General features: G+C 69.6%; 57 protein-coding genes, 2 tRNA genes, 2 pseudogenes and 1 riboswitch (1 of these 62 only partly in view). Of the genes and pseudogenes, 42 read left to right on the forward strand and 19 right to left on the reverse strand.

Annotated features, from left to right (window positions below):
* The 8 genes and pseudogenes from POF73_RS20170 to POF73_RS20205 all read left to right on the forward strand — a co-directional run.
* Positions 1 to 505, forward strand: a pseudogene (locus POF73_RS20170) (ATP-binding protein); the annotation flags it as partial.
* Positions 506 to 709: 204 nt separating this feature from the next.
* Positions 710 to 1,174, forward strand: a complete 465-nt coding sequence (locus POF73_RS20175) for a hypothetical protein (protein WP_272117311.1) — start codon at positions 710 to 712, stop codon at positions 1,172 to 1,174.
* A 225-nt stretch (positions 1,175 to 1,399) separates the two neighbouring features.
* A pseudogene (locus tag POF73_RS46270) lies at positions 1,400 to 1,525 on the forward strand (DNA methylase); the annotation flags it as partial.
* A complete protein-coding gene (locus POF73_RS20185; protein WP_272117315.1) occupies positions 1,522 to 2,424 on the forward strand; it encodes a bifunctional DNA primase/polymerase in 903 nt (300 codons plus the stop codon). The pseudogene POF73_RS46270 and the gene POF73_RS20185, both read left to right, overlap by 4 nt.
* Positions 2,421 to 2,777: a hypothetical protein gene (locus POF73_RS20190; RefSeq protein WP_272117317.1), complete on the forward strand. Its 357-nt coding sequence runs from the start codon at positions 2,421 to 2,423 to the stop codon at positions 2,775 to 2,777. Before POF73_RS20185 ends, POF73_RS20190 begins: the two co-directional genes overlap by 4 nt.
* A complete protein-coding gene (locus tag POF73_RS20195; RefSeq protein ID WP_272117318.1) occupies positions 2,774 to 3,937 on the forward strand; it encodes a DUF3631 domain-containing protein in 1,164 nt (387 codons plus the stop codon). Before POF73_RS20190 ends, POF73_RS20195 begins: the two co-directional genes overlap by 4 nt.
* 178 nt (positions 3,938 to 4,115) lie before the next feature.
* Positions 4,116 to 4,349 carry an excisionase family DNA-binding protein gene (locus POF73_RS20200; protein WP_272117320.1) on the forward strand — a complete coding sequence of 78 codons (234 nt, stop codon included), beginning with the start codon at positions 4,116 to 4,118 and terminating at the stop codon, positions 4,347 to 4,349.
* A gap of 87 nt (positions 4,350 to 4,436) precedes the next feature.
* Positions 4,437 to 5,669, forward strand: a complete 1,233-nt coding sequence (locus POF73_RS20205) for a tyrosine-type recombinase/integrase (protein ID WP_272117322.1) — start codon at positions 4,437 to 4,439, stop codon at positions 5,667 to 5,669.
* Positions 5,670 to 6,325: 656 nt separating this feature from the next.
* On the opposite strand, the gene POF73_RS20210 is transcribed toward POF73_RS20205, so the two are convergent.
* Positions 6,326 to 6,400: transfer RNA gene (locus tag POF73_RS20210), tRNA-Cys, on the reverse strand.
* Positions 6,401 to 6,699: 299 nt separating this feature from the next.
* Between POF73_RS20210 and POF73_RS20215 the strand changes: the two genes are divergently transcribed.
* The 9 genes from POF73_RS20215 (at position 6,700) to POF73_RS20255 (ending at position 17,472) form a co-directional block, all read left to right on the forward strand.
* Positions 6,700 to 8,166 (forward strand): MFS transporter, encoded by a 1,467-nt coding sequence (locus POF73_RS20215; protein ID WP_272117325.1) that lies wholly within the window; start codon positions 6,700 to 6,702, stop codon positions 8,164 to 8,166.
* 168 nt (positions 8,167 to 8,334) lie between these two features.
* Positions 8,335 to 10,125: a DEAD/DEAH box helicase gene (locus POF73_RS20220; protein ID WP_272117326.1), complete on the forward strand. Its 1,791-nt coding sequence runs from the start codon at positions 8,335 to 8,337 to the stop codon at positions 10,123 to 10,125.
* A gap of 395 nt (positions 10,126 to 10,520) precedes the next feature.
* Positions 10,521 to 11,162 (forward strand): IclR family transcriptional regulator, encoded by a 642-nt coding sequence (locus POF73_RS20225; protein ID WP_272117328.1) that lies wholly within the window; start codon positions 10,521 to 10,523, stop codon positions 11,160 to 11,162.
* 134 nt (positions 11,163 to 11,296) lie between these two features.
* Positions 11,297 to 12,124, forward strand: a complete 828-nt coding sequence (locus POF73_RS20230) for a chorismate synthase (protein WP_272117330.1) — start codon at positions 11,297 to 11,299, stop codon at positions 12,122 to 12,124.
* Positions 12,121 to 13,230 carry an o-succinylbenzoate synthase gene (gene menC / locus POF73_RS20235; RefSeq protein WP_272117332.1) on the forward strand — a complete coding sequence of 370 codons (1,110 nt, stop codon included), beginning with the start codon at positions 12,121 to 12,123 and terminating at the stop codon, positions 13,228 to 13,230. Before POF73_RS20230 ends, menC begins: the two co-directional genes overlap by 4 nt.
* Before the next feature lie 100 nt (positions 13,231 to 13,330).
* Positions 13,331 to 14,110, forward strand: a complete 780-nt coding sequence (locus POF73_RS20240; protein WP_272117333.1) for a YlbL family protein — start codon at positions 13,331 to 13,333, stop codon at positions 14,108 to 14,110.
* Positions 14,111 to 14,405: 295 nt separating this feature from the next.
* Positions 14,406 to 14,729, forward strand: a complete 324-nt coding sequence (locus tag POF73_RS20245) for a hypothetical protein (protein ID WP_272117336.1) — start codon at positions 14,406 to 14,408, stop codon at positions 14,727 to 14,729.
* Positions 14,726 to 16,039, forward strand: coding sequence for a WXG100 family type VII secretion target (locus POF73_RS20250; RefSeq protein WP_272117338.1), 1,314 nt, complete (start codon positions 14,726 to 14,728; stop codon positions 16,037 to 16,039). The genes POF73_RS20245 and POF73_RS20250 overlap by 4 nt, the downstream gene beginning before the upstream one ends.
* Positions 16,040 to 16,068: 29 nt before the next feature.
* Positions 16,069 to 17,472, forward strand: a complete 1,404-nt coding sequence (locus tag POF73_RS20255) for a hypothetical protein (RefSeq protein ID WP_272117340.1) — start codon at positions 16,069 to 16,071, stop codon at positions 17,470 to 17,472.
* Here POF73_RS20255 and POF73_RS20260 read toward each other — a convergent pair.
* Genes POF73_RS20260 through POF73_RS20290 form a run of 7 tightly spaced genes read right to left on the reverse strand, consistent with a single transcriptional unit; the run spans position 17,469 to position 22,540 of the window.
* The gene (locus tag POF73_RS20260; RefSeq protein WP_272117342.1) at positions 17,469 to 17,666 is read right to left on the reverse strand and encodes a hypothetical protein; all 198 of its coding nucleotides are present in this window, start codon (positions 17,664 to 17,666) and stop codon (positions 17,469 to 17,471) included. The genes POF73_RS20255 and POF73_RS20260 overlap by 4 nt on opposite strands.
* Positions 17,667 to 17,679: 13 nt before the next feature.
* Complete coding sequence (locus POF73_RS20265) at positions 17,680 to 18,258, reverse strand: ArsR/SmtB family transcription factor (protein WP_272117343.1); 579 nt, start codon at positions 18,256 to 18,258, stop codon at positions 17,680 to 17,682.
* 54 nt (positions 18,259 to 18,312) lie between these two features.
* Entirely contained in the window at positions 18,313 to 19,239 is a 927-nt protein-coding gene (locus tag POF73_RS20270; RefSeq protein WP_443049573.1) for a glycine betaine ABC transporter substrate-binding protein, read from the reverse strand.
* A 29-nt stretch (positions 19,240 to 19,268) separates the two neighbouring features.
* On the reverse strand, positions 19,269 to 20,135 hold the full coding sequence (locus tag POF73_RS20275) for an ABC transporter permease (protein ID WP_272117347.1): 867 nt from the start codon (positions 20,133 to 20,135) through the stop codon (positions 19,269 to 19,271).
* On the reverse strand, positions 20,132 to 21,391 hold the full coding sequence (locus tag POF73_RS20280) for a betaine/proline/choline family ABC transporter ATP-binding protein (RefSeq protein WP_272117349.1): 1,260 nt from the start codon (positions 21,389 to 21,391) through the stop codon (positions 20,132 to 20,134). Before POF73_RS20280 ends, POF73_RS20275 begins: the two co-directional genes overlap by 4 nt.
* A complete protein-coding gene (locus POF73_RS20285; RefSeq protein ID WP_272117351.1) occupies positions 21,384 to 22,031 on the reverse strand; it encodes an ABC transporter permease in 648 nt (215 codons plus the stop codon). The genes POF73_RS20280 and POF73_RS20285 overlap by 8 nt, the downstream gene beginning before the upstream one ends.
* A 26-nt stretch (positions 22,032 to 22,057) precedes the next feature.
* Positions 22,058 to 22,540, reverse strand: coding sequence for an Lrp/AsnC family transcriptional regulator (locus POF73_RS20290; protein WP_272117353.1), 483 nt, complete (start codon positions 22,538 to 22,540; stop codon positions 22,058 to 22,060).
* A gap of 138 nt (positions 22,541 to 22,678) precedes the next feature.
* On the opposite strand from POF73_RS20290, the gene hppD reads away from it, so the two are divergent.
* Both hppD and POF73_RS20300 read left to right on the forward strand, forming a co-directional pair.
* Complete coding sequence (gene hppD / locus POF73_RS20295; protein ID WP_272117355.1) at positions 22,679 to 23,824, forward strand: 4-hydroxyphenylpyruvate dioxygenase; 1,146 nt, start codon at positions 22,679 to 22,681, stop codon at positions 23,822 to 23,824.
* Between the two features lie 112 nt (positions 23,825 to 23,936).
* Positions 23,937 to 24,416 (forward strand): phage baseplate protein, encoded by a 480-nt coding sequence (locus POF73_RS20300; RefSeq protein WP_272117357.1) that lies wholly within the window; start codon positions 23,937 to 23,939, stop codon positions 24,414 to 24,416.
* A gap of 34 nt (positions 24,417 to 24,450) precedes the next feature.
* Here POF73_RS20300 and POF73_RS20305 read toward each other — a convergent pair whose 3' ends face one another.
* On the reverse strand, positions 24,451 to 25,932 hold the full coding sequence (locus POF73_RS20305) for a tetratricopeptide repeat protein (RefSeq protein ID WP_272117359.1): 1,482 nt from the start codon (positions 25,930 to 25,932) through the stop codon (positions 24,451 to 24,453).
* A gap of 104 nt (positions 25,933 to 26,036) precedes the next feature.
* Here POF73_RS20305 and POF73_RS20310 point away from each other — a divergent pair, with 104 nt between their 5' ends.
* Positions 26,037 to 27,443, forward strand: a complete 1,407-nt coding sequence (locus tag POF73_RS20310; protein WP_272117361.1) for an FAD-binding oxidoreductase — start codon at positions 26,037 to 26,039, stop codon at positions 27,441 to 27,443.
* Between the two features lie 44 nt (positions 27,444 to 27,487).
* On the opposite strand, the gene POF73_RS20315 is transcribed toward POF73_RS20310, so the two are convergent.
* On the reverse strand, positions 27,488 to 27,901 hold the full coding sequence (locus POF73_RS20315) for an SsgA family sporulation/cell division regulator (RefSeq protein ID WP_272117364.1): 414 nt from the start codon (positions 27,899 to 27,901) through the stop codon (positions 27,488 to 27,490).
* Positions 27,902 to 28,367: 466 nt separating this feature from the next.
* Here POF73_RS20315 and POF73_RS20320 point away from each other — a divergent pair, with 466 nt between their 5' ends.
* Both POF73_RS20320 and POF73_RS20325 read left to right on the forward strand, forming a co-directional pair.
* Positions 28,368 to 29,894 carry an RDD family protein gene (locus POF73_RS20320; RefSeq protein ID WP_272117366.1) on the forward strand — a complete coding sequence of 509 codons (1,527 nt, stop codon included), beginning with the start codon at positions 28,368 to 28,370 and terminating at the stop codon, positions 29,892 to 29,894.
* A 144-nt stretch (positions 29,895 to 30,038) separates the two neighbouring features.
* A complete protein-coding gene (locus POF73_RS20325; RefSeq protein WP_272117368.1) occupies positions 30,039 to 30,680 on the forward strand; it encodes an RDD family protein in 642 nt (213 codons plus the stop codon).
* A 42-nt stretch (positions 30,681 to 30,722) separates the two neighbouring features.
* On the opposite strand, the gene POF73_RS20330 is transcribed toward POF73_RS20325, so the two are convergent.
* Complete coding sequence (locus POF73_RS20330; protein ID WP_272117370.1) at positions 30,723 to 30,971, reverse strand: hypothetical protein; 249 nt, start codon at positions 30,969 to 30,971, stop codon at positions 30,723 to 30,725.
* Between the two features lie 401 nt (positions 30,972 to 31,372).
* Here POF73_RS20330 and POF73_RS20335 point away from each other — a divergent pair, with 401 nt between their 5' ends.
* Positions 31,373 to 33,721, forward strand: coding sequence for an immune inhibitor A domain-containing protein (locus tag POF73_RS20335; protein WP_272117373.1), 2,349 nt, complete (start codon positions 31,373 to 31,375; stop codon positions 33,719 to 33,721).
* A gap of 158 nt (positions 33,722 to 33,879) precedes the next feature.
* Positions 33,880 to 34,224 (forward strand): hypothetical protein, encoded by a 345-nt coding sequence (locus tag POF73_RS20340; RefSeq protein ID WP_272117375.1) that lies wholly within the window; start codon positions 33,880 to 33,882, stop codon positions 34,222 to 34,224.
* 109 nt (positions 34,225 to 34,333) lie between these two features.
* Here POF73_RS20340 and POF73_RS20345 read toward each other — a convergent pair whose 3' ends face one another.
* The gene (locus POF73_RS20345) at positions 34,334 to 34,924 is read right to left on the reverse strand and encodes an isochorismatase family protein (RefSeq protein ID WP_272117378.1); all 591 of its coding nucleotides are present in this window, start codon (positions 34,922 to 34,924) and stop codon (positions 34,334 to 34,336) included.
* Between the two features lie 135 nt (positions 34,925 to 35,059).
* The gene (locus POF73_RS20350; RefSeq protein WP_272117379.1) at positions 35,060 to 36,418 is read right to left on the reverse strand and encodes a nicotinate phosphoribosyltransferase; all 1,359 of its coding nucleotides are present in this window, start codon (positions 36,416 to 36,418) and stop codon (positions 35,060 to 35,062) included.
* 91 nt (positions 36,419 to 36,509) lie between these two features.
* Between POF73_RS20350 and clpS the strand changes: the two genes are divergently transcribed.
* The 7 genes from clpS (at position 36,510) to POF73_RS20380 (ending at position 41,572) form a co-directional block, all read left to right on the forward strand.
* Positions 36,510 to 36,827 carry an ATP-dependent Clp protease adapter ClpS gene (gene clpS / locus POF73_RS20355; protein WP_272117381.1) on the forward strand — a complete coding sequence of 106 codons (318 nt, stop codon included), beginning with the start codon at positions 36,510 to 36,512 and terminating at the stop codon, positions 36,825 to 36,827.
* Positions 36,828 to 36,868: 41 nt separating this feature from the next.
* Positions 36,869 to 37,477 (forward strand): DUF2017 domain-containing protein, encoded by a 609-nt coding sequence (locus POF73_RS20360; RefSeq protein WP_272117383.1) that lies wholly within the window; start codon positions 36,869 to 36,871, stop codon positions 37,475 to 37,477.
* A 526-nt stretch (positions 37,478 to 38,003) separates the two neighbouring features.
* Positions 38,004 to 39,440: an amino acid permease gene (locus POF73_RS20365; RefSeq protein WP_272117385.1), complete on the forward strand. Its 1,437-nt coding sequence runs from the start codon at positions 38,004 to 38,006 to the stop codon at positions 39,438 to 39,440.
* Between the two features lie 155 nt (positions 39,441 to 39,595).
* Complete coding sequence (locus POF73_RS20370; RefSeq protein WP_272117387.1) at positions 39,596 to 40,018, forward strand: M67 family metallopeptidase; 423 nt, start codon at positions 39,596 to 39,598, stop codon at positions 40,016 to 40,018.
* Between the two features lie 109 nt (positions 40,019 to 40,127).
* Positions 40,128 to 40,223 (forward strand): putative leader peptide, encoded by a 96-nt coding sequence (locus POF73_RS46045; protein ID WP_316959376.1) that lies wholly within the window; start codon positions 40,128 to 40,130, stop codon positions 40,221 to 40,223.
* Between the two features lie 114 nt (positions 40,224 to 40,337).
* Positions 40,338 to 40,616 carry a MoaD/ThiS family protein gene (locus POF73_RS20375; RefSeq protein WP_272117389.1) on the forward strand — a complete coding sequence of 93 codons (279 nt, stop codon included), beginning with the start codon at positions 40,338 to 40,340 and terminating at the stop codon, positions 40,614 to 40,616.
* Positions 40,617 to 40,621: 5 nt separating this feature from the next.
* Positions 40,622 to 41,572, forward strand: a complete 951-nt coding sequence (locus POF73_RS20380; protein WP_272117391.1) for a PLP-dependent cysteine synthase family protein — start codon at positions 40,622 to 40,624, stop codon at positions 41,570 to 41,572.
* 40 nt (positions 41,573 to 41,612) lie between these two features.
* Here POF73_RS20380 and POF73_RS20385 read toward each other — a convergent pair whose 3' ends face one another.
* The gene (locus POF73_RS20385; protein WP_272117393.1) at positions 41,613 to 42,071 is read right to left on the reverse strand and encodes a type II toxin-antitoxin system PemK/MazF family toxin; all 459 of its coding nucleotides are present in this window, start codon (positions 42,069 to 42,071) and stop codon (positions 41,613 to 41,615) included.
* A gap of 223 nt (positions 42,072 to 42,294) precedes the next feature.
* Here POF73_RS20385 and POF73_RS20390 point away from each other — a divergent pair, with 223 nt between their 5' ends.
* Positions 42,295 to 43,047, forward strand: a complete 753-nt coding sequence (locus tag POF73_RS20390; RefSeq protein ID WP_272117395.1) for an MBL fold metallo-hydrolase — start codon at positions 42,295 to 42,297, stop codon at positions 43,045 to 43,047.
* A 242-nt stretch (positions 43,048 to 43,289) separates the two neighbouring features.
* On the opposite strand, the gene POF73_RS20395 is transcribed toward POF73_RS20390, so the two are convergent.
* Both POF73_RS20395 and POF73_RS20400 read right to left on the reverse strand, forming a co-directional pair.
* Positions 43,290 to 44,555, reverse strand: a complete 1,266-nt coding sequence (locus tag POF73_RS20395; RefSeq protein ID WP_272117397.1) for a PTS transporter subunit EIIC — start codon at positions 44,553 to 44,555, stop codon at positions 43,290 to 43,292.
* Between the two features lie 188 nt (positions 44,556 to 44,743).
* Positions 44,744 to 46,033 (reverse strand): PTS transporter subunit EIIC, encoded by a 1,290-nt coding sequence (locus POF73_RS20400; RefSeq protein WP_272117399.1) that lies wholly within the window; start codon positions 46,031 to 46,033, stop codon positions 44,744 to 44,746.
* A gap of 108 nt (positions 46,034 to 46,141) precedes the next feature.
* Here POF73_RS20400 and POF73_RS20405 point away from each other — a divergent pair, with 108 nt between their 5' ends.
* The 4 genes from POF73_RS20405 to rdgB all read left to right on the forward strand — a co-directional run bounded on the left by POF73_RS20405 (position 46,142) and on the right by rdgB (position 48,596).
* Complete coding sequence (locus POF73_RS20405; protein WP_272117401.1) at positions 46,142 to 46,393, forward strand: PTS glucose/sucrose transporter subunit IIB; 252 nt, start codon at positions 46,142 to 46,144, stop codon at positions 46,391 to 46,393.
* Between the two features lie 112 nt (positions 46,394 to 46,505).
* The gene (rph, locus tag POF73_RS20410; RefSeq protein ID WP_272117403.1) at positions 46,506 to 47,261 is read left to right on the forward strand and encodes a ribonuclease PH; all 756 of its coding nucleotides are present in this window, start codon (positions 46,506 to 46,508) and stop codon (positions 47,259 to 47,261) included.
* 146 nt (positions 47,262 to 47,407) lie between these two features.
* Complete coding sequence (locus POF73_RS20415) at positions 47,408 to 47,812, forward strand: hypothetical protein (RefSeq protein WP_272117405.1); 405 nt, start codon at positions 47,408 to 47,410, stop codon at positions 47,810 to 47,812.
* A gap of 178 nt (positions 47,813 to 47,990) precedes the next feature.
* On the forward strand, positions 47,991 to 48,596 hold the full coding sequence (rdgB, locus tag POF73_RS20420) for an RdgB/HAM1 family non-canonical purine NTP pyrophosphatase (RefSeq protein WP_272117407.1): 606 nt from the start codon (positions 47,991 to 47,993) through the stop codon (positions 48,594 to 48,596).
* A gap of 1 nt (position 48,597) precedes the next feature.
* Here rdgB and POF73_RS20425 read toward each other — a convergent pair.
* Positions 48,598 to 48,684, reverse strand: a tRNA-Leu gene (locus POF73_RS20425).
* 39 nt (positions 48,685 to 48,723) lie between these two features.
* On the reverse strand, positions 48,724 to 49,191 hold the full coding sequence (gene bcp / locus POF73_RS20430; RefSeq protein WP_272117409.1) for a thioredoxin-dependent thiol peroxidase: 468 nt from the start codon (positions 49,189 to 49,191) through the stop codon (positions 48,724 to 48,726).
* Positions 49,192 to 49,286: 95 nt separating this feature from the next.
* Here bcp and POF73_RS20435 point away from each other — a divergent pair, with 95 nt between their 5' ends.
* From POF73_RS20435 to POF73_RS20445, 3 genes are all read left to right on the forward strand, one after another.
* Positions 49,287 to 49,616, forward strand: a complete 330-nt coding sequence (locus POF73_RS20435) for a DUF3618 domain-containing protein (protein ID WP_272117412.1) — start codon at positions 49,287 to 49,289, stop codon at positions 49,614 to 49,616.
* Between the two features lie 54 nt (positions 49,617 to 49,670).
* A complete protein-coding gene (locus POF73_RS20440) occupies positions 49,671 to 50,027 on the forward strand; it encodes a GroES family chaperonin (RefSeq protein WP_272117415.1) in 357 nt (118 codons plus the stop codon).
* A gap of 56 nt (positions 50,028 to 50,083) precedes the next feature.
* A riboswitch (guanidine-III (ykkC-III) riboswitch) is annotated at positions 50,084 to 50,145 on the forward strand.
* Between the two features lie 38 nt (positions 50,146 to 50,183).
* The gene (locus POF73_RS20445; RefSeq protein ID WP_272117417.1) at positions 50,184 to 50,504 is read left to right on the forward strand and encodes a DMT family transporter; all 321 of its coding nucleotides are present in this window, start codon (positions 50,184 to 50,186) and stop codon (positions 50,502 to 50,504) included.
* A gap of 52 nt (positions 50,505 to 50,556) precedes the next feature.
* Here POF73_RS20445 and POF73_RS20450 read toward each other — a convergent pair whose 3' ends face one another.
* Positions 50,557 to 52,941 carry a transglycosylase domain-containing protein gene (locus tag POF73_RS20450; RefSeq protein WP_272117419.1) on the reverse strand — a complete coding sequence of 795 codons (2,385 nt, stop codon included), beginning with the start codon at positions 52,939 to 52,941 and terminating at the stop codon, positions 50,557 to 50,559.
* A 236-nt stretch (positions 52,942 to 53,177) separates the two neighbouring features.
* Between POF73_RS20450 and POF73_RS20455 the strand changes: the two genes are divergently transcribed.
* The 3 genes in view from POF73_RS20455 to POF73_RS20465 are tightly spaced (at most 31 nt apart) and all read left to right on the forward strand, a layout consistent with a single transcriptional unit that may run on beyond the window.
* On the forward strand, positions 53,178 to 53,978 hold the full coding sequence (locus POF73_RS20455; protein ID WP_272117609.1) for an ABC transporter permease: 801 nt from the start codon (positions 53,178 to 53,180) through the stop codon (positions 53,976 to 53,978).
* Entirely contained in the window at positions 53,971 to 54,792 is an 822-nt protein-coding gene (locus tag POF73_RS20460) for an ABC transporter permease (RefSeq protein ID WP_272117421.1), read from the forward strand. The genes POF73_RS20455 and POF73_RS20460 overlap by 8 nt, the downstream gene beginning before the upstream one ends.
* 31 nt (positions 54,793 to 54,823) lie before the next feature.
* Positions 54,824 to 55,698, forward strand: partial view of an ABC transporter ATP-binding protein gene (locus tag POF73_RS20465; protein ID WP_443049568.1) — the 5' portion only. 115 nt of this gene lie beyond the right edge of the window; only the first 875 of its 990 coding nucleotides appear in the window; its start codon is at positions 54,824 to 54,826; the stop codon falls past the right edge of the window.

The following is a 55,698-nucleotide window of genomic DNA, read 5'->3' on the forward strand; positions in this document are numbered from 1 at the left end:
TTCGCAAGCCAAGATGGCACTCGGAGACAAGGCCGTTGAGGACGGCGCCGCCCCGCACATGCTCCGCCAGGGCCTGGACAAGGGAACCCTGGTCGTCGCCTCGGACGGCATCGACATGCCCAAGGGGCAGTCGTCCATCACGGTACGCACCCACTTCATCGATGACGACCCGGCCGCAGAGATTGCCGAGCGCGCGAAGGCCCTGCGGGACGGGGTCACCACGCTGACCGTGATCGAGCGCGGCGAGGAGCGCGACCCGCTCGCCGACATCGCCGCCGCCATCGGCGACGCGCCCCGGCTGCCCACCACCGACGTCCTCAAGCGGCTCGCGATGCTCAACCAGGACGCCTACGGCGACTGGACCAACGGCGACCTCAAGCGCGTCCTGGAGGCCGAAGGCGAGGAGCCGAAGAAGTCCCACGGCCGCATGGTCGTCCACCGCGAACACGTCCTGCGCGCCCTCGCCAACCGCGACGACGACGGTTCCGCTTCCGCCTCCGCGTAGCGGGGAGGCGGACCCGCCCGCGCCGGGGAGGCGGGGAGAACTCCCCAACCACCTCCCCACCCTGCCTCCCCCGCGCTGATCAGCGGAAACATCATCTTGGGGAGGTGGGGAGGCGCCCTGGTCAGCACGTCTGAAACCCCCTCCACGGCGCCCCTGGCAGGGGGTGCGTCCGCCTCCCCAAGCCATGACCGGAAGGGATTCCGCATGTACCCCGAACCCGCCCGCCACCCGCCCGCCCACGGGGTGGTGGAAGTCCACCAGCCCACCCCGATGCCGCCCGCCGTCGTGCAGCCGGCGCCGATGGTTCCCGTCCAGCCCGGCCACCTCCCGGCGGTGGCGAGTGTGGTCCTGCCGGACGGCCGCGTCGTCACCGGCTACGCCATCGAACCCGCCAAGCCCGAACCCGTCGCGGCCAAGCCGCCCGTCTCCCGCGCAGCCGTGAACGTCGCCCTCGGAGGCATCGGCTTCGGCGCGGTGTGCGGCGGACTGCTCCTGCTCACGACGTTCATCACCGCCCTGACCGCGCTCATCACCCAGCTCATCACCCTCGCCGCCGTGATCTTCGGCGGATGGATCGCCGTGCAGGTCTTCAGCGCGAGCGGCCACAAGGGCGGGACCACGGTCAACATCCGCAAGGCCGTCATCAAGCGCAACCGCTTCTACCAGTAGCTACGCCAAGGGCGACCCCCCATTCCGCCAAGAACCGGGGTCGCCCTTGTCCACCTGCCACTGACTGACCTGTGGAGGTCATCCAGCATGACGCAACCCATCGACATCCGGCGAGTGCCGGACACCTTCCGCACCTTCCGTGTCCTGGACGGCTGCTGCTGCATCGGCGGCGGCACCGAGGGCTATCGGCGCGCGTTCGGCCCGCACTGCCGCATCGACGGCTGGGCCAAGGGCATCGACTGGTCCACCGACCACCTCAAGCTCCGCGAGGCCCTGCCACCCGCCTACACCGAATGGATCGGCCGCGCCTACCTCACCACCCTCGCCCCCGCCCTGGAGGTGGCGGCATGAGGAACCCGAACGAGGCCCTGATGCGCGCCGCACTCGATGCCGCCGAACGCGGCTGGTACGTCTTCCCGCTACGCCCCGGCGACAAGCGACCCGCCCTGCACGGCGAAGCCACCTGCCCCCACACCGGCGACTGCGCGGACGGCCACATGAAGTGGGAACAGCGCGCCACCCGCGACCCCGACCGCATCCGCACCACCTGGTGGCACACCCCCTACAACATCGGCATCGCCACCGGCCCCTCCGGGCTGCTCGTGGTCGACCTGGACAAGCCCAAGCACAAGGGCAGTTGGGACGCGCCTGACGGCGCGGCGACCTTCAAAGCGCTCTGCGAGCGCGCCGGCCACGCCGTCCCCGCCACCTACCGGGTGCGGACGGCGAGCGGCGGAGAGCACCTGTACTTCACCGCCCCCGACGGCCTGAGGCTGACCAACACCGCGGGAACCATCGGCCAGTTGGTCGACACCCGCGCATGGGGCGGCTACGTCGTCGCAGCCGGCAGCCTCACCCCCGCCGGACCCTACGAAGCCGTGTGCGGCCCTGTGGCCGCCCCTCTGCCTCTCTGGCTGCAAAGCATCCTGCAACCCGCCCCCAGGGCATCTCAGGGCCCCTCAGGCCCCGTAACGGCACAATCCCGTCGATACGCGGATGTAGCACTCACGAACGAGACGTGGAACGTGGTCACGGCCCAAGTCGGCCAACGGGAAGGGGCGTTGTTCCGTGCCGCACGCGCCCTGGGACGCCTCGTCGCGTGGGGCGACCTCCCCCGGCACGTGGTTGAACAGGCTCTTCAGGAGGCAGGCGAGACGGCCGGACTGCCCGCTGCCCAGTGCCGCTCCACCCTCCGCAGCGCCCTCAACTGGTCCATCGCCCACAACCAGACCCGGCGGGACACCGCATGAACACCCAACCCCGCCCCCCTCTGAAGAGCCTCACCCACACCCCGACCCGCCCGGGCGCCGCCGAACTGGCCGCAGTACGCACGGCCGTGGGCGAGCCGAAGGGCGCCGCCCGCAAGGGCGTCCGAACTGCACTTCGCCCTGACCCGCAGACCGGAGACGGCCGCTACCCCATCGCCTGGCTGCACATCTGCGCTCCGTACGAAGCCACCCCTACGGCCACGTCGAAGTGCCAGTGCGGCCGCGATCGCAGCGCCGTCGGTCACGGCAAGGTGCTTGCCCTGATCGCCGACCACGAAGGCCACCGCGACCTCTGCCCACTCCGCACCCCCCAGGAAGAGAGGGCCGCCGCATGACCGACCCGACCCGCACGCCCCCGATTGACGGGGCCGCGCTGCTCGATGAGGTGGAAGCCTTCCACCGCCGTTTCAACGTCTTCCCCCACGAAGCTGCCTACGTCGCGGTCACCCTGTGGGATGCGCACGCCCACCTGCTCGACGCCTTCGACTCCACACCCCGGCTCGCGTTCCTCTCGCCGGAGCCGGGGTCAGGGAAGTCGCGGGCGCTTGAAGTGGTGGAAACGCTCGTGCCGCGCTCCATGGCGGCCGTGGACGCGTCCGCCGCCGCCCTGTTTCGGTCCGTGTCCGGCATCGACGGCGGACGGCCGACGATTCTGTTCGATGAGATCGACACCGTCTTCGGGCCCAAAGCCGGAGAGAACGAACAACTCCGGGGCTTCATCAACGCCGGCCACACCCGCGGCCGTGAGATGTACCGGTGCGTCGGAGACGGAGCCAACCAGCAAGTACAGGGCTTCCCCTCGTACTGCGCACTCGCCGTCGCCGGACTCGGCAACCTGCCCGACACGATCATGACCCGCGCGGTCATCATCCGTATGCGCCGCCGGGCCCGTAACGAGAAGGTGGAGCAGTTCCGCATCCGCATCCACGTACGGGAGGGCAATCAGCTCCGAGACCGGCTCGCCAAGTGGGCCGAGACCGTACAAGAACAGGTCACGGACGTGTTCCCCGAGCTGCCGGACGGCGTCACCGACCGCCCGGCGGACGTGTGGGAACCCCTGATCTCCATCGCCGACGCGGCGGGCGGTGACTGGCCGCAACGGGCACGCGAAGCATGTGTGACGCTGGTGACCGCGTCCAAGGCCAACGACAAGGGCAGCATCGGAGTCCGCTTGCTGACCGACCTGCGTGATCACATCATGGTCGGAATCGACCGCTTGCCCACGGTCGCGATTCTGGACCGGCTAAACGCCTTGGACGATGCCCCATGGGCTGACCTTCACGGCAAGCCGCTCGACAACCGGCGCCTGGGCAGGATGCTCGCGGAGTACATGACGGCGGACAACCAGCCCATCGCCTCCCGCAACATCAAGGCCTCTGGGAGCGTCCTCAAGGGCTACTACGCCGCCGATCTCTGGGACGCATGGGCCCGCTACTGCCCCCCACCCCCGGAAAGTCCGCTACCTCCGCTACCCGGCACCGAAAACCTGGCCTGACCAGCAACAACGGGGTAGCGGGAACTGGCACCAGTGCCCGCTACCTCACCGCTACCCATCCGCTACCGCTACCCCTTCCCGCTACCTCCAACGGGCCTCTGACCTGCGCGGTAGCGGCGGTAGCGGAAGTAGCGGCCCCCAGAGAGGCCCCCGAAGGACTGCCCCGAGGAGATCCCGCATGAGCATCGCCAGCGTGGACACCGCCCGACTTGCTGAGGTTGGCGGCCCGGCCCCTGTTCTCCTGACCGTTGAAGAGGCTGCCTACTGCCTCCGTATCGGCCGGACCACGTGCTTCGCCCTCATCCGCACGGGGGAGTTGGAGTCCCTCATGGTCGGCGGTCTCCGGCGCGTCCCCGCCGACGCCCCGGCCGCCTACCTCGCCCGCCGTCGCGCTGAGCAGTTGGCGGCCTGACCCATCCCATCCCTCATCGGAGCGCCGCCCCACCACGGGGCGGCGCTCCGGTCGTCTTCAACCGCCTCAATCTGAAGGAGTCCGCCCATGGCGGAAGACAAGAAGCGCACCCGACAGCCCAACGGTCGAAGCTCGATCTACTTCGGTAAGGACGGCAAATGGCACGGCCGCGTCACCGTCGGCGTCCGCGACGACGGCACGCCGGACCGCCGCCATGTCGAACGCAAGACCAAGACCGAGGTAGCGGAGGCTGTCCGAGAGCTGGAGAAGCAGCGAGACGCCAAGACCGTGCGGAAGCCCGGCAAGGCGTGGACGGTCAAGGCGTGGCTGACCCACTGGATTGAGAACGTCGCGCCCCTCGCTGTTAACGACAACACGATGGTCGGGTACGGCGTGGCTGTACGGAAGCACCTCATTCCAGGCTTGGGGGCTCACCGTCTCGACAGGCTCAAGCCCGAGCACATCGAGGTGTTCTACGCCAAGATGCAGGCCAACGGCAGCAAGCCCGCGACGGCTCACCAGGTGCACCGAACCTTCCGCACTGCTCTGAACGAGGCCGTGCGGCGGGGGCATCTCGGCAAGAACCCGGTTCAGTTGGCCAAGGCGCCCAAGACGGGGGATCACGAGGTGGAGCCCTACACCGTCCAAGAGGTACAGCGACTCTTGAAGGCCGCTGACCAGCACCGCAATTCCGCACGGTGGGCCGTTGCCCTTGCGCTCGGACTGCGCCAAGGGGAAGTGCTGGGGTTGCAGTGGGTGGACGTGGACCTTGACGGTGGGTTCCTCGTGGTCCGCCGCAGTCGCCACCGGCCGCAGTACGCCCATGGGTGCCCCGAGCCCTGTGGACGCAAGGCCGCCGGGTACTGCCCGCAGAGGCGACGGATCAACCCGGAGTTGTCCGTCACCAAGTCGCGCGCCGGCCGCCGCGCGGTCGGACTCCCCGAACAGCTTGTTGACCTACTCCGGGTTCACCTCAAGGCGCAGGAAGCTGAGCGGGAAGCGGCCGGGAAGCGGTGGGAGGAGAACGGCTTGGTCTTCCCGGATGAACACGGCCGTAGCCCGTCCCACCGTCGGGACTGGACTGAATGGAAGGCGCTGCTGGCAGAGGCAAAGGTCCGTGATGGGCGTCTGCACGATGCGCGCCATACGGCCGCCACGGTCCTACTCATCCTCGGTGTCCCCGAGCGGGCCGTCATGGGCCTCATGGGGTGGTCGACAACCTCCATGGCCGCGCGGTACCAGCACATGGTGGATGCCGTGCGGACAGATGTTGCGAGGCAGGTTGACGGGATTCTCTGGGCGCCGGGCGGCGACGAATGAGACGAGCTGGGGAGCGCCCCCGGAGTCTTGGGCTCCGGGGGCTTTAACTACCTACCTCGCCTCCGTCGAAGACTGAACGGGTGTCGTTCCAAGAAGTCGGCAGCGTCAGCCCGTCGCTGCGTGTCTGAGTGCAGCAGGTTGACGAAGACGGCCAGTAGGTAGGCGATGAGGTACGCAAGCACTACGCTGATAACGATCAGAACGGGTGCCCCGGCCATCATCTCGGACAAAATGGCGCTGGTCACAAGTACTCCTCCTGACCAGACCCAGGTACATAGGTGTCCGGAGTCTGACCGAGTCCTTATGCGGTTCTGGACAGGAGTAGTTCTCGATCTCGACGACGGACAGAGCGCCGCTTCCGGCCCGCTTGGCAGCGGTTCGCATGTCCTTCCACGGAGTGTGCGCCGGTCGTCACCAAGTCCTGGCTGTCACGCTAAGCGCGGACTCATTTACGCCGCAAGGTATTCGCTTGGGAGCCAGGGGCGCGTAAGGCGTCAAGAGGCGCGCACGGTGGCTCGCGCTCCGTCTGAAGGGCATAGCGAGGCGGTTGCGTCAGGCCGTTCGTACGGCTAACTGAGACGGGAACTGAGACGGACGGACCAAAAGGGCGGCACTCCTGCGGAGCGCCGCCCTTTTGTTTTGCCTGTTGAAGGAACTGGAGGCCGTGGCGGGATTCGAACCCACGTAACTCGCTTTGCAGGCGAGCCCCTGAACCACTCGGGCACACGGCCGTTACCAAGTTCGGCCGTTGTCGTGTCTTCGTGGTGGGATTCGGACCCGCGTGGCTCCCCGCGAGCGGAGCTCGCTGCTGGATGCTGCGCGGGTGAGCCCCTGAACCACTCGGGCACACGGCCTTGATCGGTGGTTTGACCGTACGGGCGTGGTCGGGGTGGGCTCAAGGGAATCGGGTGGGCTGCAATGGGACTGCCATACCGCGTTCATGAAGGCGGTGGTCGTACGTCCAAGGTCGCAGTGTGGGGCCGTCTCTCGACAGGGGCCAAAGTGGGTTGTGGCCCTTACGCTGGCGGGCATGAGTGCCCTTGAGCCGCGTGACACCGGTGTTGCGAAGAGGTCCGATCCCCCTCTGGTCGCCGAGTCCGAGGAGAGCGTGCTGAGCAGGTCCTATCGGGCACTCAGTGTCGGGATCGTCTCCGTCGTGCTGCTCATCGCCTTCGAGGCGACAGCGGTCGGGACGGCGATGCCGGTGGCCGCGCGGGAGCTGGGCGGGATGTCGTTGTACGCGTTCGCGTTCTCGGGGTACTTCACCACCAGCCTGTTCGGGATGGTGCTCGCGGGGCAGTGGTCGGATCGGCGGGGACCGCTCGGGGCGCTCACGGCCGGGATGGTCGCCTTCGGGGCCGGGCTGCTGCTGGCCGGGACCGCGGGAGCGATGTGGGTGTTCATTCTCGGGCGGGCCGTGCAGGGGCTCGGGGGCGGGCTGGTGATCGTCGCGTTGTACGTCGTCGTCGGGCGGGCCTACCCGGAGCGGTTGCGGCCGGCGATCATGGCGGCGTTCTCGGCGGGCTGGGTCGTGCCGTCGATCGTGGGGCCGCTCGCGTCCGGGGCGGTGACCGAGCATCTGGGGTGGCGCTGGGTGTTCGTCGGGATTCCGGTGCTCGTCGTCTTTCCGCTCGCGCTCGCGCTGCCGCAGATACGGCGGCGGGCGGGCGGGCCGCTCGACGACTCGGCCGGCAGTGCCTCCTTCGACCGGCGGCGGATCCGGCTCGCCCTCGGCATCTCCCTGGGCGCCGGCCTGTTGCAGTACGCCGCCCAGGATCTGCGGTGGCTCTCCCTCGTTCCTGGCGTCGCGGGGGCCGCGCTGCTCGTGCCGGCCGTGCTGGGGCTGCTTCCGCGGGGCACGTACCGGGCGGCGCGCGGGTTGCCGTCCGTGGTGCTGTTGCGCGGGATCGCCGCGGGGTCCTTCATCGCCGCCGAGTCCTTTGTGCCGTTGATGCTGGTCACCCAGCGGGGCCTGTCGCCCACGCTCGCCGGGTTCTCGCTCGCCGCGGGGGGCGTGACGTGGGCGTTGGGGTCGTGGGTGCAGTCGAGGGCGCGGGTGGAGCCGTACCGGGAGCGGCTGATGGCGGTGGGGATGGTGCTGGTGGCGGTGTCCATCGCGGCCGCGCCGAGTGTGCTGATCGACTCCGTGCCCGCCTGGATCGTCGCCGTGGTGTGGGCTTTCGGGTGCTTCGGGATGGGGCTGGTGATCTCGTCCGCGAGTGTGCTGTTGCTCCAGCTCTCCGCGCCCGAGGAGGCCGGGACCAACTCCGCCGCGCTTCAGATCTCCGATGCCCTCTCCAATGTCGTGCTGTTGGCCGTCGGGGGTGCGGCGTTCGCGGCGTTGGGCGGGGGCGCGGTGAGTCATACGGCGGTGGAGGTGTCCGGCGGTGGTGCCGGGGCCGGGGCGCATGCGGCGGCGTTCGCCGCGGTGTTTCTGCCGATGGCGGGGGTGGCCTTGGTGGGGGCCTGGGTGGCCACGCGGCTGCGGGTGCGGTGAGTTGCCGAGGCGCGGCTGTGACGTCCGTCCCACCCGTGCGGGACCCGGCCTTGTCCGCGCCTGGACACCGCCGGACCGCCGGTAGGGTGGCCCGGTTGTCATACGTAGCCGAGTCGCCTACGCCCCGTTCACCGAGCCGCTCCCGAACCCGACCCCCTTACGGAGACCGTGACTACCACCGCCGCCTCCTCCCACCACCTTTCCCCCGCCTTCCCCGGCCGCGCCCCCTGGGGCACCGCCAACAAGCTGCGTGCCTGGCAGCAGGGGGCGATGGAGAAGTACCTCCAGGAGCAGCCGCGTGACTTCCTCGCGGTCGCCACGCCGGGCGCCGGAAAGACGACCTTCGCCCTGACCCTGGCCTCCTGGCTGCTGCACCACCATGTCGTGCAGCAGGTCACCGTGGTCGCGCCGACCGAGCATCTGAAGAAGCAGTGGGCGGAAGCGGCGGCGCGCATAGGCATCAAGCTCGATCCCGAGTACAGCGCGGGGCCGCTCGGCAAGGACTACCAGGGCGTCGCCGTCACCTACGCCGGTGTCGGCGTGCGGCCCATGCTGCACCGCAACCGGGTCGAGCAGCGCAAGACCCTCGTCATCCTCGACGAGATCCACCACGCCGGTGACTCCAAGTCCTGGGGCGAGGCCTGTCTGGAGGCGTTCGAGCCCGCCACGCGTCGGCTCTGCCTCACCGGTACGCCCTTCCGGTCCGACACCAACCCCATCCCCTTCGTGCTGTACGAAGAGGACAACGCCGGCATCCGGCGGTCCGCCGCCGACTACACGTACGGCTATGGCTCCGCGCTGTCCGACGGAGTCGTGCGGCCCGTCATCTTCCTCTCCTACAGCGGCAACATGCGCTGGCGGACCAAGGCGGGGGACGAGATCGCCGCCCGGCTCGGCGAGCCGATGACCAAGGACGCCGTCAGCCAGGCCTGGCGTACGGCCCTCGATCCGCGCGGCGAATGGATGCCCAGCGTGCTGCGCGCCGCCGACCAGCGGCTGACCGAGGTACGGAAGGCCATTCCGGACGCCGGGGCCCTCGTCATCGCCTCCGATCAGGACTCCGCCCGCGCCTACGCCAAGCTCATCCGTGAGATCACCGGCAGCAAGGCGACCCTCGTGCTGTCCGACGACGCCGGCGCGTCCGCCCGGATCGACGAGTTCAGCGGCAGCAACGACCGGTGGATGGTCGCCGTACGCATGGTGTCGGAAGGTGTCGACGTACCCCGGCTCGCCGTCGGGGTCTACGCCACCACCATCTCCACCCCGCTCTTCTTCGCCCAGGCAGTCGGCCGTTTCGTGCGGTCCCGGCGGCGCGGCGAGACCGCCTCCGTGTTCCTGCCGACCGTCCCCGATCTCCTCACCTTCGCCAACGAGATGGAGGTCGAGCGCGACCACGCCCTCGACAAGCCGAAGAAGGACGGCGAGGAGGACCCGTACGCCGAGTCCGAGAAGGAGATGGAGGAGGCGAACAAGGAGCAGGACGAGGACACCGGCGAGCAGGAGCAGTTCTCCTTCGAGGCGCTGGAGTCCGAGGCCGTCTTCGACCGGGTCCTATACGACGGTGCCGAGTTCGGCATGCAGGCCCACCCGGGGAGCGAGGAGGAGCAGGACTACCTCGGGATCCCGGGGCTGCTGGAGCCCGACCAGGTGCAGATGCTGCTGCAGAAGCGGCAGGCACGGCAGATAGCGCACAGCCGTAAGAAGCCGGACTCCGAGGCGGATCTGCTGGAGCTGCCCGCCGAGCGGCGGCCCGTCGTCTCGCACAAGGAGATGATGGAGCTCCGTAAGCAGCTCAACACGATGGTCAGTGCGTATGTGCATCAGAGCGGGAAGCCGCACGGTGTGATCCACACCGAGCTGCGGCGTGTGTGCGGCGGGCCGCCGAGCGCGGAGGCGACGGCTGGGCAGCTTCGGCAGCGGATCGCCAAGGTGCAGGAGTGGGCTACGCGGATGAAGTGACGCCGCGCCTGTCTTTCGGCCGCGGGGCGGTGGGGGCTTGTCGCGCCCACGCGGCGGAGCCGCATATCGATACAGCCCCGCGCCCCTTGTGGCGCTACGCGCCTACTCAGGGCGTTTCACGCGCCGTACATTCCAGGAGGAACCGGCGTGGTCCCTACCGGCCACTGCCCGGATTCTGGACGGAGCCTTCCGCTCAGCGAACCGGCTTCGCTAATGTCCCGCTACGCACACGCCCCGTGGCAGCGCCGCCGCGGAGCGCAGCCGTGAAGCGACGCGGTCCGGTACAGGCCGGGCCGCCGGCCGATCGGCGGCCTCTGAAGCGCGTCACTGGACGGGACTCCGTGACGCATCCGCCGCGAGGGGGCTGCCGACCTCACCACTAAGGAGTGGGCGTCGTGACCGCGGAGACCTCTCAGACGCTCGACCGAGGACTGCGTGTCCTCAAGCTGCTGGCCGATACGGACCACGGACTGACCGTCACCGAGCTTTCCAACAAACTGGGCGTGAACCGGACCGTCGTGTACCGGCTGCTCGCCACACTCGAACAGCACGCCCTCGTACGCCGTGACCTGGGCGGACGCGCCCGCGTGGGACTCGGGGTGCTGCGACTGGGGCGGCAGGTGCATCCACTGGTACGCGAGGCCGCGTTGCCGGCGCTGCGGTCGCTGGCCGAGGACATAGGGGCGACGGCCCACCTGACCCTCGTCGACGGCACGGAGGCGCTGGCCGTCGCGGTGGTCGAGCCGACATGGACGGACTATCACGTCGCCTATCGGGCCGGGTTCCGGCATCCCCTGGACCGTGGGGCCGCGGGGCGGGCGATACTCGCGGCGCGGCAGCAGCCGATGGAGGAGCCCGGGTACACCCTCACCCATGGCGAACTGGAGGCGGGGGCGAGCGGGGCGGCCGCGCCGTTGATCGGGGTCACCGGGGTCGAGGGCAGCGTGGGCGTGGTGATGCTGGCCGACGCGGTGCCCGAGCGGGTGGGGCCGAGGGTCGTGGACGCGGCTCGGGAGGTCGCGGAGGCGTTGAGCTGAGGTGAGCCGCTGCAGTGCCGGTTCCGGTTCCGGAGCGAGGTTCCGGGGCCGGGTTCCGGGGGCAGGTGCCGGGTACGACCGTCCGTGGGGTACGCGCCCTGTACGGGGCCGTCGTCCGCTCCGACACTCGACTCATGACCTCAATCAGCAGCATCCGCACCGTCCACGACGTCGCCGGGTTCGCGGCCGTCGCCGACTTCTTCAGCGACGTATGGCAGTCGCCCCGGAGCGCCCCGCCGTTACTGCCCGAGACGCTGAACAGCCTCGCCCACGCGGGCGGTGCGGTGCATGCCGCGTACGACGGGGAGCGGCTGGTCGGGGCGTCCGTCGCGGTGTTCGGGCCGCCGGCGTCCAGAGAGACGTACTCCATCCTCACCGCCGCCGAACGGGGGCTCGGGTTCCAGGTCAAGCAGGCTCAGCGGCGGTGGGCCCTGGAGCACGGGGCGCGGACCATGCGCTGGACCTTCGATCCGCTGGTCGGCCGTAACGCCCGCTTCAACCTGGTCAAGCTGGGCGCCGAGGGGACCGACTACCTCATCGACTTCTACGGCCCCATGGCCGACGGCGTGAACGACGGCGACGAGAGCGACCGGCTGACGGTGACCTGGGACCTCACGGCGCCCGCACGGTCGTACGGCGAGCCGGGCGGGACGGTCGAGGAGGTGCTCGGCGAGGCGGCCGAGGAGGTGATCGGCGAGACGGCCGACCGCGGTGCAGCCCCCGCCACCCACACCGCCCCCGACGGCGAGCCGCTCGCCCGCCGTGCCCTCGACGACCGGTACATATGGTGTCGCGTTCCGGACGACGTGGTCGCGCTGCGGGCCGCCGACCCGGCGCTCGCGCTGCGCTGGCGGCGGGCCGTGCGGGAGGTGCTCACCAAGGCCTTCGCCGACGGATTCACGGCGACGGCGATGTCCAGGGACGGCTGGTACACGCTCACCCGCCGGGAGGCCGCCGCGTGAAGCTCGAACGTGTCGAGATCGTCCACATCGCGATCCCGCTCGTCACCCCTTTCCGTACCTCCTTCGGCACGATGACGACGAAGGACACCTTCCTGCTGCACGTCGTCACGGACGCGGCCGAGGGCTGGTCGGAGTTCGCGGGCGACCCCGAGCCGCTGTACTGCTCGGAGCACGTGGCCGGTGCGGAGATCGTGCTGCGCGACTTCCTGCTGCCGCGTGTGGCCGCGCTCCCCGTGTTCGATACGGCCCACCTCGCGCCGGCGATGGCGAAGGTCAAGGGGCACGAGCTGGCGAAGGCGGCGCTGGAGACGGCGGTGCTGGACGCGGAGCTGCGGTCGTACGGGATGCCGCTGGCCACGTATCTCGGGGCGGTGCGGGAGCGGGTGCCGGCCGGGGTGTCGGTCGGCATCAGACGGACGCTCGGCGAGTTGCTGGACGACGTCGAGGGCTATCTGGCGGACGGCTACGTCCGGATCAAGCTGAAGATCGAGCCGGGCTGGGACCTGGAACCGGTGCGGGCCGTACGGGAGCGCTTCGGGGCCGAGCTGCCGCTTCAGGTCGACGCCAACACGGCGTACACGCTCGCGGACGCCGAGCATCTGCGGCGGCTGGACGCGTTCGGGCTGCTGCTGATCGAGGAGCCGCTGGACGAGAACAACCTGTACGCCCACGCCCGCCTCCAGCAGCGCATCACGACCCCCGTCTGCCTGGACGAGTCCCTGCACAACGCCGCCGACACCGCGTCCGCGATCGCGCTGGACGCGTGCCGGGTCGTGAACGTGAAGCCCGCCCGGGTCGGGGGATACCTGGAGGCGCGGCGGGTGCATGACGTGGCGTACGCGCACGGGGTGCCGGTGTGGTGCGGCGGGATGCTGGAGACGGGCATCGGCCGTGCCGCGAACCTGGCGCTGGCGGCGCTGCCCGGCTTCACCCTGCCCGGGGACACCTCGGCGTCCGGCCGCTACTTCGCCGAGGACATCACGGAGCCGTTCGTGCTGGTGGACGGTCATCTGCCGGTGCCGCGGGGGCCGGGGATCGGGGTGGAGCCGGTGCCGGAGGTGCTGCGGCGCTTCACGAAGGAACGGCGAGACCTGTACGTGACCTGACGACGGCCGACAGGTGACTGAGGCGGGGCACCCTGGCGGGCACCGTGGCCGGCTCCGACCTGCGCCTGGCCGGAACCCGGCGCCACGTTAGATTGATCCCGTGTTCTCTCGCCTCTCGCGCCCCCGGGCCGTCGCCGTCTGCGCCCTGCCGGTCGTGGCCCTGCTCGCCACGGCGGCCTTCGCGCCGCTGCCGTTCTCACTGACGCAGCCCGGGCTGACCGCGGACGTGCTGGGGGAGAACAAGGGGGACCCGGTGATCACGATCTCCGGTGCGCCGACCCGCGACACCAGCGGTGAGCTGCGGATGACGACCATCGAGGCCACCTCGCCGGACACGGACGTACGGCTCGGTGACCTGATCGACGCCTGGTTCCGCACGGACAAGGCGGTCATGCCGCGCGACTCGGTCTATCCGAGCGGGCGCAGCACCCGGGAGATCGAGCAGTACAACACCGAGCAGATGAAGGAGTCCCAGGACGCCGCGACCGAGGCCGCGCTGAACTACCTGGACCTGACCGACAAGAACATCAAGGTCACCCTGAAACTCGCGGACGTCGGCGGCCCCAGCGCGGGTCTGCTGTTCTCCCTGGGCATCGTCGACAAACTCGACGGCGGCGACCTCACCGGGGGCCGCACCGTCGCCGGTACCGGCACGATCGACCCCGACGGCAAGGTCGGCGCGGTCGGCGGCGTATCCCTGAAGACCCAGGCGGCCAAACGGGACGGCGCGACGGTCTTCCTGGTCCCGAAGGCAGAGTGCTCCGACGCGAAGGCAGAACTCCCGAAGGGGCTGCGGCTGATCCCGGTGACGACGCTGAAGGGCGCGGTGAGCTCACTGGAGGCCCTGGAGAGCGGGAAGGGCTCGGTTCCGAGCTGCTAGGGGGTGTTGTGAAAGTCCCGCACAGCACCCACGGCGCCCGGCACGCACCCTCGCCGCACCGGCTGTGACACCAGCCGCTGCCGCGGCGGGCGCGGGCACCGCACGGGACTTTCACAGCACCCCCCAGTCGCCGAAACGCGCGTGCCAACACAGGCGTGCCGGAACTACGGGCAAGACCGTAAAGCTTTGTGAAGACTTGACTCAACCCCCCTGACCTGCGAAGCAGCAGCATCGCCGGCTGGCAGAATCGGCGGTTCCGCTTGATGTTCATGCGGCAACGCTCATAGGGGGCTCTGTGTCGGACGGGTTCTACATCGGTCACTCCGCGCTCGAAAGGTTGAGCGGCGCTTTCAAGAAGGAGGCCGATGAACTCGGCGAGCAGCTGGCCAAGTTCAAGCCGAAGACGGACAGCGAGGCCATCCACGACGGCTTCGGGTTTCTGACCGAGTCGGAGGAAGTGACCACCGCGTACATCGAATTGGCCGACCACATGACCAAGGCGATCCAGGGTCTGCAGGAGCATCTCTACGAGATGGCCGACAACCTCTCCGACAACTCCCACAACACCACGGCCGCCGAGCATGCCTTGGAGGGTCTGTTCAAGGGGGAGAAGGCGTGAGTGACGAGTCGGTCGCGGAGACCGTCTACGAAGCCGGACTTGAGCTCTACAACCCGGGTGGCGAGCCGGACGTTCTGCGGGACGCGGCCAAGGCGTGGGGCGCGATGGGCGAGGCCCTCGACAAGTTCGTCGTCCACATGGACAAGGTCATCCGCGACGTCCACGGCGACGAATGGCGGGGGCCGGCCGCCGATGCCTTCGTCAAGCACTGGGAAGAGGTCAAGAAGTCCGTCGAGGACGCTCAACCGAGCTTCGACGAGGCGAAGAAGGGCCTCAACGAGGCAGCGGACAAGATCGAAGAGATCAACAGCGAGATCCATCAGATCTATCTGGAGATCGGTGTCACGATCGGTGTCTCCGTCGCCACCTCCTTCATCACCCTCGGTTTCTCCGCGGCCGCCGGCGCGGCGAACGCGGCCCGGCTCGCCGGGCAGGCGGCGACGGCCGCAGCGCGGCTCGGCAGGATCCTGGCCACGATCGCCCGTTGGTTCGAGAAGCTGCGGACGTTCGAGCACTCAAGCAAGTTTCTGCAGTACGGCGTCCGCTTCGGCAGCACGTTCGCCGGCCGGACCGCGATCGAGTTCGGCAACGGCGTGGCCACCAGCGTGATCAGCGGCAAGGGTCCCGAGTGGGAGAACAACCTGGTCGGCGGGGTGGCCGGGGCCGGCATGGGCAAGCTTGCCGATGTCGCACTCGGCGGGCGGCTCGGGGGAGGAATCGGAGAGTCGATCGGCACGGGTGCCGTCGGTGGGGCGACGGGCAGCCTGGTCGGGGACGCCGCCAACTCCTACGGCCCGTGGGCGGACAAGGATGACGAGTTCGACTGGTCGCAGTCGCTGATCGGAGCCGCGGCCGGAGGGGCCGGCGGAGGCGTCGGAGGCGGGCTCACGCATGGTTCCGGAGCCGGGGAGGCGGGCGGTACCGGAGAGGCCGCTTCCGGTGGGGCTGCCGACGGGAGCGGCGGCGCGGACGGTGCCTCCGGTGGCGCCGCCGACGAGGGCGGAGCCGGCGGCACCGGCGGAACGGACGGAACCGCCGGGGCAAGCGAGGGAAGCGGTGACCAGGCGACGCCCGACACCGGAGCCGATGCGGACGCGGACGCGGATGCCGATGGGCTGACGCAGGAGCAGCGGAACGCGATGCGTGACGAGGCCACGAACAGCCGAGTGGGCACCGAGATCGGCGCGGCCGGAAACCGGCTCAAGGAAGCGGACAGCATCGAGGACGACCTGGACGAGGGGCAGCAGAAGACGGCCCAACGGCTCCGGGAGCACGCGAACAACACGACTCTGGTGGACGACTTCGGATGAACGGTTCGGACGGAACGAGGACAGGCGCCATGAAGAGCGACGGCGTGCCGCGCACGCTCGGCCGGGCCATCCTGCTCGGCAAGGTGGCGGCCTGGGTGGCCTGCCTCCTGGTGACGGTGCTTCTCGGGTGCTGGCTCTTCATGGAGAAGTCCCCCTGGCGTGACGTTTTCGTACTCGGCTGCGCGGTCGTCCTGACCGTCTTCGCCGTCTCCGCATGGGCGTTGCGACGCGCGTCGGGCAACCCGGACCCGGCGTCGGTCTACCGAGCCCTGGCCGCCCGCGTATCGGATGCGGGAGACGGCGGACCCAGGGCGCTCCCCGCGAGGTTGCGAGGTGCGTCCGCTCTGTTGAGCGACGGGGCTCTGGTGTTCTACGGCGCGGTGATGATGCTGATCCTCCCGCTCGCCCTCGGGGTGGGGACTCCCGCGCCCACGGGCAAGGCGGCGGAGATCGCTGCCGCTGGCGGCGTTGTGCGGGCGCTGCCGGTCGAGTCGGTGCGGGATGTCGTCAGGGACCGGCACAAGAGCGGCAGCACCTACCACTGCACGGTGACGGTGACGCTGCCCGCGGCCGACGCAGCCGGGAGCGGCAGGCGTGCCGACTTCCGATCGGAGTTTCCCGACCCCGCGGTGGTCGGCGAGAAGGTCTACGTCGGCTACGCCCCCGACCGCCCCGGACTGGGAGCCGTGGGCGACAACGACAGGGCCGATGTCGCCCGTCAGCTCTCCGGTCGCGCCATGAACAACTGGTGGACGGGGATTCTGGCTTCGGCATGGCTGTTCCTCGTGGGGGCCATCCTCTTCGTGTATCTCACGGGCCGCAGGGACCAGCGATTCCCACGGCGGCTGCGCGGTGACGAACGTGTGGTGCGGGCGCGTATCTCCGGGTACGACGGTTACGGCTCGGACAAGCAGCGCATCTGTCTGGACCTCTCCACGGGCCCGGTGCAGTTGCATGTCCATGCGGACAACGCCAGGTACGTGGACACGGTGGGGAACGCGGAAGGCCATCTGGTCTGGGTTCCGGACAGCAACCGGCACGGAGGGCGGAAGGGGCCGCATCGGACGGGTGCGGTCTTCGTCAGCGATGCCGGCTGGTTCGTCCCGGGCGGGCTCGCCCCGGAGTACGAGCAGTCGGCGCGGGCGGCGGCTGATCACCGGGCTTCCGTCGACTCGACAGGGGAGGGCAGACTGCTCGACCTCGAAAGCGGCTGGCTCCTCAGCATCCCGAACCGGCTGATGAACGTCCTCCTGCTCTGGACGCTCTCCACCGTGGTCCTCGCGCTTCCCGTCCCCGGGGCGGCATGGCGCATGGTCGTCGGAATCGGCTGCACGGTCGGGCTTCTGGTGTACGGCATGTACCTGGTGGTGAGCGACGACTCGGCGGCGCAGAGGAAGTCGGGCAGCAGTCAGGGGGCGGTGGGCACTCGCTAGTGCCCTAACTGCTGGTGCACCAGCACCGGCTTGGGGGTGGCCAGACGCAGGCCGACTTCCACGAGCGTCCAGCCGACCCTCGCACGCAGGTCGCGGGCGGGTTTGGCGCGGGTCGCGAGGGCGTGTGCGCGTGCCTCGGCGTGGAGTTCGGCGGCGCGGGTGTGGTGCAGCGTGAGGTGGGTGTCGGGGTGCATGGGGCGGGGCCTCTCAGTCCGAGGTGATGGGGAAGACGTGGGTGTGGAGGCGGACCTGCTCGGCGCCTGGCGTGTCTTCGGGGGCGGCATGTTCGCGGTAGCTGTTGATGAGTTCGTGGATCTTCTCGTTGAGTTCGCTCGCGAGCTCGGGCGTGAGGCGCAGCGTGAAGTCACTCACGTCCGAGGCGCTGACCCACTCCTCGGGCCACTCGTGCCGGGTGCCGATGAACGTCGAGAGCTCCTGGGAGTGAAAGCTCCCGACCTCGTGCATGAACAGGGACGCAGCGCCTCGTACCGCCGGATCCGTGTCCTGGAGCAGTGACTCGTCGAACCGCACCCCCTGGTGGACCGCCCGCCACCATCGCTCCCGGCCCTTGCCGTGCTCCGGGGCGTCCTCCACGAAGCCGTACGCGGCGAGCTGGCGCAGGTGGTAGCTGGTGGCACCGCTCGACTCGCCCAGTTTTTCGGCGAGTTGGGAGGCGGTGGCGGGTCCGCCGCGGCGCAGGGTGGACAGCAGCTGCATCCGTAGGGGGTGGGCGAGCCCGCGCAGTGTGCGGGCGTCGAGCTGATGGAGATCCGGTTCCTCGACCATGCTTACAAAGGTATCGTTGCAAAGCTTTCTTTGCAACGACTTCTTTGGAACCCCCTACTTCACGAACCCCTCCTCCTTCATCCAGTCCAACGCCACCTGATGCGGATCCTCCCCGTCCACATCCACCTTCGCGTTCAGGTCCTGCGCCACAGAGTTGTTCAGCTTCTTGGTGACCGGGTCGAGTACCTCGGCGATCGCCGGCCACTTCTTCAGGGTCTTGGAGTTGATCATCGGGGCGACGTTGTAGTTGGGGAAGAACTTCTTGTCGTCCTCCATGACCACGAGGTTCATGGACTTGATGCGGCCGTCCGTCGTGAAGACCTCGCCGTAGGTGCAACTGCCCTTCGCGACCTGGGTGTAGATGATCCCGGTGTCCATCTGGGTGATGTTCTTCGTGGGCACGTCCATGCCGTACGCCTTCTGCATGCCCGGCAGCCCGTCCGCCCGGTTGGCGAACTCGACCTCCACGCACAGCGTCACGGCGCCGGGGTCCGACTTGGACAGCGCGGCGACCTCGGAGAGCGTGTTCGTGCCGTACTTCTTGTGGTTCTCCTGGTTCATCGCCAGGGCGTAGGTGTTGTTCAGGGAGGAGGGCGCCAGCCAGCTCACCCCGTTCTTCGCGTCGGCCTCGCGCACCGCCTCCCACTGCTTGTGCGGGTCGGGGATCGGCTCGCTGCGGCCCAGGTACGTGATCCAGGCCGTGCCCGTGTACTCGTACCCGGCGTCCGCGTCGCCCTTGCGGACCGCCTCGCGGCTGCCGATGGAGCCCTGGATGCCGGTGCGGTCGAGCACCTCCGCTCCGGCCGCCTGGAAGGCGATGCCCATGATCGCGCCGAGGATGAGCTGCTCGGTGAACGACTTCGACGTCACCGTCAGTTCGGCGCCCTTCAGCGGCTCGCCCCGCCCGATCGTCCCGGACCGTACGTCGTCGACCATGGGGGAGCCGCTGGTCAGCCCGCAGCCGGCGGACGCCACCAGCATCCCCGCCGTCAGCAAGGCCACGGGCCGCCTCACAGGTCCAGCCCCCGCGGCCGCAGCAGCACTTCCGCCAGCGACGCCAGCCAGTCCACCAGCAGGGCGAGGGCGACCGTGAGGATCGAGCCCAGGACCAGGACCGGCATGCGCTGGTTGGTGATGCCGGCCGTGATCAGCACGCCGAGGCCGCCGCCCCCGCCGAACACCGCCAGGGTCGCCGTACCGACGTTGAGGACCAGGGCCGTACGGACGCCCGCGAGGATCAGCGGGACCGCCAGGGGGAGTTCCACCCGGGACAGGACGCCCAGTGGGGACATGCCGATGCCGCGCGCGGCCTCCAGCATGGTCGGGTCGTTCGCCTTGAGGCCGGCCATGGTGTTGGACAGCACGGGCAGCACGGCGTACGCGATCATGCCGATCAGGGCCGCCCTGCGGCCGATGCCCAGCCAGATCACCAGCAGCGCGAGCAGACCGATCGCCGGGGTCGCCTGGCCCATGTTGGCGATCGCCACCGCCACCGGGGTCGCCTTGCGGAACGCCCGCCGGGTGAGCAGGATCCCCAGCGGGATCGCGATGATCAGCACGAAGAAGGTGGAGATCGCGGTGAGTTCGATGTGCTCCCACAGGGCCTGGGAGACCTGACCGTTCGACAGCGCGTTCTCGGAGACCGCGTCGAGGTCGGCCTGCTGGAACCACAGCCAGGTCGCGAGCAGCAGCACCACCAGCATCGCGGGCACGACGGTGAGCTTCTGCCAGCTCAGCCGGGCCGGGGCCCGTACGTGGGTGAGGGAGGGGGCCTCCGTGCTCCCCGCGGGTTCGCCGCCTCCGGGAGCCTCCGTCTCCTCGGACTCCCCGGACTCTTCCCGCGCCCGGGACGTCCCGGGGGCCTCGGGACTGCTCACGCCTTCATCCCCCCTCGCTCGCCCTCCTGCTCGGCGTGCGTGCGCTCCGCCCGCGCCCCCTCCAGCTCGTGCTGGGCCTCCAGCGCCTCCAGCCGGTCGGCCTCCAGCAGCTCGTGCACGGAGTTCATCAGCGTCTCCATGTCGACGACGCCCGTGTACTCGCCGCGCCGCCCGGTCACCGCGACCCGGCCCGAGCTGTCCGTCAGCACCGCCTCCAGCGCGTCCCGCAGGGTCGCGTCCCTGGTCACCGTGGAGTGCACGAGCGCGCCCGCCCGCGCCAGCGACCCCTTGGCCCGCATCATGTCGCCGCGCCTGAGCCACTTGTACGGCCGTCGGCGCCGGTCGAGCAGCAGGACCTCGTTGGTGCCGCTCGCCCGCAACAGGTTGAAGATCTCCTGGAGCGGGTCGTCGACGGTCGCCGTCGGATAGTCGGTGATCCCCACGTCCCGTACCCGGGTCAGGTTCAGCCGCTTCAGTGCCGCGCCCGCGCCCACGAACCCCGAGACGAAGTCGTCCGCCGGGTTGGTGAGGATGGCCTCCGGGGTGTCGAACTGGGCGATGTGGGACCGTTCGCGCAGGACGGCGATCCGGTCGCCGAGCTTGATCGCCTCGTCGAAGTCGTGCGTGACGAAGACGATCGTCTTGTGCAGCTCGTGCTGGAGCCTGATCAGCTCGTCCTGGAGGTGGTCGCGGGTGATCGGGTCGACCGCGCCGAACGGCTCGTCCATCAGCAGGACCGGGGGATCCGCCGCCAACGCCCGTGCCACGCCCACGCGTTGCTGCTGACCTCCGGAGAGCTGGCGCGGATACCGGCCGCGGAACTCCCCGACGTCCAGCCCGACGAGGTCGAGCAGCTCCTCGACACGCGAGGCGATCCGCGTCTTCGACCAGCCGATCATCTTCGGCACGAGCGCGATGTTCTGCGCGACCGTCATGTGCGGGAACAGCCCCGCGGACTGGATCGCGTAGCCGACCTTGCGGCGCAGCTTCACCGGGTCGATGTCGGTGACGTCCTCGCCGCCGATGCGGATCCGGCCACCGGTCGGCTCGATCAGCCGGTTGATCATCTTCAGCGTCGTCGACTTCCCGCAGCCGGAGGGGCCGACGAAGATGACGACCTCGCCGGCCTTGATCTCCATGTTCACGTCGTCCACGGCCGGCTGCGGGCTGCCCGGATACTGCTTCGAGAGGTTCTCCAGCTCGATGGAGGCTCCGTGGTGGCCGGCATGTCCGTCGGGGCCGTTGTTCTCAGACACGGATCCCCCTGGGGATGGTCAGCCGCCCGATCAGTACGTACGCGGCGTCGAACAGCAGCGCCAGGATGATGATCCCGACCGTGCCCGCGAGCACCTGGTTCAGCGCGTTCGCGCTGCCCAGCGAGGCGAGACCGCGGAAGATGACGTTGCCGAGGCCGGGGCCGGAGGCGTACGCCGCGATGGCCGCGATACCCATCAGCATCTGCGTGGCGACCCGGATCCCGGTCAGGATCGGCGGCCAGGCCAGCGGCAGCTCCACCTTCAGCAGCCGGGTGAGCCGCGACATCCCGATGCCCTTGGCCGCGTCCACCAGGGCCGGGTCGACCCCGCGCAGCCCGACGATCGAGTTGCGCACGACCGGCAGCAGCCCGTACAGCGTCAGCGCGATCACCGTGGGCGCCACGCCAAGGCCCACGACCGGGATGAGCAGACCGATCATGGCCAGCGACGGAATGGTCAGGATGCCGGAGGTGGTCAGCGTGGCGAGATTGCCGGCCCACTCGGTGCGATAGGTGGCCACGCCGATCAGCACCCCGATCACGGTCGCCACCACCATGCACTGCAGGACGGCACTGGCGTGCTGGAGGGCGTCGGCGAACAGCTGCTGGTGGCGGTTGCCCAGGTACTCCCAGAAGCTCACACCCGCTCACCCGCTCACCAGATCGGCTAGGTCGTCCTGTCCCGGTCCTGGGCCGCCTGCTCCACCAGCGGGATGGTCCGCAGCGGAACGGGGTTCTCCATCACGATCGCGGTGGAGGCCCGGACGATCCCATCGAAACCGACAACCCGGTCGATCACACGCTGGAGATCGGCGTTGGAGCGCGCCACGAGACGGCACATCATGTCCCCGGTCCCGGTGGTGGTGTGAAGTTCCAGCACCTCCGGCACGGACGCCAAGTGCGCCCGCACGTCCGCCCCTTGCCCCTGCCGGATCTGCAGCGTGGCGAAGGCGGTGACCGGATACCCGAGCGCGGCCGGATCCACCTCCGGGCCGAATCCCCGGATGACTCCGTTCGACTGAAGCCGGTCGAGGCGCGCCTGCACGGTCCCGCGGGCCACCCCCAGCCGCCGGGACATCTCCAGCACCCCGATCCGCGGCTCCCGCGCCAGCAGCACGATGATCCGCCCGTCCAGATGATCGATCGCCACAGCAGCCTCCCGGAGCCTCACGAGCGGGGTGGTCATCCTGTACAGACAGCCCGCAGAAACGGACCCTTCACTGCACAGACTGCCCAGTGAACGAACAAACTATTGCGCACCTTGCCGTACCGGAGTGAGGCTGCGGCTATGACGCAGACCACACACCACACTCCCGACACCGCCCGGCAGGCCGACCCCTTCCCGGTCAAGGGAATGGACGCGGTCGTCTTCGCCGTGGGCAACGCCAAGCAGGCGGCGCACTACTACTCCACCGCTTTCGGCATGAAGCTCGTCGCGTACTCCGGACCGGAGAACGGCAGCCGTGAGACCGCGAGCTACGTGCTGGAGAACGGCTCCGCCCGGTTCGTCCTCACCTCGGTCATCAAGCCCGCCACCGCCTGGGGCCACTTCCTCGCCCAGCACGTGGCCGAGCACGGCGACGGTGTCATCGACCTCGCCATCGAGGTGCCGGACGCGCGCCGCGCCTACGCCTACGCCCTCGAACACGGCGCCCGCTCGGTCGAGGAGCCGTACGAGACGAAGGACGAGCACGGCACCGTCGTACGGGCCGCGATCGCGACGTACGGCGAGACCCGCCACACGCTCGTCGAGCGCAAGGACTACGAGGGCCCGTACCTGCCGGGCTTCGTCGCCGCCGAGCCGATGGTCGAGCCGCCCGCCCAGCGCACCTTCCAGGCCATCGACCACTGTGTGGGCAACGTCGAACTCGGCCGGATGAACGAATGGGTCGGCTTCTACAACAAGGTCATGGGCTTCACGAACATGAAGGAGTTCGTGGGCGACGACATCGCCACCGAGTACAGCGCGCTGATGTCGAAGGTGGTCGCGGACGGGACCCTGAAGGTCAAGTTCCCGATCAACGAGCCCGCCATCGCCAAGAAGAAGTCCCAGATCGACGAGTACCTGGAGTTCTACGGCGGCGCGGGCGTCCAGCACATCGCGCTGAACACCAACGACATCGTGGCGACGGTACGGACGATGCGCGCGGCCGGCGTCCGGTTCCTGGACACCCCCGACTCGTACTACGACACCCTCGGCGAGTGGGTGGGCGACACCCGGGTGCCGATCGAGACCCTGCGCGAGCTGAAGATCCTCGCCGACCGCGACGAGGACGGCTATCTGCTGCAGATCTTCACCAAGCCGGTCCAGGACCGTCCGACCGTCTTCTTCGAGATCATCGAGCGGCACGGCTCCATGGGCTTCGGCAAGGGCAACTTCAAGGCACTGTTCGAGGCGATCGAGCGGGAGCAGGAGAAGCGCGGCAACCTCTGAGGTGCCAGGGAAACCTGTGAATTCGTAGAACATGCAACCAACTGGGGTGGCCTGACGCTCTCAGGTCCTGCCAGGCGCTCGACGGAGCGCCCACGGGACCTGGGGGTGGACAGTGACCGCACGCATCGACCTCGCCGTACCCGCCGTCCGCCGGCTGCGACAGAAGGGGACCCTCAAGGAGGGCACCGTCCTGCAGTCCTTCGCCTTCGACGAGGTCCACCGGCACCTGTACGTGCTCCAGCTCAGGCGGGGCGGCGGCAAGGCCGGCAACCTCTGCCTGAACCGGCTCGACCTCCAGGGCAGACGGCCGGGGCACATGTGTCTCCAGGGCTTCGGGCACGGGGTGAGCCTCGGTGTGCAGCACGCGTCCGACGGCACGGTGTGGATCTGGACCGAGGCCGACGCCGAGGACGGCTACGGACGCGGCGTCACCCGCCTCCGCTTCTTCGACGGCGCCGTCCACACCACGAAGGACGTCAAGGTCCGCCACCCGATCGCGGGCTCCACCGGCAACCAGCCGTCGGTCTGCACGGCCACCAACCGCATCGCCGTCCGCCACCGCGTCGACGGCAGCCCCCGCTACCGCGTATGAGCAGAGCCGGTGACCACAGCCGGCGAACAGGCTCTCAGTCCTTCCCGGCCTCCTTGTCCGTCTCCGGCACGTCCTCCATCGACGGCTCCCCCAGCTCCTGCAACACCGCGTCGGCCGCCGGCACCCCCGTCGGGGAGAAGTGCGGATTGATGCGCAGCGCCTCCTGGAGGTGCCGCCGGGCCGGACCCGGCATGTCCAGTTCCCGCTCGATCAACCCCCGGTGATACACGTACAGCGCGCTGCGCACCCCGCCCCCATGCGCCCGGTCGGTCGCCACGCGCGCGAACTTCAGGGCCTCCTTGCCCTCCCCGGCCCGGTGCAGCGCCCAGCCCAGCGCGTCGGCCACCGCGATGCCGGGCTGACGGCGCCACTCGGCCCGCAGCCGCCGTACCGCCGACTCCACGTCACCGTGGTCCGCCTCGAAGCGGCCCAGGACCAGCTCCTCGTCCACACCGCCGGCCGCCGCCCTGGCCGCCCGCTCCCGCAGCAGGTCGTACTGCACCCGCGCCGCCTGCCCCAGTCCCAGCGACTCGTACAACTCGCCGAGTTCCAGCGCGTACTCGGGACAGGGCTGCTTGGCGAACGCCACCCGGTACGCGTTCAGCGCCTCCGTCGTACGGCCCAGCGCGGCCAGCGTCCGCCCCTGCCCGGCGAGCGCCGCCCGCTGGTCGGGGTCGAGCCGCACCGCCTCCTGGAAGTAACGCAGGGCCACGTCCAGGTCGCCGCGCTCCCAGGCGAGTTGCCCGGCACGCTCCAGATACGCCGCCCGCTCGGCCGGGGACCCGGCGCCCGCCGCCGCGTCGGACAGGGCGACGGCCGCGTCCTCCCGCCAGCCCCGGTCCCGGTAGAGCGCCGCCGCCCGCGCCCGCACCGCCGGCCCCGAATGCAGCTTCAGCAGCCGGTCCAGGGTCCGCTTGGCCGCCTTGTAGTCACCCAGCCCCGTGTGCGCGTCGATCAGCTGCGGATACGCCGACCACCGTCGGCGGTCCACCTCCAGCGCCGCCTCGCTCCAGTTCCGGGCCGCCCGGAAGTCCCGCCGCGCGTTCGCCAGCGCCGCCATGCCGTCCATCGCCCCGGCGTTGCGCGCCCGCACCCTCAGCGACGTACGCAGCGCCTTCTCGGCCTTCGGGTAGTACACCGGCTGCGCGGTCCGCCGCCCCTGCTCCACATACGCCGCCCCCAGCACCGCCCACGACGCCGCGTCCTTGGGATGCCTGCGCAGCAGGGTCTCGCGCTCCTCGATCAGCACCGCCAGATCGGGCAGCGCGGCCGGCACCCCCGAGCTGACCGCGGCCAGCGCCTGCGCCCCCGGAGCCGGCACGGGCGCCGCGGTCCGGCCCGAGCCCCACGGCAGCAGCGCCAGCACCACGCCGAGCACGGCACACCCCGCCGCCGAGGCGATCAGCACCCGCCTCGGGACACGCGGGCGGCGCTCCGGTGTGCTGCCCTGCCCGTCGTCCGGGGCGTCGCCCTGCGGGGCGCCGCTCTCCGCGGCGCTCACTGTGCGGTTCTCCATGCCGCTCACTGTGCGTGAAACGGTGCGTCCGTACGACGACCACACCCCGCCGCACCACGGCTGCCGTACGCGGGGTTCACACCGATGGCCCCGGGTGTCACGCTGTGATCATGAGCAGTATCGAAGCCGCACCCGACCAGGCCCGGGGTGACCTCACCGAGCGGCTGCTCGCGGGTCTGCCCACCGAGGCCGTCCTGACCGACCCCGACGTCACGGCCTCCTACGCCAACGACATGGCGAGCTTCTGCCCGGCCGGCGCGCCCTCCGTGGTCGTGCTGCCGCGCACCGTCGAAGAGGTCCAGCACGTCATGCGCACCGCGACCGAGCTGCGCGTCCCGGTCGTCCCGCAGGGCGCCCGCACGGGCCTGTCGGGCGGCGCCAACGCCTCCGACGGCTGCATCGTGCTGTCCCTGACCAAGATGGACCGCATCCTGGAGATCAACCCGGTCGACCGGATCGCGGTCGTCGAACCCGGCGTCATCAACGCCACCCTCTCCCGCGCGGTCGGCGAACACGGGCTGTGCTACCCGCCGGACCCCTCCAGCTGGGAGATGTGCACGATCGGCGGCAACATCGGCACCGCCTCGGGCGGCCTGTGCTGTGTGAAGTACGGGGTGACGGCCGAGTACGTCCTCGGCCTGGACGTCGTCCTCGCCGACGGCCGGCTGATGTCCACGGGCCGCCGTACGGCCAAAGGTGTGGCCGGATACGACATGACGCGCCTCTTCGTCGGCTCCGAGGGCTCGCTCGGCATCGTCGTCCGGGCCGTCCTGGCGCTGAAGCCGCAGCCGCCGCAGCAGCTGGTGCTGGCCGCCGAGTTCGCGTCCGCGGCGGCCGCCTGCGACGCAGTGTGCCGCATCATGGCCGGCGGGCACGTGCCGTCACTGCTGGAACTGATGGACCGTACGACCGTCAAGGCGGTGAACGCCATCGCGAACATGGGGCTGCCGGAGACCACCGAGGCCCTGCTGCTGGCCGCCTTCGACACCCCGGACCCGGCGCCCGACCTCGCCGCGGTCGGTGCCCTGTGCGAGGCGGCCGGCGCGACCCAGGTGGTCCCCGCGGACGACGCGGCCGAGTCCGAACTTCTGCTCCAGGCGCGGCGGTTGTCCCTCACCGCACTGGAAGCGGTGCGGGGCGTGACGATGATCGACGACGTGTGTGTGCCGCGGTCCCGGCTCGGCGACCTCATCGAGGGCGTGGAGCGGATCGCCGACAAGCACCAGCTGACCATCGGTGTCGTCGCGCACGCGGGTGACGGCAACACCCACCCGACCGTGTGCTTCGACGCCGCCGACACCGACGAGTCCCGGCGCGCCCGTGAGTCCTTCGACGAGATCATGGCCCTCGGCCTGGAACTCGGCGGCACGATCACGGGCGAGCACGGGGTGGGGGTGCTGAAGAAGGAGTGGCTGGCGCGCGAGATCGGTCCGGTGGGGATCGAGATGCAGCGGGGCGTCAAGCAGGTCTTCGACCCGCTGGGCATCCTGAACCCGGGCAAGCTGTTCTGACCCGGTTGTGACCGTCCCGGCTGTGGCCTTCTCTCCCGCACGGCTCACTGGGCGAGCAGCTGGTCGAGCGCGTCGTCGATCCCGAGCTGCTCGCCCTCAGACCCCGGGGGCACCACCCGCAAGGTCCGCTCCAGCCAGGCCGACACCTGGGCCGCCGGCGCCTCCAGCAGGGCGTCCCCGTCCGGCGAGGTCAGCGCCATCAGCACCACGCTGCGCCCCTCGACCTTCGTCGGCCACACCCGCACGTCCCCGTGCCCGCACGGCCGGAACACGCCCTCGACCAGCAGATCGCGGGAGAACGTCCAGTACACGGGCTGCTCGGAGTTGATGTGGAACGTGATGTGCACGGCGTACGGATCGTCACTGCGGTAACTCAGCCGGGCGGGCACGGCGATACTCCGCTCCGGCGACAGGATCAGCTTGAGCTCCAGCTCGCGCTCGATGACGGTGTAGTGCATGGCGTGAAGGTCCTCTCCCGTGTCGCGTGCGGCCCTGTGCGCGGGCCCGTACGAGTGGAGAGGGCGGAGAGGCGTGAACCATTACGCGGCTTCGCAGAACTTTTTTTCCGCCCCTGTACCCAAGGGGTTCCGATCCTTGTGAAGTCCGTGTACGAGGTTGCCCGGAAAGGGGTGGGTCCTGCGGGACTGGCGGTGAGTGTTGCGTCGGTCTGGCTGCGTCATTCCGGGGGGTAACCCCCGGACCCCCAGCCGACAGACGGCCGGCCGTACCCCGAAAGGGGGTCGTGGGCCCAGTGCGGCCGGTTCGGGTTCGGGTTTGTTCTGCCGGGCGTCCGACCCTTGTGAAGTCCGTGTACGAGGTTGCCCGGAAAGGGGTGGGTCCTGCGGGACTGGCGGTGAGTGTTGCGTCGGTCTGATAGATGTGGAGGCCCCGAATCGACCCTCTAGCAGATACCGGACGACGGACATGAGCGCCCCAACCCCGGCCCCCGGTGACGACAGGCCCCGCGAAGGGTATTACCCGGACCCGTCCATTCCTGGATATGTCCGGTACTGGAACGGTGCCTCCTGGGTGCCGGGCACCAGCCGTCCGGCGCCGACGGACGGCGAGACGCTCAGCCCGCCGCCGGGCGCGCAGCCCGCGGCCGCCGCCCCGGCCGCCCCGGTCGAGGAGACGGGCCCGCACTTCTTCGACGAGGAGTCGGCCGACGAGCCGGCCGCGTCCGACCCCCGGCACGGCGCCGGCCCCGAGCCGGCGTCCGCCTGGGGCGCCGACCCCGCCCACCAGTCCGGCTTCGGCGGCGAGCAGGACCACCGCGTCTCCTGGGGCGCCCAGCAGGGGGCCGAGCCCGCCGATCCGAGGGATCAGCGCACGGCCGCCCGCGCCGACGGCACCCCGTCCGCCGAGCCGGATGCCGATGCCCAGGGCCTCGCCTCCGGCAACACGTTCATGATGCGCAGGCCCACCGCCGGGTCCGGCGCCTCCGGGCAGGCCACCCCGCACATCCCCAGCCCCGCCGGCCCCGGCGCCGACCCCGGCACCATGGCGATCCGCGCGCTGTCCCCGCGCACGGGGCAGCAGGGCGGGGCGGCCGGGGCGCAGGCCGGGAGCACGGGCGCGTCCGCCGGTCCGGGCGGCGCACATCCGGAGGCGGGCGCCCGCTCGGCGGCCGGTGCTCCGCAGGGCCCCGGCTTCGGCGCCGGGAAGGCCGCCGCCGACCGTGCCACGGTGGCCCAGGCGCAGGCCCAGCCGGGCGCTCAGGGCGCTGCCGGTGCCCCTGCGGCCGGTGCCGCCCCCACGGGCCTCCCGGGCCCGCAGCAGGCCTCTCCGACCGTCCCCCAGCAGTCCGGCCCGCAGTCCGCGTCCGGCGCTCCCATGAGCAGCGGCCACGGCGGCGGTCAGTCCTCCTGGGCGCAGCAGGTGCACCGGCTCGCCGGTGACGACCAGCCGGTCGCCCCGTGGAAGCCCGTGCGCGAGGACCCGTTCGCGGCGGCCGCCCTGCGCCAGGCCGCCGCCCGCCCGGCGAACCTCGGCAAGCGGCTGGCCGCCCGGCTGCTGGACACCGTCGTGCTGGCCGCCGTCACCGCGGTGGCCGCCGTACCGCTCGGCACCAAGGCGATCGACCACGTCAACGAGAAGATCGACGCCGCCAAGCTCTCCGGCGAGACGGTCACCGTGTGGCTGCTGGACGGCACCACGTCGGTGTACCTCGGCATCATCGTGGCCGTCCTGCTGCTGTTCGGCCTGGCCTACGAGGCCCTGCCCACCGCCAAGTGGGGCCGCACGCTGGGCAAGAAGCTGTTCGGCCTGGAGGTCCGGGACATCGAGGCCCACGAGCCCCCGGAGTTCGGCGCGGCCCTGCGCCGCTGGCTCGTCTACAGCATCCCCGGCCTGCTCGTCATCGGCGTCCTCGGTGTCCTGTGGTGCCTGTTCGACCGGCCGTGGCACCAGTGCTGGCACGACAAGGCGGCCCGCACGTTCGTCGCCGGCTGACCGCGCGGCGCCTCCTGCGGTCGGCGCGGGTCCTCGTACGGCCGTCGCGGGATCGTCGTATCCGCCGAACGGCCCGGGCGATTCCGTACCCCGGACGGCCCCGTGCCGGATGCGAAGCCACGGGGTTCGCGGTCGACTCGGGCCATGAGCAGCGAACCGCCTCCCGGCTCCGGTCAGCCGCCCCCGGAGGACGACCCGTTCAGGAAGCAGCCCCCGCCGCCCGGGGGCTCGGGTTCGCCGTACGGAGATCAGCCGCCGTACGGCAGCCAACCCCCGCCTCCCTACGGCGGTGGCGGTGACCCGTACGGCGGAGGCGGGCACCCCACCGACCCGCTGGCCGGGATGCCGCCGCTCGCCGACAGTGGCAAGCGCACGCTGGCCCGCATCCTCGACATGATCCTCGTGGGCGTCGTCGTCTGGCTGCTCACCTGGGGCTTCGGCGTCAGCGAGTACGACGTGGACGCCGACAAGGTGGAGTACGGCAAATCCCTCACGCAGTCCGTGGTCGCCGCCGCGCTCTTCATCGGCTACGACACCTTCATGACCGTCAGGTCGGGGCAGACGCTCGGCAAGAAGCTGCTCAACATGCGGGTGGCCAACCTCGACGACGGCGCCACGCCCGCCATGCAGAGCGCGCTGATGCGCGCGGCGGTGCTGTGGATTCCGTTCGCGTTCTGCTGCGCCTGTATCTGGACCGCGATCTGCGGCGGCTGGAGCTTCTTCGACCGGCCCTACAAACAGGGCCTGCACGACAAGGCGGCGAAGACGGTGGTGGTCAGCACCTGAGGGTGACGTACCCCGGGACCGCGTAGGCCGGGGTGCGTCGGGTCAGGACTGCGTCAGTACGGGTTCCTCGGTCTGTTCGCGCTCGGCGGCGGGCTTGCGCATCGCCACCACGCGGGCCCGGCTCGGCATCGGCACCGTCATGGCGACCAGCAACCCGAGCAGGAGCGCCGAGACGGCGATGACCGCGATCCCCACACCCGAACTCGTCTGCGACAGCAGCAGCATGGCGAGAGTCGAGAAGATCACGGTGCACGAGCCGTAGGCGAGCTGTGCGGCAGTCGGACGAGGCATGATCATCGTGTCCTCGGAATCAGGGGTGCACGGGGGTCTCGGCCTGGCTTTCCGCCGACGTCCGGGCGTTCCGCCATCCGACTCTAACCGCGTGCATGCCCGAGGGGAACAAACCGTAAGCGTGACCTAACCAACAGTGCCGGTGCACAGGGGGCGCACGGAGTCAAAGCGTCCACCAAGTGGACGGTCACACGCGCCGGTTGGCCCAAGGGCCGTTGTCCGTAAAGCGAACACCAACTCCGCATAGTGCACTTGACGGGTCCAAGTCAAGGTCTGTCTTTTCTGGTTAACCTCTAGTCAAATGTCGTCACTTGACTACACGCGTTGATCAGGCGCGCGCGGACCCTCCATGACCAGGAACCCCCTTCATTCCGTGCGCCCGGACGCGGGGGAGGATGCAAGTGACCAGCAGACCCTGGACGTTCAGAGCGGCGGCGACAACCGTCGCGCTCGCGACGGCGGCGGCGACGTTCTCGACCTTCGCGGTGGCTCAGGCCGACGAAGGCGCGGCGGCGGCATCGGTGGAGCGGCACGACCCGGCCGAGCACACTCAGGCCGACCATGACCTCGAAGGCCCCATGAGCAAGACTCAGGAGGCCCAGCGCGAAGAAGCCCTGAACCAGGTCATATCCGGCAAGGCCAAGGTTAAGGAGCGCGACGGCTCGAAGGTCGTCCAGCTCAAGAGCAAGAAGGGCGACGGCAAGTACGTCGAGCTGGGCCGCGAGAAGACCGACAAGATCTTCACGATCCTGGTCGAGTTCGGCGACAAGATCAGCGAGTTCGGCGGCACGCCCGGCCCGGCCCACAACCAGATAGCCGAGCCCGACCGCAAGCAGGACAACTCGACGGCCTGGCAGAAGGACTACAACCAGAAGCACTACCAGGACCTCTACTTCGGCACCGGCAAGAAGGCCGAGTCGATGAAGAAGTACTACGAGAAGCAGTCCTCGGGCCGCTACTCGGTCGAGGGCGAGGTGGCCGACTGGGTCAAGGTCCCCTACAACGAGGCCCGCTACGGCAACAACAAGTGCGGTCAGACCAACTGCTCCAGTGTCTGGAACGTCGTCAGCGACGGCCTGAACGCGTGGGTCGCCCAGCAGAAGGCGGCTGGGAAGTCCGACGCGGACATCAAGGCGGACGTCGCGAAGTTCGACCAGTGGGACCGCTACGACTTCGACGGCGACGGCGACTTCAACGAGGCCGACGGCTACATCGACCACTTCCAGATCGTGCACGCCGGTGAGGACGAGTCCGCGGGCGGCGGTGCGCAGGGCGAGGACGCGATCTGGGCCCACCGCTGGTACGCGTTCGGCACCGACTCGGGTGCCACCGGCCCCGCGGACAACAAGCTGGGCGGTGCGCAGATCGGCTCCACCGGCGTCTGGGTCGGCGACTACACCATCCAGCCGGAGAACGGCGGCCTGGGTGTCTTCGCCCACGAGTACGGCCACGACCTCGGCCTGCCGGACCACTACGACACCTCCGGCGGCGAGAACTCCACCGGCTTCTGGACCCTGATGTCCTCCGGCTCCTGGCTCGGCACCGGCAAGGACACCATCGGTGACCTGCCCGGCGACATGACCGCCTGGGACAAGCTGCAGCTGGGCTGGCTGAAGTACGACACGGCCAAGGCCGCCACGAGTTCGTGGCACAAGCTGGGCGTCGCCGAGTACAACACCAAGCACAAGCAGGCCCTCGTGGTCGAGCTGCCCAAGAAGAAGGTCACCACCGAGATCGTGGCCCCGGCGCAGGGCGCGAACCAGTGGTGGAGCGGCAAGGGCGACAACCTCGCCAACACGCTGACCCGTTCCGTGGACCTCACGGGCAAGTCCGCCGCCTCGCTGACGCTGGACGGCTGGTACGACATCGAGGCCGAGTTCGACTTCCTCTACACCGAGGTCTCGACCGACGGCGGCGCCAACTGGACCGCCATCGACGGCACGGTCGACGGCACGGCCCTCCCGAAGGACGCCAGCGGCAAGCCGGCGCTCACCGGCACGGTGGACGCGTACAAGAAGCTCGTCTTCCCGCTGAACGCCTACGCCGGCAAGAAGATCGACCTGCGCTTCCGCTACCAGACGGACGGCGGTGTGGCCCAGAAGGGCTTCGCGGCCGACGAGATCACCGTGACCGCCGACGGCACGCCGCTGTTCTCCGACAACGCCGAGAGCGCGGACGCGGCTTGGACGGCGAAGGGCTTCTCGCGCATCGGCGCGGCCATCACCGGTGACTACGCGCAGTACTACATCGCCGAGAACCGTCAGTACGTGTCGTACGACAAGACCCTGAAGACGGGCCCGTACAACTTCGGCTTCTCGACGACCCGTCCGTCCTGGGTGGAGCACTACGCCTACCAGAACGGCCTGTTGATCTGGAAGTGGGACACCTCCCAGCAGGACAACAACACCAGCAAGCACCCCGGTGTCGGCCTGGTCCTGCCGATCGACTCCCACCCGGCCCCGCTGAAGTGGACCGACGGCACGCTGATGCGCAACCGCGTCCAGTCCTACGACGCGCCGTTCAGCCGCTTCCGTACGGACGGCATGACGCTGCACAACGCGGACGTCGCGGCCAAGATCCCGTCGCGTGCGGGGGTGCCGGTCTTCAACGACCGGACCAACACGTACTACGACGCGGAGACCCCGACCGCGGGTGTCAAGATCACTGACACCAACACCAAGATCAAGATCGTCAAGGAGGCCAAGGACGGCTCGACGATCGAGGTCGAGGTCGGTCCGGCAGCGAAGTAATTCGCGTTTTCCCAGGTCAGAGCATGATCGGCGGTGACCCCCTGGCGGGGTTGCCGCCGCTCGTGTTTAGGTGCACCCTGTGCTTTCGTTATTGACACCGGTGCCGGCGGCGGCACCGGTACCGACCCTGACACCGACTCGCACGGGGGTGTGACCGCATGGCCGCAGGAGGTTTCTGCAAGCTGCCGACCGGCAGCGTGGTGGTGGCGCTGAACCTGCCCAGACCCACCACCGACGGCACGGGCTGCGTCCGTGTCCTCGTCCACGCCCAGAACCGCGCCCGAGCCCTGACCAGGCTCCGCAACCTGGGCATGCGCGCCGTCTACCTGCGCGGCAACGCCGCCCCACCGACCCCCGACGAGATCACGGCGGTCCTCCACCACCCCGACGGCCTGATATGGCGAACAGCACCTGACAACGGTGTCGTAGCGGGCCCGGACCTGATGCAGGAACTGTGGCACCCGATCAGGGCACTGCTGAGACGCCCAGCGGCAACGCCCTAAAAGGGGCGCGGGGCTGGATCGATTTGCGGCTCCGCCGCGTGGGCGCGACCAGCCACGATGGCGCCGCAGCCGCCGGACAGCCAATCGCGGCACCCCGCGGAGCGCTCGGCTACGCCACAACCGGCTTCCCGGTCAGCTCGACCCCCGCCTCACGCATCTCCTCCAGGGCCCGCTCGGTCGTCTCCGTGGCCACCCCGGCGGTCAGATCCAGCAGCACCTGCGTACGGAACCCCTCCCGCACCCCGTCCAGCGCGGTGGCCCGCACGCAGTGGTCCGTGGCGATGCCGACCACGTCCACCTCGGAGACGGCCCTGGCCCGCAGCCAGTCCGCCAGCTTCACGCCGTTCTCGTCGGCCCCCTCGAACCCGCTGTACGCCGCCGCGTACGCCCCCTTGTCGAACACGGCGTCGATCGCGCCGGAGGCGACCGCCGGGGCGAAGTTCGGGTGGAAGCCGACGCCCTCCGTGCCCGCCACGCAGTGCGCCGGCCAGGAGTGGGCGAAGTCGGGGTTCGCGGAGAAATGGCCGCCAGGGGCGATGTGGTGGTCGCGGGTGGCGACGACGTGCTGGTAGCCGGACCCGGCTGCCTGCCCGATCAGCTCGGTGACGGCGGCGGCCACATCGGCACCGCCGGCCACCGCGAGACTGCCTCCCTCGCAGAAGTCGTTCTGCACGTCTACGACGATCAAGGCGCGGCGCATGGTCGGTGTCCTTCGGTTATGGACGCTGAGGTCGGGACGGTGAAACGGTTCGGCCCGGCCATGAACTTCCGAGCCTAGAGACTTCGGCAACGGTGCGGGAGGGGGCATGGAGTGAGCACGCCGGGCGCACTCGCTTCACAACCCCGTCCGGCTCCCCGAGCGCCCGTTGACATACTCCGTCGGGATGACAGGTTCCCCGCGCGAGAGCTGGGTCGCCGACAGCGGCAGATCCGCGCGCGCCCGCGTGTGCCGGTCCCGTACGACGTCCAGCGACTCACGGGCCAGCACGTCACCGCCCTGCACCAGCTCGACCAGCAGCTGCCGTTCGGCGAGTTCCGCCGGGACCGGCCCGGTGCCGATCACCTCGGCCTCGGCGGCGCCGTACTCGTCGAGGCGCCGCGCGGCCCACTTGCGGCCGCCGATGGAGGTCTTGCCACCGCTCGACTTCTTCGCCACCGGCACCAGCGGCGCCTTCGGGTCGGTCGACTCGGCGCGGGCGACCAGCTTGTAGACCATCGAGCAGGTCGGATGCCCGGACCCGGTGACCAGCTGGGTGCCGACGCCGTACGCGTCCACCGGCGCCGCCGCCAGTGAGGCGATGGCGTACTCGTCCAGGTCGGAGGTCACGATGATCCTGGTGCCGGTGGCGCCCAGCTCGTCCAGCTGCTGGCGGACCCGGTGCGCGACCAGCAGCAGGTCGCCCGAGTCGATCCGGACGGCGCCCAGCTCGGGCCCGGCGATCTCCACGGCCGTGCGGACCGCCTCGGCGACGTCGTAGGTGTCCACCAGCAGCGTGGTGCCCCGGCCCATGGTGTCCACCTGGGCCTGGAAGGCGTCCCGCTCGCGGTCGTGCAGCAGGGTGAAGGCGTGGGCGCTGGTGCCGACGGTGGGGATGCCGTAGCGGAAGCCGGCGGCCAGATCCGAGGTGGAGGTGAAGCCGCCGACGAACGCGGCGCGGGAGGCGGCCACCGCGGCCAGCTCGTGGGTGCGCCGGGCGCCCATCTCGATGATCGGGCGCTCCCCGGCGGCCGACGACATCCGGGAGGCGGCCGCGGCGATCGCGGAGTCGTGGTTGAGGATGGAGAGGATCACCGTCTCCAGCAGCACGCACTCGGCGAAGGTGCCCTCGACCCGCATGATCGGCGAGCCCGGGAAGTAGACCTCGCCCTCGGGGTAGCCCCAGATGTCGCCGGAGAAGCGGTAGTCCGCGAGCCACTTCAGGGTCTCCTCGTCGACGATCTTCCGCTCGCGCAGGAAGCCGAGGACGTCCGCGTCGAAACGGAAGTTCTCGACGGCGTCCAGGACGCGTCCGGTGCCCGCCACGACGCCGTAGCGCCGCCCCTCGGGCAGCCGCCGGGTGAAGACCTCGAAGACACTGCGCCGCTCCGCGGTACCGGCCTTCAGCGCGGCCTGCAGCATCGTCAACTCGTACTGGTCAGTGAAGAGTGCCGTAGAGGGAACGTCCACCGGCAGCCCAAGGTCCGCTGTGTTCATGACTACGGATCGTACCCCCATTTCGTCACTCTGACGATTTAGTCCGTGGGTTCGCCGGGGATTTGTGCGACCACCCCCCTCCGGTGGCAGCATGGGCACTGTGACGTCACCCGCTCCCGTAGAGATCGAACGTACCGAAGCGGCGGAGGAGACCTTCGCCGTACCCGAGCCGGACGTCCCCTGGGTCACGATCGTCCACAACGACCCGGTCAACCTCATGAGCTACGTGACGTACGTCTTCCAGACGTACTTCGGCTATCCCAAGGACAAGGCCACCAAGCTCATGCTCGACGTCCATCACAAGGGCCGGGCGGTCGTCTCCAGCGGCAGTCGTGAGGAGATGGAGCGCGACGTGCAGGCCATGCACGGCTACGGCTTGTGGGCCACCCTTCAGCAGGACCGGAAATGACCCGACCCGCCTCGCAGGACCGGAAGTAGCGAATCGCCTCCATGCCAGGAACCTTCGAACCGCTCCCCGGCGGCGGCGCGGCCGTCGCCCTCGACGACGTCGAGATCTCCATCATCCGGTCGCTGGCCGTGCAGCTCCTGGAGCTCATCGGCCCCGGCCCCGCCGAGGACGCCCCCGACGACCCGCTCGCCGAGCTGTTCGCCGAGGGCCCGAGCGAACCGCCGGCCGACCCGGTGCTGCGGCGCCTCTTCCCGGACGCCTACGGCGACCCCGAGGGCACCCCGCAGGCCAAGGAGGCCGAGGAGCAGCGGGCGCACTCCGCGGAGTTCCGCCGGTACACCGAGAACGACCTGCGGGCCGGCAAGCGTGACAACGCGCTCGCGGTGGTCCGCTCCCTGGACGAGCTCAGCAGCGCCTCCGCCGGGGAGGGCGGTGCGGTGCTCAAGCTCTCCGTCGAGGAGTCCCAGCGCTGGCTGGGCGCCCTCAACGATCTGCGCCTGGCCATCGGTTCCCGGCTGGACATCGCCGACGAGGACGACACCGACCTGCTCTACCGGCTCCCGGACGAGGATCCGCGCAAGCCGATGGTGATGGCGTATCTGTGGCTGGGCGGGCTCCAGGAGACGCTGGTCGCGACGATGCTGCCGTAGGGCCCGGCCTTCCGTACGGTCGACGGGCGTCCGCCACGTGCCCAAATGTGACGGTTTTGTGTTCGCTCAGCGGACGCTCAAATCCGGATAACGATCGTGTCACCGCCGCCGCCCACTCTGGGGGGCGGCGATGGTTTTGTCCGGTTCTTCCTGTGTGATGCGCCACATGCTCCATGGCCGATCACCGTTACCGCCGTGATAAATCTTCACGACGCCCGACGAGCACCACCCGAATGTTCGGCCGGGTGCGCCGTATGGCCGACGGATCGTCGGTCAGGCACGAGCGGACCCAGGGAAGCTCGGGCACGCCCCCGCGCCGCCCGGCACGCACTCTCGCCGCACCGGCCAAAGGCCCTAGTAGCTCCGCTACGAGGACCTTCGTCCGCACACCGAGAGCACGCACCGAACGACGCAGGAACGCACCCGACCTTCCCCGAGCCCGCTCAGCTCCAGCAATCCGGGGGGATCGAGACCCGATCCGCGGCCGACGAAGGCCCGGGTCGGCATGGAGAAAGGCGCACTACACATGACCTCTTCGAAGGTCACTGACGCGAAGGCCACCGACGCCCCCGAGGAGGGGTACGAGCGAGGTCTCGGCAGCCGTCAGGTTCAGATGATCGCGATCGGCGGGGCCATCGGTGTCGGCCTCTTCCTTGGTGCCGGTGCGAACATCGCCAAGGCGGGCCCCAGCCTCATCCTGATGTACGCCCTGGCGGGCGCCATCGTCTTCTTCATCATGCGGGCGCTCGGCGAGCTCCTGCTCTACCGGCCCGTCTCGGGCTCCTTCGCCGAGTACTCCCGGGAGTTCCTCGGCCCGTTCTTCGGCTACTTCACCGGCTGGACGTACTGGCTGATGTGGGTGGTCACCGGCATGGCCGAGCTCACGGCCGCCGCGATCTACGTCAACTACTGGTTCCCGGACGTCCCGCGCTGGACCACGGCCCTCGCCTTCCTGGTGATCCTCTTCGGGGTCAACCTGATCTCCGTGAAGGTCTTCGGCGAGCTTGAGTTCTGGTTCTCGATGGTCAAGGTCACCGCCCTCATCGGCATGATCGTCATCGGCCTGGGCGTCATCACCTTCGGCTTCAGCAACGCCGGTGACACCGCCGCCGTCTCCAACCTCTGGGCCTTCGACGGCTTCTTCCCCAAGGGCGTCGGCTCGTCCCTGATGACCCTCCAGGGCGTCATGTTCGCCTACCTCGCGGTCGAGCTCGTCGGTGTCACGGCCGGTGAGTCCGAGAACCCGGAGAAGACCCTCCCCAAGGCGATCAACACCCTGCCCTGGCGTATCGCGCTGTTCTACGTCGGCGCCCTCACCGTCATCCTCTGCGTGGTGAAGTGGACCGAGTTCGCGGACGGGGTCAGCCCCTTCGTGAAGGCCTTCGCGGAGATCGGCATCCCGGCCGGCGCCGGCATCGTCAACTTCGTCGTGCTGACCGCGGCCCTGTCCTCCTGCAACTCCGGCATGTACTCCACGGGCCGCATGCTGCGGAACCTGGCCGACAGCGGCGAGGCCCCGAGGGCCTTCAGCAAGCTGTCGTCCAGCAAGACGCCGGCCCTCGGCATCTTCGTCTCGGTGCTGTTCATGGGCATCGGTGTGGTCCTCAACTACGTCGTCCCGGAGAAGGCGTTCGGCTACGTCACCTCCATCGCCACCGCGGCCGGCATCTGGACCTGGCTGATGATCCTGATCAGCCACGTCCTCTACCGCCGCCAGGTCGTCGCGGGCCGCCTGCCCGCCTCGTCCTTCCCCGCGCCGGGCGGCTCGGTGTGCAGCTGGATCGCCATCGTGTTCCTGCTCTTCGTGACGGGCCTGATCGCGTACGACGCCGACGCCCGCGTCTGTCTGTACGTCATGGCCGGCTGGTTCGCCGTCCTGGGCGCGGCCTGGCTGGTCCTCAAGGCCCGAAACCCGCAGATCACCGACCGCGGCGGCGAGCCCGAGTTCGAGAAGGTCGGCTGACACAGGGGCCGTGGACGCCCGCCGCAGGGAGCACTCGTGGCGCCCCTTGCGGCTGCCGCTCAGGCGTCCGCACCCAGGACGTACCGCGTCCGGCATATGGGCCGCTTCGTACCATCCCTCGGTACGGAGCGGCCCCTCTGCTTATCCTGACGAACATGCTGACCATCACCCAGGCCCTCGTCGACCAGATCGTCGCCCACGCGCGCAAGGACCACCCCGACGAGGCGTGCGGCGTCATCGCGGGCCCGGCCGGCTCGGACCGCCCCGAGCGCTTCATCCCGATGCTGAACGCGGCCATGTCGCCCACGTTCTACGAGTTCGACTCCGGCGACCTGCTCAAGCTCTACCGCGAGATGGACGACCGCGACGAGGAGCCGGTGGTCATCTACCACTCCCACACGGCCACCGAGGCCTACCCGTCCCGCACGGACATCTCCTACGCCAACGAGCCCGGCGCCCACTACGTCCTGGTCTCCACCGCCGACACCGACGGCCTCGGCGACTTCCAGTTCCGCTCCTTCCGCATCGTCGACGGCGAGGTGACGGAGGAGGAGGTCAAGGTCGTCGAGGCGTACTGAGCCCGCCGACGGCCTGCCTGAACAGCGCGGTCTCACTCCCCGGCCGAAAAGCGTCCGCGATGTGGGATCACATTCCAAAAGCCGGACCGGGAATCGATACGATGACCCCATGGTTTTCCACGACGTGAGCGAGAAGACGCCGGGCATGCTGCTCGTGGCGCGGCTGCACGTCGACCTGTGCAGGCTCGCCAGCGCCATCTGTTGACGCGACCTGCCGCCGTACGGCCGTGAGCCGCGGCGCCGCACCCACGCACCACCCCTGCTGTACTTGCGCTGCCGCGCGCCCCCGATCGACAACTCCCGACAGGAGCCCTGAGCCATGGCCATCGAGGTCCGCATCCCCACCATCCTCCGCACCTACACCGACGGTCAGAAGGCGGTGGAGGGCAGTGGTGAGACCCTCGCCGAGCTGTTCACCGACCTTGAGACCCGGCACGCGGGCATCCACGCCCGCATCGTGGACGGCGGCGAGCTGCGCCGCTTCGTCAACGTCTACCTGAACGACGAGGACGTCCGCTTCCTCGCAGGCATCAACACCAAGCTCGCCGACGGCGACAACGTCACGATCCTGCCGGCCGTGGCCGGCGGTATGGCCTGATCCGGATGCGCTACGACTCCCCGCTCGCCGCGGTCGGCAACACCCCTCTGGTGTGCCTGCCGCGGTTGTCGCCGTCCGAGGACGTCCGTATCTGGGCCAAGCTGGAGGACCGCAACCCCACCGGCTCGGTCAAGGACCGCCCCGCCCTGCACATGATCGAGCAGGCGGAGAAGGACGGCCGTCTCACCCAGGGCTGCACGATCCTGGAGCCGACCAGCGGAAACACCGGCATCTCCCTGGCGATGGCGGCGAAGCTCAAGGGCTACCGCATCGTGTGCGTGATGCCCGAGAACACCTCGCAGGAGCGCCGGGACCTGCTCGCCATGTGGGGGGCGGAGATCATCTCCAGCCCGGCCGCGGGCGGCTCCAACACCGCCGTACGCGTCGCCAAGGAGCTGTCGGCCGAGCACCCCGACTGGGTGATGCTCTACCAGTACGGCAACCCGGACAACGCGGGCGCCCACTACGCGACGACCGGGCCGGAGATCCTCGCCGACCTCCCCTCCATCACCCACTTCGTGGCGGGCCTCGGCACCACCGGCACCCTCATGGGCGTCGGCCGCTACCTGCGTGAACACAAGCCGGACGTCAGGATCGTCGCGGCGGAACCGCGCTACGACGACCTGGTCTACGGCCTGCGCAACCTCGACGAGGGCTTCGTCCCCGAGCTGTACGACGCCTCCGTCCTGACCACCCGCTTCTCGGTCGGCTCGGCCGACGCGGTCACCCGCACCCGCGAACTCCTCCAGCAGGAGGGCATCTTCGCGGGCGTCTCCACCGGCGCCGCGCTGCACGCCGCGATCGGTGTCGGCAGGAAGGCGCTGAAGGCGGGGGAGAACGCCGACATCGTGTTCGTCGTCGCCGACGGCGGCTGGAAGTACCTCTCGACCGGCGTCTACACGGCGGCCACGACAGAGGAAGCGATCGAGACCCTGCAGGGTCAGCTCTGGGCATGAGCGGCGCCCCGTAAGAGGCGCGGCCGCCCCGGCGGAGCGCCTACGTCGAGAGGTGACGGACCTGGTCCCACACGACCGGGTCCATCACCCCGACCCGCCGCCGGAAGTCCCACACCGGTACGTCCCGCAGCTCGTCCGTCTCCAGGAAGCTGGCCCGGCCCAGGGTGTCCCCGACCGAACCCGGCGGCAGCGGGATCACCCCGTACCGCTCGTCCCGGTACTTGCTGGTGATCTTCGCGACGGTGACCTGCTGCCCCCGCACCGCGAGCACCAGACACGGCCGGTCCTTGGCGCCCGGCCCGTCCTCGTACGGCACCCGGGCCCACCAGATCTCCGCGGGCTCCGGACGGCCACCCGGTGCCCGCCCCCGCCGCTGAGGCCGCCCGGGCGGCCGGGTCCGCCGCCCTGTGGGCCGTCGCCGCCCCCACCCGTCGACGAGCGCGGCGACCAGCGCGAGCAGTACCACCGCCGCGAGCGCCAGCCACCATGACGTGTCCATAGGGACGAAGGTACCGGCGCGCACTCACCCCCGCGCGCCTTCACTCCCGCCTCACACTCCCCGCGTCCAGCCGAACGCGTGACACCACAGGTGAGTTCGCCCACAACAGCCCTTGGCGGAGGAGCGACCGGAGGTTTTGCGCCTTACGCTCGACAAACCGCACGACCCCCGACGCCCCATTCCTCGATCTTCGGGATTTCCCGCCAGCGGAGGTTTCTGTTTCATGAAGCTCACCGTCGTCGGCTGCTCGGGGTCGTTCCCGTCCGCGGAATCGGCCTGTTCGAGCTACCTCGTCGAGGCCGACGGCTTCCGGCTGCTCCTCGACATGGGCAACGGCGCCCTTGGCGAGCTGCAGCGCCACTGCGGTCTCTACGACCTCGACGCGATCTTCCTCAGCCATCTGCACGCCGACCACTGCATCGACATGTGCGCGTACTTCGTGGCGCGCTACTACCGGCACGACGGCGGCCGCTGCGACCCGATCCCGGTCTACGGACCCGAGGGCACCGAGCAGCGACTGACCACCGCCTACGCCGACACCCCCACCGCCTCGTCCATGAGCGAGGTTTTCGACTTCCACACGGTCAAGCCGTCCACCTTCGAGATCGGCCCGTTCACGGTGCACACGGAGCGCGTCGCCCATCCGGTGGAGGCGTACGGCATCCGTATCGAGCACGGTGGAAAGACGCTGACCTACTCGGGCGACACGGGCATCAGCACCGCCCTGGACGAACTCGCCCGCGACGCCGACCTGTTCCTGTGCGAGGCCGCCTTCACGCACGGCAAGGAGAACATCCCCGACCTGCACCTCAACGGCCGTGAGGCAGGTCAGTCGGCGGCCCGCGCGGGCGCCCGCCGCCTGGTCCTGACCCACATCCCGCCGTGGACGGACCCCCAGGTCAACCTGACCGACGCGCGTGAGGTCTACGACGGTCCGGTGGATCTCGCGGCGCCACGGCAGACGTACGAGATCTAGGGGCTTCTGATGGATCCCCGCGGCGTCGCGACGCCCGGCACGCCCTGTCGCCGCACCGGACGAAAGCCCTCGTAGCGGAGCTAACCAGGGCTTTCGTCCGGCACGCCGAGAGCACGCACCGAACGCCGCTCCTTCTCCCACGGAGATCCACCAGAAGCCCCCTGGCCGGTCGGTGTACGCCGAAGGCCCCGGAACCGGGATGGTTCCGGGGCCTTCAGTGTTTCGTCGGCGGGCCCTGCGGCCTACTTCGCCTCTGCCTTCTGGAGCTCGGCGAGTTCCTCGTCGGACTCGCGGCCCGGCGTCGGCAGATTGAACTTGGTGATCGCGAACCGGAAGATCACGTAGTAGAGCGCCGCGAAGCACAGGCCCACCAGGGCCAGGCCCCACGGGTTGGTCGCGATGCCCAGGTTCAGGCCGAAGTCGACCGCGCCGGCCGAGAAGCCGAAGCCGTCCTTCATGCCGAGCGCCCAGGTGAGCGCCATCGAGACACCGGTGAGGACCGCGTGGATGGCGTACAGGGCCGGAGCGATGAACATGAACGTGAACTCGATCGGCTCGGTGACGCCCGTGACGAACGAGGTCAGCGCGAGGGAGAACATCATGCCGCCGACGACCTTGCGGCGCTCGGGGCGGGCACAGTGCACGATCGCCAGACAGGCGGCCGGCAGCGCGAACATCATGATCGGGAAGAAGCCGGTCATGAACTGCCCGGCGCTCGGGTCACCGGCCAGGAAGCGCGCGATGTCGCCGCTCTTGCCCTGGTACTCACCGGCCTGGAACCACGGGAACGAGTTCAGCAGGTGGTGCATGCCGATCGGGATCAGCGCACGGTTGGCCACACCGAATATGCCGGCCCCGACGGCCCCCGAACCGACCAGCCACTCACCGAAGTTGTGCAGGGCGGTGCCGAGGACCGGCCAGATGTAGCCGAAGACGATGCCGATGACCAGGCCCGCGAAGGCGGAGACGATCGGGACCAGCCGGCGGCCGCCGAAGAAGCCGGCCCAGTCCGGGAGCTTGGTGCGGTAGAGGCGCTGGTAGAGGAGGGCGACGACGATGCCCATCACCACACCGCCGAGGACCTTGGCGTCCACCGGTGCGTCGACCATCACGACCTTGCCGTCGACGGCCTTCGCCACCTGCGGCAGGTTCTTGTCGGTGAACGTGGCCAGCACGTTCTTGAAGACCAGGTAGCCGACCACGGCCGCGAGCGCCGTCGAGCCGTCCGACTTCTTCGCGAAGCCGATCGCGATGCCGACGGCGAACAGCAGCGCCATGTTGTCGAGGATCGCGTTGCCGCCGGCCGCCATGAAGCCCGCGATCTTCGTGAGGAACGCGGGGTACGCCGGATCGCCCAGCATGTCGGTGTTGCCGAAGCGAACCAGGAGAGCGGCGGCGGGCAGCACCGCCACCGGCAGCATCAGGCTGCGGCCGATGCGCTGCATCACAGCCATCGCAGCGGCGCCCTTTTTCTTGTCGGCCGCGGGAGCGGCGCTGGCCGTGGTCACAACTTCCTCCAGGGGGTCCGCCCGGCCTTAGGCTGGGGGAGGGCATGGCGCCGCCCGGGGACAGGAAGGGGGACGGCGGCGTCTGGTCTACACCACTGAGTGGTGTAGACCTGTTGTAGCACGGTGGGGGCGATATAAGGAACCCGTGAATTCCGCATCCGCAGCGCTACGCGCAGTGCCGTCTTTCGTCAGACCTTTGTGACGTCCTCGACCTCGTCCTCGGGCTCCCTGCCCGGGGTCCTGAGATCGAATGCGGTGATCGCGAAACGGAAGATCGCGTAATAGACGAGGGCGAAGCCCAGGCCGATCGGAATCATCGCCCAGGGTCTCGTCGCCAGGTTCCAGTTGATGACGTAGTCGATCAGCCCGGCCGAGAAGCTGAACCCGTCGTGGACCCCGAGCCCCCAGGTCACCGCCATCGAGACACCCGTCAGCAGCGCGTGCACCGCGTACAGCAGCGGGGCGACGAAGAGGAACGAGTACTCGATCGGTTCCGTGATGCCGGTGACGAAGGACGTCAGCGCCACCGACAGCATCAGGCCGCCGATCTCCTTGCGGCGCTCCGGCCTGGCGCAGTGCGTGATCGCGAGGGCAGCCGCCGGGAGGGCGAACATCATGATCGGGAAGAAGCCCGAGGTGAACTGGCCGGCGGTCGGGTCGCCCGCGAGAAACATGTTGATGTCGCCGTGCACGACCTCGCCGTCGGGCTTGGTGTAGCTGCCGAACTGGAACCAGATGGGCACGTTGAGGAACTGGTGCAGGCCCACGACCAGCAGCGCGCGGTTGGCGACACCGAACACGCCCGCACCCCAGGAGCCCAGGTCGCTCATCCAGTCGCTGAAGTTCTCCAGCGCCTCACCGATCGGCGGCCAGACCCACAGACAGAGCACCGCGAACACGATCGCCACGAACGCCATGATGATCGGGACGAGACGCCGTCCGTTGAAGAAGCCGAGCCAGTCCACCAGCTTGGTGCGGTGGTAGCGCTGCCAGAAGAAGGCCGTCAGCAGACCGATGACGATGCCGCCGAACACACCCGGGTTCTGGTAGGTGTACGCGCTCACCGTCCCCTCGGTCGCGGCGCAGCCGATGTCGGCGATCTCCTTCGTGCCGTCCGGGCAGTCCTCCGGGAACTGGCGCAGCACGTTGTAGTAGACGAGGAACCCCGCCACCGCCGCGAGCGCCGTCGAGCCGTCCGCCTTCTTCGCCATGCCGATGGACACGCCGACGCAGAACAGCAGGGGCAGCCCCAGCGAGCTGTCGAGCAGCGCGCCGCCCGCGCCGTCCATCACCTTCGACAGGTTGTCCCACCCGAGGCCCTCGTCGCCGAACACGTCCGGCTGGCCGAGGCGGTTGAGAATGCCCGCGGCCGGCAGTACGGCGATGGGAAGCTGCAGGCTGCGGCCCATCTTCTGCAGGCCCTGGAACGCCGCCTGCCACCGCCGGCGCGCGGGAGAGGTCTCGGTCTCGGCAGTCATGGGTTGGCGGCCGCCTGTCGGGTGGTGTAGACCAGTTACGACGATGGGGTTGCTGTGACGTCATCCTTCGGTACGCATGACGCAACCGCTCGTGAAGTTGGGCCAACAGTGCATGAGGAGACCGAAATGGCCAGCAAGGCTGAGAAGATCGTCGCCGGGCTCGGCGGCATCGACAACATCGAGGAGATCGAGGGCTGCATCACCCGGCTCCGCACCGAGGTCAGCGACGCCTCGCTGGTCGACGAGACCGCCCTGAAGGCCGCCGGTGCCCACGGCGTCGTGAAGATGGGCACCGCCATCCAGGTCGTCATCGGCACCGATGCCGACCCGATCGCGGCGGAGATCGAAGACATGATGTGAAGCGCGGGCATCGTCCCGGGCTTCCACGCCTGAGCGATCGCCGGCTCCACCTCTGAGGGCCCCTTCCCACCTCGGGAGGGGCCCCTTCCATATCTGCGGCTAGGCTCACCGCATGGCAGCCACCTCCTCAAATCCTCGAATCGACGGCCGTACCCCCGAACAGCTCCGCCCGGTCAGCATCGAACGCGCCTGGAGCAAGCACGCGGAGGGCTCCGTCCTCGTCTCCTTCGGCGACACGAAGGTCCTGTGCACCGCCTCCTTCACCGAAGGGGTCCCGCGCTGGCGCAAGGGCAGCGGCGAGGGCTGGGTCACCGCGGAGTACGCCATGCTGCCCCGCGCCACCAACACCCGCGGCGACCGTGAGTCCGTGCGGGGCAAGATCGGCGGCCGTACCCACGAGATCAGCCGCCTCATCGGCCGCTCCCTGCGCGCGGTCATCGACTACAAGGCGCTCGGCGAGAACACGATCGTCCTCGACTGCGACGTCCTCCAGGCCGACGGCGGTACCCGCACCGCCGCCATCACCGGCGCCTACGTCGCCCTCGCCGACGCCATCGCCTGGGCCCAGGGCAAGAAGCTGATCAAGCCCGGCCGCAAGCCGCTCACCGGCACGGTCAGTGCCGTCTCGGTCGGCATCGTCGACGGCGTCCCGCTGCTCGACCTCCGCTACGAGGAGGACGTGAAGGCCGACACCGACATGAACGTCGTCTGCACCGGCGACGGCCGCTTCGTCGAGGTCCAGGGCACCGCCGAGGCCGAGCCCTTCGCCCGCGAGGAGCTCAACTCCCTTCTGGACCTTGCCGTTTCCGGTTGCGGGGAGCTGGCGGAACTGCAGCGCAAGGCACTTGATACCGTCCTCGAAAAGTAAAGGACACACCAAGAAGAGCCGCCTCTTCGGGCAACCCCGCCGCCTTCCCCGGCGTCACTAGGGGTACGGGCGTACGGCCACCGCTGTGCGCCCGGCCACCGAACACGGGGGGCCTGCAAGGCCTTGAGCAGGGAGGGACGTCAACCATGGCCACGAGCCGACGCCGCCGGAGCCGTATCGTCACAGTCGCCGCAGCCGTCGCGGCGGTAGGGCTGACGGCCGGGCTGACCACCGGCTGTGACGCCGTCAGCAAGGCGATGGACTGTGTGCAGACCGCCGACGCCATAGCCGACAGCGTCACGGAACTCCAGCAGGCCGTGGAGAACGCCGCGAACGACCCGACGCAGCTTGAGGAGTCCCTGAACTCCATCGACAAGAACCTCGACAAGATCGGCGACAAGACGGACAACGCCGACGTCAACAAGGCGGTGGACGACCTCCAGAAGGCCGTCACCAACGTCCGTGACTCCATCAAGAGCGGCGACCAGACCCCGGACATCAGCCCGGTCACCAACGCGGCCGGCGAACTGACCAAGGTCTGCACGCCGTAGCTGCGCCGGCTGGACCGGTGCGTCCGATCTGCCGGGTTCTGCGGGTGGGCGACTGCGGGCCGAGTGTGGCTGGTCGCGCCCGCGCGGCGGAGCCGCATGTCGATACAGCCCCGCGCCCTCCTTCGGGCGCTCCGCGCCCGCTTTGGGGCGCCCTGAGCAGCCTGGCTACTGTGTCGCCATGACCCGCCTCATCCTCGCCACCCGTAACGCCGGAAAGATCACCGAGCTCAGGGCGATCCTCGCCGACGCAGGACTGCACCACGACCTCGTCGGCGCGGACGCCTACCCGGACGTCCCCGACGTCAAGGAGACCGGCGTCACCTTCGCCGAGAACGCGCTGCTGAAGGCCCACGCGCTGGCCCGGGCGACCGGACTGCCCGCCGTCGCCGACGACTCGGGGCTGTGCGTCGACGTCCTGGGCGGCGCCCCCGGCATCTTCTCCGCCCGCTGGGCCGGCCGGCACGGTGACGACAGGGCCAACCTGGAACTGCTGCTGGCCCAGCTGGGCGACATCGACGACGCCCACCGCGGCGCCCACTTCGCCTGCGCCGCCGCCCTCGCACTGCCGGACGGCACGGAGCGGGTGGTCGAGGGGCAGCTGCGGGGCGTCCTGCGGCACGCCCCCGTCGGTACGAACGGCTTCGGGTACGACCCCGTCCTCCAGCCGGAGGGGGAGACCAGGACGTGCGCAGAGCTGAGCGCCGAGGAGAAGAACGCGATCAGCCACCGGGGCCAGGCGTTCCGGGCGCTGGTGCCGGTCGTGCGCGAGCTGCTCGCGCGATAGGTGGTGCGGCCGGAGGGACTCGAACCCTCACGGGTGTTACCCCACTGGGACCTAAACCCAGCGTGACTGCCAATTCCACCACGGCCGCGTGACCTTGCCCGGCCATGCTACTGGCCGGGCCGGGTGCTCATATGCCCAGGTCCTTGATGATCTTCGCCACGTGGCCGGTCGCCCGCACGTTGTACAGCGCCCGCTCGACCTTGCCCTCCTCGTCCACGACCACCGTGGAGCGGATGACGCCCATGTACGTCTTGCCGTAGTTCTTCTTCTCGCCGTAGGCGCCGTAGGCCTCGGTGACGGACTTCTCCGGGTCGGCGAGCAGCGTGACCTTCAGGGACTCCTGCTCGCGGAACTTGGCGAGCTTCTCCGGCTTGTCGGGGGAGACGCCGATCACGTCGTACCCGGCGCCGGCCAGCAGCTCCAGGTTGTCCGTGAAGTCACAGGCCTGCTTGGTGCAGCCGGGCGTCAGGGCGGCCGGGTAGAAGTAGACGATGACCTTGCGGCCCTTGTGGTCCGAGAGGGACACCTCGTTGCCGTCGGCGTCGGGCAGGGTGAAGGCGGGGGCCACGTCCCCCGGCTGGAGTCGCTCGCTCATCGGACCAGCCTAACCGGGGAGCCTGACGGTGCGGTCCGGCGTGGAGCTGACAGACTGTCCGGAAACAGCATCAGCTTCACTTCGGAGGCCGTACGGTGGCGGACACGTCGGACACCAGAACACCGGCGCAGATCGAGGCGGACATCAAGCGCCGTCGCGCAGTGCTGGCCGAGACGCTCGACGAGATCGGGGTGCGCGTGCACCCGAAGACGATCGTCGGCGACGCCAAGGCCAAGATCGTGTCGAACATCGACCACACGCTCGGAAGGGCCTACGTCGGGGTCAACCGGGCCGTGAGCGATGTCAAGGCCCAGTTCACCAACGAGGAGGGCGCGCCCCGTCTGGAGCGGATCGTGCCCGTGGCACTCGTCGCCGCCGGCCTGGTGGGCCTGCTGGCGCTCGGCACCCGGCGCCGCAAGGGCTGAGCGACGGCGGACCCGGCGGCGTACGGGCGCGGTAAAGGCAGGTAGGTTCAAGGCGTGAGCGCCAACAGAAACGAGCACAGCACCCACGACGACAAGCTGCCCATCCGGATGCTGCACGACCGTGTACTCGTGCGGCAGGACACCGGCGAGGGCGAGCGGCGTTCCGGTGGCGGCATCCTCATCCCCGCCACCGCGGCCGTCGGCCGTCGGCTGGCCTGGGCGGAGGTCGTCGCGGTGGGGCAGAACGTCCGGACCGTGGAGCCCGGCGACCGGGTCCTGTACGACCCGGAGGACCGTGCCGAGGTCGAGGTGCGCGGGGTCGCTTACGTGCTCATGCGTGAGCGTGATCTGCATGCCGTCGCCGCTGACCGGTTCGAGGGGTCCGAGGACTCGACGGGGCTCTACCTGTGATTCTGTAGTTCGAGGGGCTGGTGACCATCGTCACCGGCCCCTTTTTCCGCTTCTTTGCTAGCTTTGAAGGAGCCCGACGAGACGCGCCGTACCGGGATGCAGGAAAAGACGACGCACTCCCGTTTTACGTCGCCATGCGTCTCGGAGGTGCCTGTCATGGCCTGGGTCCTGCTCGTCGTCGCCGGTCTGCTTGAGGTCGGCTGGTCGGTCGGCATGAAGTACACCGACGGTTTCACCCGGCTCGTCCCCAGCCTGTTCACCGGCGCCGGCATCGTCGCCAGCATGCTGCTGCTGGCCTACGCCGCGAAGTCGCTGCCCATCGGTACCGCCTACGGCGTGTGGGTGGGCATCGGTGCGGCCGGTGCGGCGGTCGTCGGCATGGCGGTGCTGGGCGAGCCCGTCACCGCCGCGCGGATCTTCTTCGTGTCCCTGCTGCTGGTCGCCGTGGTGGGGCTGAAGGCGACCGGCGGTCACTGAGCCGGCCCAGTGATGACTGAGCCGGCGCGGCGCTGACCGAGCCGGCTCGGCGTCACTGTCTGCGGGTCGAACTGACCAGCCCGTTCGTGGTTCCCGTCGTCGTGCCGCCCCCGGTGTCGGTCCCGCCGCTGTCGTCGCCGCCCGTGGCGCCTGCGGTGTCGGTCCCGCCGTCATCGCCGCCCGTGGCGCCTCCGTCGGTCGTCGTGCCTCCGTCGGTGGTGCCGCCGTCGCCGGTGTCGCCGGTGGTGCCGCCGTCGCCGCCCGTGCCCCCGTCCGTGGTGCCGCCCGTCGTCGTGTCGCCCGTGGTGCCGCCGTCCGTCTGGCCCGGCGTCTCGCCGCCGGTCTGGCCCTCGGTGTCCGCGCCGGGGGTGGGCTCCCCGGTGGCGCCGCCGTCGTCCTCGTCGCCGTCGTCGCCCTGGGTCGGCTCGGTCGTCGGGTACTGGGGTACGTCCGCGCCCTCCTGGAGCTCCAGGTCGAACTCGCTGACCGGCTTGCCCTTCAGGGCCGCCTTGGTGAACTGGGCCCAGATCTCGGCGGGCGGGCCGCTGCCGTTCATGCGGTCGAGGCCCAGGGCGCCGTACAGCGGCTTCTGGGCGGCCGTGACCGGGTCCTGGCCCATGACGGAGACGACGGTGGCGAGGTCGGGGGTGTACCCGGCGAACCAGGCGGCCTTGTCCTCCTCGGCGGTGCCGGTCTTGGCCGCCGCCGGGCGCCCGGCGGCCTGCGCGGGGGAGCCGGTGCCGTTCTCCACGACGCTCTGCAGGACCGACGTGGTGGTGTCGGCGGCCTCCCGGCTGATGACCTGGGAGGTCTTGCGCTCCGGCAGCTCGACGACGTCGGCGCCGTCCTTGGTGACCTTCTCGATCATGGTGTACGTGCCGTGCCTGCCGTGGTTGGCGAGCGTCGCGTAGGCCTCCGCCATGTCCAGGACGCTGGCGGTGGCGGTGCCGAGCGCGATGGAGGGGACCCCCTGGAGTTCGGGGGTGTCGGTGGGCAGGCCCAGCTCGATCGAGGTGTCCTTCACCTTCTCGGCGTCCACGTCCACGGCCATCTGCGCGTACACCGAGTTGACGGACTTGTCGGTGGCCTTGCGGACGGTGATGTCGCCGTAGGAGTACTGGTCCTCGTTCTCCGGGGCGTAGCTCCCGCCGGACCAGCCCTGCACCGGGCGCTTGTTGGTGCCGTCGTAGATCGTGTTCGGGGTGATCTGGCGGCCGTCCTGGGTGGTCGAGCCGTTCTCCACGGCCGAGGTCAGCACGAACGGCTTGAAGATGGAGCCGACCTGGTAATCCCGGCGGGTGGCGTTCGGGGTGTACTGCTTCACGTAGTCGATGCCGTTGTACATCGCGACGACCTTGCCGGTCTTCGGGTCGACGGAGGCGCCGCCCGCGCGGACGTAGTTGTCGACCTTGTTGTTCTTCTTGTCCAGCTTGGCCATCAGCTGGTCGTTGACGGCGTCGACGAAGGCGTCCTGCTTCTTCTTCTGCAGGGTGGTGGTGATGCGGTAGCCGCCGGCCTCCAGCTCCTCCTCGGTGGCGATCTTGTTCTTGATCAGGTAGTCCTTCACGATCCGCACGATGTAACCGCGCTGCCCCGAGAGGTTGGTGGAGACCGTGGCCTCCTTGGGCATCGGGAACTTGATGCCCGTCCGCTCGGACTGGGGCAGCCAGCCCTTGGTCACCATGCCGTCCAGGACGTAGTTCCAGCGGGCCAGCGCCGCGCCCTTGTTCTCCGGGTGGGCGATGACGTCGTACTCGCTGGGCGCGTTGACCAGTGCGGCCAGGTAGGCGGCGCGGGCCGGGTCGAGGTCCTTGGCGTCCACGCCGTAGTAGGCCTGGGCCGCGGCCTGGATGCCGTAGGCGTTACGGCCGAAGAAGCTGGTGTTGAGATAGCCCTCAAGGATGTCGTCCTTGCTCTTCTCACGGTCCAGCTTGATCGAGATGAAGAACTCCTTCACCTTGCGGGTCAGAGTCTGCTCCTGACGCAGGTAGTAGTTCTTCACGTACTGCTGGGTGATCGTGGAGCCGGACTGCTTGCCCTTGCCGGTCGCCGTGTTCCACGCGGCGCGCAGCATCGCCTTGGGGTCGATGGCGGACTCGGTGTAGAAGTCGCGGTCCTCGGCGGCCAGGATCGCGTGCTGGGCGTCCTTGGAGATCTGTGCGAGGGTGGCGTTCTCCCGGTTGACCTTGCCGTCGCGGGCGATCACGGAGCCGTCGGCGTACATGTAGACGTTGGCCTGCTTGGTGGCGAGCGCGTTGGCCGGCGGGATCTTGACCAGCGAGTAGCCGAGGAAGAACAGCCCGAAGAGCAGCAGCGCGCCGATGACGAAGGTGCCGAGCACCGTCCGCCAGGTCGGGATGATCCGTCGCCAGCCCGTCCGTTTCGGCCGCCCGGGACTGCGGGTCGGCTGCTGTGCCGGCTGCTGCTCGTCACTCATGTCGTGCACGGACTCCCGTTTTCGCGTCGTACGTTCCCGTACGCCTCGTACGCCTAGTTGCGCCCCCAATCGAAGACTCTCGCACCGGTCGTTCCGTTCCCGGAAACCGGCGCGCGTCCGTGAAAGTGAGCAGACTCTCTCGCCGGACGCCGCCCGAAATCCGCTGGCAGCTCTTCTCGTCCGCGCACTAGGCTCCTGCGCTTCGGTGCCGTGCGCGGGCGAGGAGGGCTGTGGATGTGGGATCGGGGCGGTTGTACTTAGCCGTCGCGGTGGGCGGGTTCAGACGATACGCGACATATCGGGCGGCCACGGCGGCCGGGGTGTTCACCAACACCGTCTTCGGCGTGATCCTCGTCTACACGTACCTGGCGCTCTGGGAAGAGAAGCCACACCTCGGGGGGTACGACCAGGCGCAGGCGGTCACCTATGTGTGGCTCGGACAGTGTCTGTACGCGACGCTGGCCATCCAGGGCGGTGGTGCGGAAAAGGACCTGATGGAGCGTATCCGCACCGGGGAGATCGCCGTAGACCTTTACCGGCCGTCCGATCTCCAACTCTGGTGGCTGGCAGGCGACGTGGGGCGCGCGCTGTTCCAGATGCTGGGCCGGGGAGTGGTCCCGTTCGCGTTCGGCGCGCTTTTCTTCCCGATGGCGCTGCCTACGGAGGTCACCCCCTGGGTGGCCTGTCTGGTCGCGCTCCTGCTGGCGATGATCGTCAGCTTCGCGATCCGCTATCTGGCGGCGCTGAGTGTGTTCTGGCTGATGGACGGCATGGGCGTCGCACAGTTCCTGATGATCACGGGCGTGTTCTTCTCCGGCATGGTGCTGCCGCTGAACGCCTTCCCGGGACGGTTCGGCGACATCGCGCAGTTGCTGCCGTGGGCGGCGCAGATCCAGATGCCCGCCGACGTGCTGATGGGCGAGACCGACCCGCTGAACGCGTTCGCCTTCCAGGCGGCGTGGGCGGTGGTGCTGCTGGCGGCGGGGCGGCTCGTGCAGTCGGCGGCGACGCGGCGGGTGGTGGTGCAGGGTGGGTGAGCGCAGCGCCGTCGTGGAGGGGCTGCGGGCCTACCGGCTGATCGCCGGGATGTGGGTGCGCTCCAGCATGACCTACCGCACCTCCTTCGCCGTCACGTTGATCGGCAACCTGGCGATGACCGGCATGGACTTCGTCGGGATCCTGCTGATGTTCTCGCAGGTCGACACGTTGGGCGGGTGGTCGCTGCCCGAGGTGGCCCTCCTGTACGGGCTGTCCGTGACGGCGTTCGGGATCGCCGACCTGGCGCTCGGCTCGATGGAGGTCCTGGGTGCCCGGATGCGCGACGGCTCCTTCGACACGCTGCTCGTACGGCCCGCGCCGGTGCTCGCCCAGGTCGGCGCCGACCGGTTCGCGCTGCGCCGCCTCGGCCGGATCGTCCAGGGCACGCTGGTGCTGGGCTGGGCGCTGGTGTCGGTCGACGTCGACTGGACCGCCGCGAAGGTACTGCTGCTGCCGGTGATGGTGGTCAGCGGTGCGGCGATCTTCTCGGCGGTGTTCGTGGCGGGCGCCGCCTTCCAGATCTACGCGCAGGACGCCGCCGAGGTGCAGAGCGCGTTCACCTACGGCGGGACCACGCTGTTGCAGTATCCGCCGACCGTCTTCGGCAAGGACCTGGTGCGCGGGGTGACCTTCGTCCTGCCGCTCGCCTTCGTCAACTGGGTGCCCGCCGCCCATGTGTTGGGGCGGCCGTACCCGATCGCGCTGCCGCAGTGGGCGGTCTACGCGCCCCCGCTGGTGGCGGCGGCGTGCTGTGCGTTGGCCGGTCTGGCGTGGCGGACCGGGCTTCGGTCGTATCGCAGTACCGGGAGTTGACCGGGAGTTGACGGGGAGTCAGGGGCAGGCGATGGAGGGCACGGAAGACACGTTCATGGAAGACACGTTCATCGAACTCGACGGTGTCGAGAAGGTCTTCGAGGTGCGCCGCAAGACCGGCTTCCTCAAGCGGGAGCGGCGGCAGGTGCGGGCCGTCGACTCGATCTCCTTCACCGTGGCGCGCGGCGAGATGGTCGGCTACATCGGGCCGAACGGCGCCGGAAAATCAACGACGATCAAGATGCTGACGGGGATCCTCACGCCGAGCGGCGGCCGGCTGCGCGTCGCCGGCATCGACCCCTCCCGCGAGCGCAAGCGCCTCGCGCACCGTATCGGGGTGGTGTTCGGGCAGCGCACGACGCTGTGGTGGGACCTGCCGCTGATCGACTCGTACAAGCTGATGCACCGCATGTACCGCATCCCGGACGGCCGTTACCGCGAGAACCTCGACCGGCTGGTCGAACTCCTAGACCTGGAGGCGCTGTTGGACGTCCCCGTGCGCCAGCTCTCCCTCGGCCAGCGGATGCGCGGCGACATCGCGGCGGCACTGCTGCACGACCCCGACGTGCTGTACCTGGACGAGCCGACGATCGGGCTCGACGTCATCTCCAAGGCGAAGGTCCGCGAGTTCCTGCACGAGGTGAACACCGAGCGTGGCACGACGGTGCTGCTGACCACGCACGATCTGCAGGACATCGAGCAGTTGTGCTCCCGGGTGATGGTCATCGACCACGGACGGCTCATGTACGACGGTCCGCTCGCCGGGCTGCACGAGGTGGGGGAGAGCGAACGGACCCTCGTGGTCGACCTGGAGCGCGAACTCCCGCCGATCGAGGCGGCACCCGCGCGCGTGGTCAAGGTGGAAGGGCCCCGGCAGTGGCTGGCGTTCCCGGCGGCCGAGTCGGC

The sequence above is a fragment of the Streptomyces sp. HD genome, from assembly GCF_028369295.1.
In the GTDB taxonomy this organism is placed as follows: Bacteria; Actinomycetota; Actinomycetes; order Streptomycetales; family Streptomycetaceae; genus Streptomyces.

Coding starts and splice junctions, on each gene's coding strand:
- POF73_RS20175 (WP_272117311.1), top strand. CDS start 710: ATGTACCCCGAACCCGCCCGCCACCCGCCCGCCCACGGGGTGGTGGAA.
- POF73_RS20185 (WP_272117315.1), top strand. CDS start 1,522: ATGAGGAACCCGAACGAGGCCCTGATGCGCGCCGCACTCGATGCCGCC.
- POF73_RS20190 (WP_272117317.1), top strand. CDS start 2,421: ATGAACACCCAACCCCGCCCCCCTCTGAAGAGCCTCACCCACACCCCG.
- POF73_RS20195 (WP_272117318.1), top strand. CDS start 2,774: ATGACCGACCCGACCCGCACGCCCCCGATTGACGGGGCCGCGCTGCTC.
- POF73_RS20200 (WP_272117320.1), top strand. CDS start 4,116: ATGAGCATCGCCAGCGTGGACACCGCCCGACTTGCTGAGGTTGGCGGC.
- POF73_RS20205 (WP_272117322.1), top strand. CDS start 4,437: ATGGCGGAAGACAAGAAGCGCACCCGACAGCCCAACGGTCGAAGCTCG.
- POF73_RS20215 (WP_272117325.1), top strand. CDS start 6,700: ATGAGTGCCCTTGAGCCGCGTGACACCGGTGTTGCGAAGAGGTCCGAT.
- POF73_RS20230 (WP_272117330.1), top strand. CDS start 11,297: ATGACCTCAATCAGCAGCATCCGCACCGTCCACGACGTCGCCGGGTTC.
- POF73_RS20255 (WP_272117340.1), top strand. CDS start 16,069: ATGAAGAGCGACGGCGTGCCGCGCACGCTCGGCCGGGCCATCCTGCTC.
- POF73_RS20260 (WP_272117342.1), bottom strand. CDS start 17,666: ATGCACCCCGACACCCACCTCACGCTGCACCACACCCGCGCCGCCGAA.
- POF73_RS20265 (WP_272117343.1), bottom strand. CDS start 18,258: ATGGTCGAGGAACCGGATCTCCATCAGCTCGACGCCCGCACACTGCGC.
- POF73_RS20270 (WP_443049573.1), bottom strand. CDS start 19,239: ATGCTGGTGGCGTCCGCCGGCTGCGGGCTGACCAGCGGCTCCCCCATG.
- hppD (WP_272117355.1), top strand. CDS start 22,679: ATGACGCAGACCACACACCACACTCCCGACACCGCCCGGCAGGCCGAC.
- POF73_RS20305 (WP_272117359.1), bottom strand. CDS start 25,932: ATGGAGAACCGCACAGTGAGCGCCGCGGAGAGCGGCGCCCCGCAGGGC.
- POF73_RS20315 (WP_272117364.1), bottom strand. CDS start 27,901: ATGCACTACACCGTCATCGAGCGCGAGCTGGAGCTCAAGCTGATCCTG.
- POF73_RS20320 (WP_272117366.1), top strand. CDS start 28,368: ATGAGCGCCCCAACCCCGGCCCCCGGTGACGACAGGCCCCGCGAAGGG.
- POF73_RS20325 (WP_272117368.1), top strand. CDS start 30,039: ATGAGCAGCGAACCGCCTCCCGGCTCCGGTCAGCCGCCCCCGGAGGAC.
- POF73_RS20330 (WP_272117370.1), bottom strand. CDS start 30,971: ATGCCTCGTCCGACTGCCGCACAGCTCGCCTACGGCTCGTGCACCGTG.
- POF73_RS20340 (WP_272117375.1), top strand. CDS start 33,880: ATGGCCGCAGGAGGTTTCTGCAAGCTGCCGACCGGCAGCGTGGTGGTG.
- POF73_RS20345 (WP_272117378.1), bottom strand. CDS start 34,924: ATGCGCCGCGCCTTGATCGTCGTAGACGTGCAGAACGACTTCTGCGAG.
- POF73_RS20350 (WP_272117379.1), bottom strand. CDS start 36,418: ATGAACACAGCGGACCTTGGGCTGCCGGTGGACGTTCCCTCTACGGCA.
- clpS (WP_272117381.1), top strand. CDS start 36,510: ATGGGCACTGTGACGTCACCCGCTCCCGTAGAGATCGAACGTACCGAA.
- POF73_RS20360 (WP_272117383.1), top strand. CDS start 36,869: ATGCCAGGAACCTTCGAACCGCTCCCCGGCGGCGGCGCGGCCGTCGCC.
- POF73_RS20365 (WP_272117385.1), top strand. CDS start 38,004: ATGACCTCTTCGAAGGTCACTGACGCGAAGGCCACCGACGCCCCCGAG.
- POF73_RS20370 (WP_272117387.1), top strand. CDS start 39,596: ATGCTGACCATCACCCAGGCCCTCGTCGACCAGATCGTCGCCCACGCG.
- POF73_RS46045 (WP_316959376.1), top strand. CDS start 40,128: ATGGTTTTCCACGACGTGAGCGAGAAGACGCCGGGCATGCTGCTCGTG.
- POF73_RS20375 (WP_272117389.1), top strand. CDS start 40,338: ATGGCCATCGAGGTCCGCATCCCCACCATCCTCCGCACCTACACCGAC.
- POF73_RS20380 (WP_272117391.1), top strand. CDS start 40,622: ATGCGCTACGACTCCCCGCTCGCCGCGGTCGGCAACACCCCTCTGGTG.
- POF73_RS20385 (WP_272117393.1), bottom strand. CDS start 42,071: ATGGACACGTCATGGTGGCTGGCGCTCGCGGCGGTGGTACTGCTCGCG.
- POF73_RS20390 (WP_272117395.1), top strand. CDS start 42,295: ATGAAGCTCACCGTCGTCGGCTGCTCGGGGTCGTTCCCGTCCGCGGAA.
- POF73_RS20400 (WP_272117399.1), bottom strand. CDS start 46,033: ATGACTGCCGAGACCGAGACCTCTCCCGCGCGCCGGCGGTGGCAGGCG.
- rph (WP_272117403.1), top strand. CDS start 46,506: ATGGCAGCCACCTCCTCAAATCCTCGAATCGACGGCCGTACCCCCGAA.
- POF73_RS20415 (WP_272117405.1), top strand. CDS start 47,408: ATGGCCACGAGCCGACGCCGCCGGAGCCGTATCGTCACAGTCGCCGCA.
- rdgB (WP_272117407.1), top strand. CDS start 47,991: ATGACCCGCCTCATCCTCGCCACCCGTAACGCCGGAAAGATCACCGAG.
- bcp (WP_272117409.1), bottom strand. CDS start 49,191: ATGAGCGAGCGACTCCAGCCGGGGGACGTGGCCCCCGCCTTCACCCTG.
- POF73_RS20445 (WP_272117417.1), top strand. CDS start 50,184: ATGGCCTGGGTCCTGCTCGTCGTCGCCGGTCTGCTTGAGGTCGGCTGG.
- POF73_RS20450 (WP_272117419.1), bottom strand. CDS start 52,941: ATGAGTGACGAGCAGCAGCCGGCACAGCAGCCGACCCGCAGTCCCGGG.